The organism is Undibacterium sp. GW821-FHT11B02, assembly GCF_058808955.1.
The window spans coordinates 1-57671 of record NZ_JBXASD010000003.1 but is presented as its reverse complement, the minus strand read 5'-3'; the positions used below and the strand labels follow the sequence as shown (position 1 = coordinate 57671).

Annotated in this window: 50 protein-coding genes and 1 riboswitch (1 of these 51 running past the window's edge); of the genes, 30 read left to right on the top strand and 20 right to left on the bottom strand. The window is 51.7% G+C overall.

Annotation, left to right across the window (positions count from 1 at the left end; translation table 11 throughout):
* A protein-coding gene (speE, locus tag AC1RVX_RS06445; protein ID WP_493215754.1) for a polyamine aminopropyltransferase crosses the window boundary here: on the bottom strand, window positions 1-378 show its 5' end (the start). 864 nt of this gene lie to the left of the window's left edge; the window shows 378 of its 1242 coding nt (coding positions 1-378); the start codon lies at window positions 376-378; its stop codon lies off the left edge, out of view.
* A 9-nt stretch (window positions 379-387) separates the two neighbouring features.
* Window positions 388-3783, bottom strand: a complete 3396-nt coding sequence (locus AC1RVX_RS06440) for a DEAD/DEAH box helicase (RefSeq protein WP_493215753.1) — start codon at window positions 3781-3783, stop codon at window positions 388-390.
* Between the two features lie 186 nt (window positions 3784-3969).
* Here AC1RVX_RS06440 and tkt point away from each other — a divergent pair, with 186 nt between their 5' ends.
* The 7 genes from tkt (at window position 3970) to AC1RVX_RS06405 (ending at window position 12390) form a co-directional block, all read left to right on the top strand.
* The gene (gene tkt, locus AC1RVX_RS06435; protein WP_493215752.1) at window positions 3970-5973 is read left to right on the top strand and encodes a transketolase; all 2004 of its coding nucleotides are present in this window, start codon (window positions 3970-3972) and stop codon (window positions 5971-5973) included.
* Window positions 5974-5981: 8 nt separating this feature from the next.
* On the top strand, window positions 5982-6590 hold the full coding sequence (locus AC1RVX_RS06430) for a GNAT family N-acetyltransferase (RefSeq protein ID WP_493215751.1): 609 nt from the start codon (window positions 5982-5984) through the stop codon (window positions 6588-6590).
* Window positions 6591-6788: 198 nt separating this feature from the next.
* Window positions 6789-7802, top strand: coding sequence for a type I glyceraldehyde-3-phosphate dehydrogenase (gap, locus tag AC1RVX_RS06425; RefSeq protein WP_422988474.1), 1014 nt, complete (start codon window positions 6789-6791; stop codon window positions 7800-7802).
* A gap of 108 nt (window positions 7803-7910) precedes the next feature.
* Window positions 7911-8591 (top strand): signal peptidase I, encoded by a 681-nt coding sequence (lepB, locus tag AC1RVX_RS06420; protein ID WP_493215750.1) that lies wholly within the window; start codon window positions 7911-7913, stop codon window positions 8589-8591.
* 359 nt (window positions 8592-8950) lie between these two features.
* Entirely contained in the window at window positions 8951-11116 is a 2166-nt protein-coding gene (locus AC1RVX_RS06415) for a DUF4214 domain-containing protein (protein WP_493215749.1), read from the top strand.
* Window positions 11117-11283: 167 nt separating this feature from the next.
* Window positions 11284-11760 carry a BON domain-containing protein gene (locus tag AC1RVX_RS06410; protein WP_493215748.1) on the top strand — a complete coding sequence of 159 codons (477 nt, stop codon included), beginning with the start codon at window positions 11284-11286 and terminating at the stop codon, window positions 11758-11760.
* Window positions 11761-11928: 168 nt separating this feature from the next.
* Entirely contained in the window at window positions 11929-12390 is a 462-nt protein-coding gene (locus AC1RVX_RS06405; protein WP_493215747.1) for a cache domain-containing protein, read from the top strand.
* A gap of 84 nt (window positions 12391-12474) precedes the next feature.
* On the opposite strand, the gene AC1RVX_RS06400 is transcribed toward AC1RVX_RS06405, so the two are convergent.
* Window positions 12475-13254 carry an IclR family transcriptional regulator gene (locus AC1RVX_RS06400; protein ID WP_493215746.1) on the bottom strand — a complete coding sequence of 260 codons (780 nt, stop codon included), beginning with the start codon at window positions 13252-13254 and terminating at the stop codon, window positions 12475-12477.
* Window positions 13255-13484: 230 nt separating this feature from the next.
* On the opposite strand from AC1RVX_RS06400, the gene AC1RVX_RS06395 reads away from it, so the two are divergent.
* From AC1RVX_RS06395 to AC1RVX_RS06320, 16 genes are all read left to right on the top strand, one after another.
* Entirely contained in the window at window positions 13485-13883 is a 399-nt protein-coding gene (locus AC1RVX_RS06395; protein WP_493215745.1) for a diacylglycerol kinase, read from the top strand.
* An 11-nt stretch (window positions 13884-13894) separates the two neighbouring features.
* Complete coding sequence (cobT, locus tag AC1RVX_RS06390) at window positions 13895-14929, top strand: nicotinate-nucleotide--dimethylbenzimidazole phosphoribosyltransferase (RefSeq protein ID WP_493215744.1); 1035 nt, start codon at window positions 13895-13897, stop codon at window positions 14927-14929.
* 25 nt (window positions 14930-14954) lie between these two features.
* Complete coding sequence (locus AC1RVX_RS06385) at window positions 14955-15722, top strand: adenosylcobinamide-GDP ribazoletransferase (protein ID WP_493215743.1); 768 nt, start codon at window positions 14955-14957, stop codon at window positions 15720-15722.
* A gap of 2 nt (window positions 15723-15724) precedes the next feature.
* Window positions 15725-16273 carry a histidine phosphatase family protein gene (locus AC1RVX_RS06380; protein WP_493215742.1) on the top strand — a complete coding sequence of 183 codons (549 nt, stop codon included), beginning with the start codon at window positions 15725-15727 and terminating at the stop codon, window positions 16271-16273.
* Between the two features lie 55 nt (window positions 16274-16328).
* Window positions 16329-16673: a PilZ domain-containing protein gene (locus AC1RVX_RS06375; protein ID WP_493215741.1), complete on the top strand. Its 345-nt coding sequence runs from the start codon at window positions 16329-16331 to the stop codon at window positions 16671-16673.
* Window positions 16674-16789: 116 nt separating this feature from the next.
* A riboswitch (cobalamin riboswitch) is annotated at window positions 16790-17043 on the top strand.
* Between the two features lie 151 nt (window positions 17044-17194).
* On the top strand, window positions 17195-19051 hold the full coding sequence (locus AC1RVX_RS06370; RefSeq protein WP_493215740.1) for a TonB-dependent receptor domain-containing protein: 1857 nt from the start codon (window positions 17195-17197) through the stop codon (window positions 19049-19051).
* A 128-nt stretch (window positions 19052-19179) separates the two neighbouring features.
* Window positions 19180-20235 (top strand): FecCD family ABC transporter permease, encoded by a 1056-nt coding sequence (locus AC1RVX_RS06365; RefSeq protein ID WP_493215739.1) that lies wholly within the window; start codon window positions 19180-19182, stop codon window positions 20233-20235.
* Window positions 20235-21008 (top strand): ABC transporter ATP-binding protein, encoded by a 774-nt coding sequence (locus AC1RVX_RS06360; RefSeq protein ID WP_493215738.1) that lies wholly within the window; start codon window positions 20235-20237, stop codon window positions 21006-21008. Before AC1RVX_RS06365 ends, AC1RVX_RS06360 begins: the two co-directional genes overlap by 1 nt.
* Window positions 21009-21015: 7 nt before the next feature.
* On the top strand, window positions 21016-21669 hold the full coding sequence (gene cobO / locus AC1RVX_RS06355) for a cob(I)yrinic acid a,c-diamide adenosyltransferase (RefSeq protein ID WP_493215737.1): 654 nt from the start codon (window positions 21016-21018) through the stop codon (window positions 21667-21669).
* Window positions 21663-22976: a cobyrinic acid a,c-diamide synthase CobB gene (locus tag AC1RVX_RS06350; protein ID WP_493215736.1), complete on the top strand. Its 1314-nt coding sequence runs from the start codon at window positions 21663-21665 to the stop codon at window positions 22974-22976. The genes cobO and AC1RVX_RS06350 overlap by 7 nt, the downstream gene beginning before the upstream one ends.
* Window positions 22973-23551 (top strand): bifunctional adenosylcobinamide kinase/adenosylcobinamide-phosphate guanylyltransferase, encoded by a 579-nt coding sequence (cobU, locus tag AC1RVX_RS06345; RefSeq protein WP_493215735.1) that lies wholly within the window; start codon window positions 22973-22975, stop codon window positions 23549-23551. Before AC1RVX_RS06350 ends, cobU begins: the two co-directional genes overlap by 4 nt.
* The gene (gene cbiB, locus AC1RVX_RS06340; protein ID WP_493215734.1) at window positions 23545-24498 is read left to right on the top strand and encodes an adenosylcobinamide-phosphate synthase CbiB; all 954 of its coding nucleotides are present in this window, start codon (window positions 23545-23547) and stop codon (window positions 24496-24498) included. The genes cobU and cbiB overlap by 7 nt, the downstream gene beginning before the upstream one ends.
* On the top strand, window positions 24491-25534 hold the full coding sequence (gene cobD, locus AC1RVX_RS06335) for a threonine-phosphate decarboxylase CobD (protein WP_493215733.1): 1044 nt from the start codon (window positions 24491-24493) through the stop codon (window positions 25532-25534). The genes cbiB and cobD overlap by 8 nt, the downstream gene beginning before the upstream one ends.
* An 85-nt stretch (window positions 25535-25619) precedes the next feature.
* Entirely contained in the window at window positions 25620-26498 is an 879-nt protein-coding gene (locus AC1RVX_RS06330; protein ID WP_493215732.1) for a cobalamin-binding protein, read from the top strand.
* Window positions 26495-27304, top strand: coding sequence for an ABC transporter substrate-binding protein (locus tag AC1RVX_RS06325; protein ID WP_493215731.1), 810 nt, complete (start codon window positions 26495-26497; stop codon window positions 27302-27304). The genes AC1RVX_RS06330 and AC1RVX_RS06325 overlap by 4 nt, the downstream gene beginning before the upstream one ends.
* A 35-nt stretch (window positions 27305-27339) precedes the next feature.
* Entirely contained in the window at window positions 27340-28761 is a 1422-nt protein-coding gene (locus AC1RVX_RS06320; protein WP_493216224.1) for a cobyric acid synthase, read from the top strand.
* A gap of 84 nt (window positions 28762-28845) precedes the next feature.
* Here AC1RVX_RS06320 and AC1RVX_RS06315 read toward each other — a convergent pair whose 3' ends face one another.
* Window positions 28846-29586 carry a GntR family transcriptional regulator gene (locus AC1RVX_RS06315; protein ID WP_493216223.1) on the bottom strand — a complete coding sequence of 247 codons (741 nt, stop codon included), beginning with the start codon at window positions 29584-29586 and terminating at the stop codon, window positions 28846-28848.
* Window positions 29587-29766: 180 nt separating this feature from the next.
* On the opposite strand from AC1RVX_RS06315, the gene AC1RVX_RS06310 reads away from it, so the two are divergent.
* The 6 genes from AC1RVX_RS06310 to AC1RVX_RS06285 all read left to right on the top strand — a co-directional run bounded on the left by AC1RVX_RS06310 (window position 29767) and on the right by AC1RVX_RS06285 (window position 36468).
* Window positions 29767-31044, top strand: a complete 1278-nt coding sequence (locus AC1RVX_RS06310; protein ID WP_493215730.1) for an MFS transporter — start codon at window positions 29767-29769, stop codon at window positions 31042-31044.
* Window positions 31044-31955, top strand: coding sequence for an amidohydrolase family protein (locus AC1RVX_RS06305; RefSeq protein ID WP_493216222.1), 912 nt, complete (start codon window positions 31044-31046; stop codon window positions 31953-31955). The genes AC1RVX_RS06310 and AC1RVX_RS06305 overlap by 1 nt, the downstream gene beginning before the upstream one ends.
* Before the next feature lie 218 nt (window positions 31956-32173).
* Window positions 32174-32632, top strand: coding sequence for a cache domain-containing protein (locus AC1RVX_RS06300; RefSeq protein WP_493215729.1), 459 nt, complete (start codon window positions 32174-32176; stop codon window positions 32630-32632).
* A gap of 190 nt (window positions 32633-32822) precedes the next feature.
* Window positions 32823-32969 carry a hypothetical protein gene (locus tag AC1RVX_RS06295; protein ID WP_493215728.1) on the top strand — a complete coding sequence of 49 codons (147 nt, stop codon included), beginning with the start codon at window positions 32823-32825 and terminating at the stop codon, window positions 32967-32969.
* An 89-nt stretch (window positions 32970-33058) separates the two neighbouring features.
* Window positions 33059-34651, top strand: a complete 1593-nt coding sequence (locus AC1RVX_RS06290) for a flagellar assembly protein A (RefSeq protein WP_493215727.1) — start codon at window positions 33059-33061, stop codon at window positions 34649-34651.
* Window positions 34652-34809: 158 nt separating this feature from the next.
* Entirely contained in the window at window positions 34810-36468 is a 1659-nt protein-coding gene (locus AC1RVX_RS06285; protein WP_493215726.1) for a phage tail sheath family protein, read from the top strand.
* Between the two features lie 75 nt (window positions 36469-36543).
* Here the strand turns inward: AC1RVX_RS06285 and AC1RVX_RS06280 are convergent, their stop codons facing one another.
* The 16 genes from AC1RVX_RS06280 to AC1RVX_RS06205 form a co-directional block, all read right to left on the bottom strand.
* Window positions 36544-37245, bottom strand: coding sequence for a tetratricopeptide repeat protein (locus tag AC1RVX_RS06280; RefSeq protein ID WP_493215725.1), 702 nt, complete (start codon window positions 37243-37245; stop codon window positions 36544-36546).
* Window positions 37246-37339: 94 nt separating this feature from the next.
* Window positions 37340-37954 (bottom strand): hypothetical protein, encoded by a 615-nt coding sequence (locus AC1RVX_RS06275; RefSeq protein WP_493215724.1) that lies wholly within the window; start codon window positions 37952-37954, stop codon window positions 37340-37342.
* The gene (locus AC1RVX_RS06270) at window positions 37951-38595 is read right to left on the bottom strand and encodes a CatA-like O-acetyltransferase (protein WP_493215723.1); all 645 of its coding nucleotides are present in this window, start codon (window positions 38593-38595) and stop codon (window positions 37951-37953) included. The genes AC1RVX_RS06275 and AC1RVX_RS06270 overlap by 4 nt, the downstream gene beginning before the upstream one ends.
* A gap of 74 nt (window positions 38596-38669) precedes the next feature.
* Window positions 38670-39605 (bottom strand): transaldolase, encoded by a 936-nt coding sequence (gene tal, locus AC1RVX_RS06265; protein ID WP_493215722.1) that lies wholly within the window; start codon window positions 39603-39605, stop codon window positions 38670-38672.
* A 33-nt stretch (window positions 39606-39638) separates the two neighbouring features.
* A complete protein-coding gene (gene selD / locus AC1RVX_RS06260) occupies window positions 39639-40697 on the bottom strand; it encodes a selenide, water dikinase SelD (RefSeq protein ID WP_493215721.1) in 1059 nt (352 codons plus the stop codon).
* 160 nt (window positions 40698-40857) lie between these two features.
* Window positions 40858-42315, bottom strand: a complete 1458-nt coding sequence (locus AC1RVX_RS06255; RefSeq protein ID WP_493215720.1) for a DEAD/DEAH box helicase — start codon at window positions 42313-42315, stop codon at window positions 40858-40860.
* 505 nt (window positions 42316-42820) lie between these two features.
* Window positions 42821-44014 carry a cellulose synthase complex periplasmic endoglucanase BcsZ gene (gene bcsZ, locus AC1RVX_RS06250; protein ID WP_493215719.1) on the bottom strand — a complete coding sequence of 398 codons (1194 nt, stop codon included), beginning with the start codon at window positions 44012-44014 and terminating at the stop codon, window positions 42821-42823.
* 68 nt (window positions 44015-44082) lie between these two features.
* A complete protein-coding gene (fabI, locus tag AC1RVX_RS06245) occupies window positions 44083-44877 on the bottom strand; it encodes an enoyl-ACP reductase FabI (RefSeq protein WP_493215718.1) in 795 nt (264 codons plus the stop codon).
* A gap of 330 nt (window positions 44878-45207) precedes the next feature.
* Complete coding sequence (locus AC1RVX_RS06240) at window positions 45208-46530, bottom strand: TldD/PmbA family protein (RefSeq protein ID WP_493215717.1); 1323 nt, start codon at window positions 46528-46530, stop codon at window positions 45208-45210.
* A complete protein-coding gene (locus AC1RVX_RS06235; RefSeq protein WP_493215716.1) occupies window positions 46530-47975 on the bottom strand; it encodes a TldD/PmbA family protein in 1446 nt (481 codons plus the stop codon). The genes AC1RVX_RS06240 and AC1RVX_RS06235 overlap by 1 nt, the downstream gene beginning before the upstream one ends.
* A gap of 283 nt (window positions 47976-48258) precedes the next feature.
* The gene (locus AC1RVX_RS06230) at window positions 48259-48804 is read right to left on the bottom strand and encodes an NUDIX hydrolase (protein WP_493215715.1); all 546 of its coding nucleotides are present in this window, start codon (window positions 48802-48804) and stop codon (window positions 48259-48261) included.
* A gap of 78 nt (window positions 48805-48882) precedes the next feature.
* A complete protein-coding gene (locus tag AC1RVX_RS06225; protein WP_493215714.1) occupies window positions 48883-50583 on the bottom strand; it encodes an ABC transporter ATP-binding protein in 1701 nt (566 codons plus the stop codon).
* 9 nt (window positions 50584-50592) lie between these two features.
* On the bottom strand, window positions 50593-51708 hold the full coding sequence (locus tag AC1RVX_RS06220) for an ABC transporter permease (RefSeq protein ID WP_493215713.1): 1116 nt from the start codon (window positions 51706-51708) through the stop codon (window positions 50593-50595).
* Window positions 51709-51717: 9 nt separating this feature from the next.
* Window positions 51718-52656 (bottom strand): ABC transporter permease, encoded by a 939-nt coding sequence (locus AC1RVX_RS06215; protein ID WP_493215712.1) that lies wholly within the window; start codon window positions 52654-52656, stop codon window positions 51718-51720.
* Window positions 52657-52695: 39 nt separating this feature from the next.
* Window positions 52696-54543: an ABC transporter substrate-binding protein gene (locus AC1RVX_RS06210; RefSeq protein WP_493215711.1), complete on the bottom strand. Its 1848-nt coding sequence runs from the start codon at window positions 54541-54543 to the stop codon at window positions 52696-52698.
* A gap of 75 nt (window positions 54544-54618) precedes the next feature.
* Window positions 54619-56403 carry an ABC transporter substrate-binding protein gene (locus tag AC1RVX_RS06205; RefSeq protein WP_493215710.1) on the bottom strand — a complete coding sequence of 595 codons (1785 nt, stop codon included), beginning with the start codon at window positions 56401-56403 and terminating at the stop codon, window positions 54619-54621.
* Window positions 56404-56769: 366 nt separating this feature from the next.
* Between AC1RVX_RS06205 and AC1RVX_RS06200 the strand changes: the two genes are divergently transcribed.
* Window positions 56770-56991: a hypothetical protein gene (locus tag AC1RVX_RS06200; RefSeq protein ID WP_493215709.1), complete on the top strand. Its 222-nt coding sequence runs from the start codon at window positions 56770-56772 to the stop codon at window positions 56989-56991.
* Window positions 56992-57671 lie beyond the last annotated feature (680 nt).

Sequence of the window (57671 nt, the reverse complement as noted above, 5' to 3'; positions counted from 1 at the left end):
AGTGCCTGGTTCGCCGCGTTGCAGTTCTTGCCGTGATACTGTTCGCGGCTTGAATACCGTAATCAGTGCGTCAACTATCTGCCTGGCCTTGCTGCCATTGTCATAATTGAAGTTGCAGACATACACATCCAGCGTGACCGCATTGCGCTCGGGCCAGGTATGGATGGCAACATGTGATTCTGCCAGCAGCAAGGCACCGGTGACACCTGCCGGGCTGCCATCTTCATGGGTGAAGGCATGAAATTTTTCACCGACTATGGTCAGGCCGGCAGCGACGGTGATGTTGCTCAGGCACAGACGCAGGCTTTCCGGGTTGACGAAATATTCTGGTGCGGCGTCGCAGGCAAAGCAATCTGCGGTCAGGTGTAAGCCTTCCATAAATCTTTCTTAATTCAATGGTTCAAAAATGCCCTGCAAATCTTCTGCCGTCAGTTGTACGCTGCCGACCTCGCCCTGATCCAGTATGGCACGCGCCAGTTCAGATTTTTTATTTTGCATTTCCTGAATTTTTTCTTCCAGCGTGCCCTTGGCGATCAAGCGGTAGACAAATACCGGCTTATCTTGCCCTATACGCCAGGCGCGGTCCGTCGCCTGGTTTTCTGCCGCCGGGTTCCACCAGGGGTCATAGTGGATGACGGTGTCGGCGGCTGTCAGATTCAGGCCGACGCCACCGGCTTTCAGACTGATCAGAAATAGAGGGATATCACCTTCCTGGAAGCGGCGTACCACTTCGCCACGATGCTCTGTGTCACCGGTCAGCATGGCAAAACGCAACTGCTTTTCAGTCAATGCTTCGGCGATCAGGCCTAGCATACTGGTGAACTGTGAAAATACCAGTATCTTGCGGCCTTCGGCCAGCAGTTCATCGATCATGGCCAGCAATTCTTCCAGTTTGGCCGAGGGCGGCATTTTGTCCTTGCCGCCTTTGCTTGCCTTGGTGGCACTGGCGCCGGTAATCTTGACCAGGCGCGGGTCGCAGCATACCTGACGCAGTTTCAATAAAGCATCAAGTATCACAATCTGGCTGCGTGCCACACCTTTCTTGGCAATTTCATCACGGACTTTTTCATCCATGGCAAGGCGCACGGTTTCATACAAATCACGCTGTGCACCGCTGAGCTCTATATGCCGCAAGACTTCGGTTTTGGCTGGTAATTCGGTCGCCACCTTGTCCTTGGTGCGGCGTAGTAAAAATGGTTTGATGCGGCGCGTCAGCAAGGCATGGCGCTGGCTGTCTCCCAGTTTTTCTATGGGCTGCTGGAAGTCTTTGGTAAAGGACTTGAGATCACCGAGCAATCCAGGCATGAGGAAATTGAATTGCGACCACAATTCTCCCAGATGATTTTGCAAAGGTGTGCCCGTCAGGCACAGGCGGTGATTGGCTTGCAGCAAGCTGGCCGTCTGGCTGGCCTTGGCCTGGGCATTCTTGATGTACTGCGCTTCATCGAGTATCAGTAAGTGATAGCGATGTGCACGCAAAGCTTCTTCGTCGCGTGGCAACAGTGCATAGGTGGTCAATACCAGATCCACCTGCGGAATTTGTTCAAACAGTTTACTGCGGTCTTTGCCTTGCAAGATCAACACACGCAAATCGGGGGCAAAGCGTTGGGCTTCGCTGGCCCAGTTGTCCATCAGGCTGGTGGGGGCAACCACCAGTGCTGGCTGGATTAAACGCCCGGCTTCTTTTTCTATCAGGATATGAGTCAGGGTTTGTATGGTTTTGCCCAGGCCCATGTCATCAGCTAATATGCCGGCCAGCTGATATTCGCGCAAGAACTGCATCCAGGCCACGCCTTCTTTCTGGTAATCACGCAGGCTGGCGCGCAAGCCTGCGGGCGGGGTGATGGTATTGATGCCGCCAAATGCTGCCAGGCGTTGTCCAAAGCTTTGCTGGCGTTCGCCGCCTATCCAGCGCAAATGGGTAGTGGCGGATAATTCTGCCAGGCGTGCCGCATCCAACATCGGCAGGCGCAGCTTGTCGCCTTGATGCTCATTGAAATACAGCTCACCCAAAATGAGCAGGATGGGCTTGATGCGTGCATAGGGCAGTGCGACGCGACTGTGGTCGGGCAGCGACAGCAAGACTTGTTCATCGTCAGCACGCTGGTTGACTTGTTGCAGGCTGAAGTCTTGCGGTGCCTGACGTATCAGGCTGACCAGCAGCGGCAGTAGTGAAATCTTTGCCTGGTTGACGACGATACCCAGTTCCAGCTCAAACCAGACCGATTGCTGGTTATCTTCGTCCACTTCGGCATACCAGTCTTCGACTTCCTGCAGGTTGTAGCGGTAGTCGTCTTGCTGGCGTATATCCCAGCCCTGACTGGTCAGGCCAGGTAAATCTTTTGTCGCAAAATGCAGCCAGGCATTCTGGTCTGGCAGGCATTGCAAAAAATCTTTTTCATGACCGGGCACTAATTGCAGCTTAAACCCCAGATTCTTCAAGGTTTGTGTTGCAGCCTGTTCGGCGGGCTGATCCCTGAGTATGTTTTCCAACCCATTTTGGCCGCGACGCAGCAAACCATCACCAGCGTGGTCCGGTTCGGTCAATACATTGTCATAGGCAAAGCGCAGAACGGCGTAATCGGTGCACTGGCCCGCTGTTGTCAGGCTATTCAATTCCAGCACTGGGCGCATGCGGATGTCGGCACGTACTTTGGCATCCAGTTTGGCGGGCAGGGGGATCAGATTTTGCAAGCCCATGTCCAACAGGCGATTTGCCATTGCAAGCCGGGTTTTCATACCGGTGATGGCCAGTGCCGGGGCTTCCTGCACCAGATTGATCAGTGCGGGCAGAGGAAATTTGCTGGTGGCCGTCACATGCAACTCGCCGCAACTGTCCTGACCAATCAGCCAGGGCGGTTCGGTGGGTAATATATACGGGCCATCTGCGGGGCCATCTGCGTGGCCAACTGCTGTTGCTGCATCGGCGCTATCGAGTTGCCAGCGCAGACGCAGATAGTCTTTACCTTCCTTCCAGGCCAGATGTGCTTGTTGCAATGGGTGATAGCTCAGCCTGGACAGTTGACTCTGCTTGTTTTCTGTATTCAGCCAATACAATTTACCTGCCTTGGCGACGTGCTCAAGCAAAACGGCACCCATCCTGCCTTTGGGGGAATAATGTGAGTAGTAAAACGAATTCATGGTGCACATATTGAACAGCGCCAGTAATTCGTAATCCTCTGCCTGTAAAAAATTGGCAGACTTCATCATATCGCGCACGGCCAGCGACAGTTTGGTGTATTTCAGGTCCCCCTTGGCATTCTGTTTGGCCTTGCCTGGAATCAGCCGCACTTCCTTGCTGCCAGCCACAGTGGACAGGCTGAAAATCAGCATGCCGTCATCAGACTTTTCGTCTATGGATTCGATATCGGATGCCAGGGCAGGGCCCTCATGCCGGGAAAATTCCAGCTCACGCAGCCATTTTTGCTCGGTAAAACCCAATGCGGCGTCATTCTTGCCGGCTTGATTGGGGAGCGCGCTGGCCTTGTTCTGGTGATCCAGTATATTCAGCAATACCGCAGCTACATGCTTGCAATTGTATTCCACCGGGCAACTGCAAGCGCCATTGACGGCTTCCAGTGTTTCGTTCGCAAACACCAGTTCTATCTCTTGCGTATAGATGTTGCGGCCACTGCCCTGGACTTCGCTTTCTACGAAATCATTATCAAAACTCCAGCCCCTGACCTTGTTTTCTGTTGCATAACTGATACCGCGGATGAACACCTCATGGGGAAATTGCCGGGCAAGATCGTCGAGGGAGAAATGACGTTTTTTTGATGACATGCGTAAGCTTTATAGATAAACCCAGTGATTTTACAGTCTAAAACAGCCTGTTTGCGCTTCTGAAGCGTCGCAATTGTAGTATGGACCCCATGCTCTGGTAAAATATCGGGTTTCGCAGGGATGGAAATATTCATCCTCAGCCGCTTGCTTCACTGACCAGTTTTCTCAAGACCAACTTCTGACACCATGATTTCATCTCTTCAGCCAGCAACACTTACCAAGATGGCCAATGCAATTCGTGCCTTGTCCATGGATGCAGTACAAAAAGCCAATTCCGGTCACCCAGGGGCACCTATGGGTATGGCCGATATCGCTGTTGCCTTGTGGAAAGGCCATTATCGCCATAATCCGACCAATCCAAAATGGATTAACCGTGATCGCTTTGTGTTGTCAAATGGCCACGGTTCGATGTTGCATTATTCCCTGCTGCATCTGACAGGCTATGACCTGCCTATGGAAGAGATCAAGAATTTCCGTCAATTGCATTCCAAAACTGCCGGTCACCCTGAAGTGCACGTGACGCCAGGCGTAGAAACCACCACAGGCCCGCTGGGTCAGGGTATTACCAATGCCGTCGGCATGGCACTGGCTGAAAAACTGCTGGCAGCAGAGTTCAACCAAGGCGACCTGAAAGTGGTTGACCATTACACTTACGCTTTCATGGGCGATGGCTGCCTGATGGAAGGCATTTCGCATGAAGCCTGTTCACTGGCTGGCACGCTGCAACTGAATAAATTGATCGCCTTCTGGGATGACAATGGCATCTCCATCGATGGTCACGTCGAAGGCTGGTTCACTGACAACACACCAAAACGCTTTGAAGCCTATGGCTGGAACGTTATCCCGGCAATTGATGGCCACAATGCCGAAGCAGTGTTCAATGCCATCACCGCAGCCAAGACATCTGACAAGCCGACTCTGATCTGTTGCAAGACCGTAATCGGCAAAGGTTCGCCAAACATGGAAGGCACGCACAATGTGCACGGTGCTGCCTTGGGCGACAAAGAAATTGCTGCAGTACGTGCCCATATCGGTTGGGAATATCCTCCATTTGAAGTGCCTGCTGATGTCTATTCGGCCTGGGATGCAAAAGCGGATGGTGCCAAAGCCGAAGCCGAATGGAATGCACAATTTGCAGCCTACACGGCCCAGTTCCCGCAAAAAGCGGCAGAACTGACACGCCGTATGAATGGCGATTTGCCAGCCAACTTCGATGAAGTGGTGGCGAATGCGATTGCATCCTGCGTAGAGAAAAAAGAAAACATCGCAACCCGCAAGGCCAGCCAGAACGCAATCCAGGCATTTGCGCCATCGTTGCCAGAGTTCCTCGGCGGTTCTGCTGACTTGACAGGTTCTAACCTGACCAACTGGAAAGAATGCGTCGCAGTACGTGGTAACCAGGCTGGCAACCATATCAATTATGGTGTGCGTGAATTTGGCATGAGCGCGATGATGAATGGTATTGCCCTGCATGGTGGTTACATTCCTTTCGGCGCGACTTTCCTGACTTTCTCTGATTACAGCCGCAATGCTATCCGCATGGCAGCGCTGATGAAAATCCGTACTCTGTTTGTGTTCACGCATGACTCTATCGGTCTGGGTGAAGATGGTCCTACGCATCAATCCGTAGAGCACGTATCCAGCATGCGCCTGATTCCTAATCTGGATAACTGGCGTCCATGTGACACGGTGGAATCCGCAGCAGCCTGGGCTCATGCCGTAAAACGCAATGATGGTCCGTCGACCCTGATATTCTCGCGCCAAAACCTGCCATATCAAGAGCGCAGCGCCCAGCAAATCGCTGATATCCAGCGCGGTGGCTATGTCTTGCAAGATGTGGCCAATGCCAAGGCTGTATTGATTGCGACTGGTTCTGAAATTGAACTGGCCGTTAAATCTGCGGCAGAACTGGCGCAACAAGGTATCCCGGTACGCGTGGTGTCCATGCCATCGACTGACGTATTTGACCGTCAGGATGCCGCGTATAAAGCAGCCGTATTGGGCAAAGGCTTGCCGCGCATTGCCATCGAAGCCGGTGTGACCGACTTCTGGTACAAGTATGTGGGCCTGGAAGGCGCAGTGGTTGGTATTGACACCTTTGGTGAATCAGCACCTGCCAGCGTCCTGTTCAAATACTTTGGCTTTACCGTGGACAACGTCGTTGCCAAGGTGAAAGCAACGCTGGCTTAATAAGCACTATGACAGATTTAGTTGACGGCACTGTGACCAGCATCAAAGAAGTTAGCCTGCGCCGTGCTACAGTGGAAGACGCAGAAGCGATTGCTGCTGTGCGTATAGAAAGCTGGCGGGCGACGTATCGCGGCATGATACCGGACAGCTTTCTGGATGCTATGCGTCTGGAAGACAGTGTCTTGCAATGGCGTCAGATTTTGCAGGCCATGTCAGAAGCTGCTGACCGTATCTGCGTATATGTTGCAGAAAGCGAAGGCAAACTCATCGGCTTTGCTTCCGGTATGATGCTGCCAGAACCCAAGCTGGGCATGCAGTCAGAACTGACCGCGATTTATCTGCGACCAGTCTGGCAGCGTTCCGGCATAGGGCGTCGCATGGTACAGAAAGTAGCACGCACCCTGCAGGTGCAAGGTGCAGATAGTATGCTGGTTTGGGCCATATCCGGCAACGCCATCGCCCGTAATTTCTACGAGGAATTAGGTGGCGTTTTGTTGACCGAACAGGCATTTAGCTGGGACGGCATGGATTTGATGGAAGCAGGTTACGGCTGGCGCGATTTGTCGGTGCTGATGGCATCCGTCAATGCCATGCGCACACCTTTGTCCTTGCATTAGACGTATTTTGAAGACCAAAAAGCTCACCACAGAGACACGGAGACACAGAGGAAAAACAAGAGACAAACTCAAGAATTTTGATCCGCAATTCCAATAGGTTTTGCCGTTCTCCTGCCTTTCTCTGTGCCTCTGTGTTGAGAGGTCTTAAAGTTTTACCTATTTGTATTTATTGTTGTTTAGTCCTTTGGAGATAAAACCATGACGATTCGCGTCGCAATCAACGGCTATGGCCGTATCGGCCGCAACATCCTTCGCGCTCATTACGAAGGTGGCAAGTTCAAGAATGAAATCCAGATCGTTGCGATCAATGACCTCGGCAATGCAGAATCCAATGCCCACCTGACCCGTTACGACACAGCCCACGGCAAGTTCCCAGGCACAGTTACAGTCGAAGGCGACACCATGATCGTCAATGGTGACAAGATCAAGGTATTTGCAGAACGCAATCCAGCCAACATCCCTTGGGGTGAATTGAATGTTGACGTGGTGCTGGAATGCACTGGCTTCTTCACAACAAAAGAAAAAGCGTCTGCCCATCTGGCTGGCGGTGCGAAAAAAGTCATCATTTCTGCACCAGGCGGTAAAGATGTGGATGCAACCATCGTCTATGGCGTCAACCACGGCGTGTTGAAAGCCACTGATACCGTCATTTCCAATGCATCCTGCACCACCAATTGCCTGGCACCTTTAGCCAAACCTTTGAATGATGCCATCGGTATCGTCAACGGTTTGATGACCACTATCCATGCCTACACCAATGACCAGGTGCTGACAGACGTGATGCATGAAGACTTGCGTCGTGCCCGTTCTGCTACCATGAGCATGATCCCGACCAAAACCGGCGCAGCAGCAGCTGTTGGTCTGGTATTACCAGAATTGAATGGCAAACTGGACGGTTACGCCATGCGCGTACCAACCATCAATGTATCCGTGGTTGACCTGACTTTCGTTGCTGCCCGTGACACGACAGTGGCAGAAATCAACCAGGTCCTGAAAACGGCATCCGAAGGTGCCCTGAAAGGCATCCTGGATTACAACACTGCGCCACTGGTATCGGTTGACTTCAATCACAATCCAGCTTCCAGTACCTATGATGAAACATTGACAAAAGTATCTGGTCGTCTGGTGAAAGTATCCAGCTGGTACGACAATGAATGGGGTTTCTCCAACCGTATGCTCGACACCACTGTTGCACTGATGAATGCAAAATAATCTGCTTTAAAAACGATTTGTTTTTTCTCAGTTAAAAATACCCCGAACTTTCGGGGTATTTTTTTGTCTACATCAGGTAAGCTTAATTTTTTTGTATAGGAGATAACCGTGCAGCTTAAAAAATTGATTGCCGACAATAAAGGTTTCATCCTGCTCATGCTGGGCATGGTCTTTGTGCGTAGCGCCCTGGCTGATTACTACACTGTACCTAGCAGTTCCATGTACCCGACACTACTTGAGGGTGATCGCGTGATCTGTGACCGTCTTGCCTATGATGTCAAGTTGCCATTTACCGATCTCATCCTCAAACATGTATCTGACCCGCAACGTGGTGATGTCGTGACTTTCTCTTCACCAGAAGATGGCGTGCGACTGATTAAACGTCTGGTCGCCGTGTCTGGTGATGTGGTGGAGATGCGCGATGAAAAACTCTATATCAATGGCAAGGCCGCCAGTTATGAGCCTTTGCAACCGCGCAGTGACGACCACCTGACGCCAAAGCGTGAATATAAAGGACAGCAACTGGTTTACCGCGAACGCCTTGGTACACTGCAGCACGACATGATCATCATGCCGGAACGAGAAGCCCTGCGCAGCTTTGGGCCAGTCAAGGTGCCGGAAGGTGAATATATGATGCTGGGCGATAACCGCGACAATAGCCGCGATTCCCGTTATATCGGTCTGGTCAAACGTGAACTGATTACCGGCCAAGTCAAACGCCTGATGTATTCTCTGAATGGCGATCAGTATTATTCGCCACGATTCGATCGCTTTGGCGCGAAAATCTAAGAACCTGTTTGCGTTCTTGCTGCGTGTGCGCGAACGTGAGCGGGTTTGGACCCATCTCTCAGTTTGATTCTTGAAGGCCCTGACATTTGCTAAAGCCGTTGTCAGGGTTTTTTATTGCCATCAGGTTTTTGAGTCCGAGGTGCAAGTCGCCAACCTGCATGCCTTAAGTTGTCTGGCAGTACATTTGAACTGGATGCGGTGCTGATGCTGCACGATGGCGAGATTGTCAGGAAATGGGATGTTTACCAGCATTAATTGGTGTTAAGCCAAAGTTTACATTTGTTGCAATTTTTGGGATGATGCTGGCTCTTTTTGCATGAGCATGCCGCATTTACCCCTACAGCAGCAAGGTTGATCTTATGGCTTACGAAGCCGATATCCAGAATCTCTACATCGCATATTTTAATCGCCCCGCAGACAAAGATGGTTTGGCTTACTGGAAGTCATCGACCATGAGCCTGGTCCAGATTGCGCAAAGCTTTTCTGAACAAAAAGAATATGCCAGTGCCTTTGCCGGTTTTACGGTAGAACAAACCATTAATGCACTATATTCCAACCTGTTCAACCACAAGGCCGATGCCGCAGGATTGAGCTACTGGAGCAACCAGATCAAAACCGGACAGGTAGGCGTAGGGGCAGCGGCCATTGCGATTTTGAGTGGTGCAACCGGGCCAGACCTGGAAGCAGTACGTGCAAAAAATGCGGCAAGCGCCAGCTTTACTTCGAATCTGTCAGCCAACCAGGCTGCCGCGTCTGTCTATAGCCAGGCTGGGGTAGCCCAGGGCCTGGCCAAATCATGGCTGGCCACGGTGGTTGATGGCAGCACACAAAAAGCGGCACTCGATGGCCTGGGTTTTATCACCGCTAAAATGCTCGCTGGCTTGCCGGATACGTCTGTCAACAGCAGTATGCTTGTTGTCGCGCCAGGGCAGGTCAATCCAGGCAGGAGCGGCAATTTTATTTTCAGTGCTGATGATGCCAGCCTGCTGGTAGCCAATACCAAACTCACAGGCAATGGTGGCGCAGTGGCCTTGAATGTGAATACGTATTTTTCTCCCGTGCCGCATACGACAAGCACGGTCACTGGCGTACAAACTCTGAATTTGCAGGCCGGTGCGAATACCAGCAATGCCGGTGCCAATTTCATGAACAGCTTTACCACCATTAATGCCAACAAGGCAGACGGTGGCGATACGATAGTTCTGGGCAATCTGACGCGACAAAACGTCAACCTCAACAATGTTAGCGGCACATCTAGCGTGACCCTTGGCTCGACTGGTCAGAGTGTGACACAGACATCGGAATTTGCCAGTTCCACCATCAAAACCAGTCTGGACAATCTGACAGATGCCAAGTTTAGTTTCAGCAACACCATTTATAACGAGCATGTACTGGAAGTTCTTGATAGCGGCACTTTTGGCCTGAACAGCAACCTTATGGCTAACTTCACCGGCCTCACTTTGCACAGAAATAACGAACTGTACTTCACGCCGTCAAAGTCGATTTCGATTACCACTGACAAGGGTGCATACAATAAAATTACTTTCGGCATTAACTCGGGCACTACGCAAGAGGTCAGATTCAGAAATCAATTATCTGGCACCCTGACGCTGGAAGGCACGTCTAACACGATCATTGAAGATAGCGTCGCCTCCAATATAAATTTTTTTAGTAACTATGGCTCATTGAGCGTCAAAGACAATAGCGACAAAGAACACTATATCAATAGTGGCGCCGCGACCAAGGTGGATGTCAGCGGCATGTCGGGCATGCTGTATTTATCCGGATCGGGTGCTTATTCTATCTCTGGTATGGGTGTTTCCAGTGCTTACAATTACATCGTCAACGATAGTGCCACTGGCTCGCTGACCATGACGGCGACAGGCACCAACGATGCGCGCTATCAGGAACTTCGGGGCGGTGCATCAGTCACCGTCAACCTGAATGGTACTGGTACTTTTTATGCCAATACCTTCAATCAAAATGCTGTCATGTTGGTGAATGTGAATTCGACAGATGCCAAGCTGTCTCTATCAAGCTACTCAAAACAAATACAGATCGTTGAGCCTGAAGGAAAAACAGGTTCATTTAAGCTTGATTTATCTTTTGGCTCTGCCGCAACGGTGAAGCTGGCTTCGACAGGCGGCAGCAGCGACATACTGGATATCAAATATGCCTCCGTGTATTATTTCCTGACCGGCGGTAATGTGATCAGTAATTTCAATGTCACAGGTGCAGATAAATTTAAAACTGGTGTGCAGGCAACGTCCCTGGACAAGTTGAGCATCGCTTCTTCTGACGTTGCCGGTTTGGCGGCAAAGATCGCCAGCGGCGCTGCGGCAGCTGGCAACGCTCTGACCGCCACTCCGGGCCAAACATTTCTGATTACGGTTGCCAGTGGTCAGGCAGCGGGTACCTATTTCTACGAACACACGAGCAAGGTTGCCAACAGCGTGGAAACCAATGACGTTATCGTCAAGCTGATAGGTGCAGGGCAGATTGCAGTGACGGATATTATTGTCTGAATCATTGTATGATCTTCAGAAATACCCCTTAACAACCGCTGCTTTGAATTGCATGCGTTGCCCAATCATGGGTAAGCGATACTGGTCCAGGCTTGGTTTCAAGCTGCAAAAGCCTGTGTAAATTGCTTATCATACGAAACTGATATTGATCTTGCGGGAGATATTCCATGTTCTTGCGTATGCCTGGCAGTATGAGTTTTCGGTTACTGGCCTTTATGGCGTCCGTGTCATTGCCGATTTGCGCGCTTGGTGATGAAGCCAGGAGCAATTATTTTAATGACCCCTTTCTCAATGTGACCCAGGCGATCAGCGAATGTCCAGTTCCTGAAGGCCCCTTGCTGACAGAGGCACAGGCCAGGGCCGAAGCGCATGGTCGTATCGAGCGTGGTACCAGTTGCTACCAGTCTGGTCAGTGCCGCCTGCCCAATGCCTATCTGTACGACAAGGAAATTATTCCAAGAGTCAAACGCGCTATAGAAGCCGATGGACGTTTTGCCGATACCAGCATTTGGGTGGAAGGGCAGCGTCGCTTTGTCTGGCTCAAGGGCTGTGTCCGTACCGCCGGGCAAGCCAGTGAGTTGGAAAAACTGGTACGTGGCCTGGATGATGTTCAGGGTGTCATGAATCAACTGATTGTCAAATAAATCCAGCGCTGTTCAAGCAAGGTGGCGTGTGCCATCCCACCACAGTTATTGCACTGCACAGCGACTTGTGCTGGACTAAGTTCCATGTGCCATGAAATATTGAATCCTGAAAGAAACAATAACCATGTGCTGGACAGGTGAGCCAGCTCAAACCGAAGGAGAAATGTTATGAAATGGATGAGCAAGCTGATTTTTATTGCAATGATGGGATTTGTTATGTCTGCACCCGCATCAGCGAGGGAGGACCGTGGGTCCACGGCGCAGGCGCAGGCCATGGTTAAGAAGGGTATTGCCTACATCAAGAAAAACGGGCGTGACAAGGCTTTTGCTGATTTTAACGATGCATCCAACAAAGATTTTCATGACCGTGACTTATACCTGTTTGTCTATGATATGAATGGTATCAATTTGTCACATGGTAATAATCCTAAAATGATAGGCAAGAATTTGCTGGACCTGAAGGTAGAAGGCAAGCCCATTATCAGGGACATGATCACGGCTCTCAAAACCAAAAACGATGGCTGGATAGATTACCAATGGCCTAACCCGGTCACCAAAGCCCTGGAAACCAAGTCCAGTTATTTTGAAAAAGTGGATGATTATTTTGTCGGTTGCGGTGCTTATAAATAATTGAAAATGACGTAAAAAAACCGGCACAGATGGCATGTACCGGTTTTTTTATGCCTGCTCTTGCAGTTTGGTTTGCCTTTAGTTCTACGCCGGACCGGTATACCCCAGGGTCAACGAAATCTGCTTGGCGGTATCGGTCAGGTTGCTCAGCCATTCTTCCTGCAGGCGATCGGCAGGGGCGGAAATGGACAGCCCTGCGATCATCTTGCCACTATCGTCATGAATACCGGCTGCCATGCAGCGCACACCGAGTTCCAGTTCTTCATTGTCTCTGGCGTAGCCGGTTTCACGTACTGCTGCCAGTTCTTTTTCAAGTTTGGCAAGATCGGTAATCGAATTTTTATTGTGGCCTGCCAGCCCGGTGCGGGTGGCGTAGGCGCGGATAGCCTTGGGTTCGTCCAGTGACAAAAATAGCTTGCCGGTAGATGTCAGGTGCAGTGGGGCGCGGCCACCGATGGCGCGTACCACCTGCATGCCCGAACGTTCGGAAAATGCCCGGTCTATATATACAATTTCATCGCCCTGGCGAACAGACAGGTTGATTGTCTGGTTAGTTTGACGGTGCAGGGCGCGCATGAATTCCAGCGCCGCTTCGCGCACGTTCAGGCGGCTTTTGACGATATTGCCCAATTCCAGCAACCGCATGCCCAGGCGGTAGGAACCCGTGTCGGCACGGTCAACAAAGCGGGTAATGACCATGTCATTGAGGATGCGATGCGCAGTCGAAGGATGCAAGCCTGTTACTATGGCCAACTCCTTCAGACTAACCGGATCCTGATAGCGCGACAGGGCATCCAGCAGGGATACCATGCGCTCTATGACCTGAATAGAGGTTTTTTCTGCATTTGTGGAGTCGTTTTTCATATTATGGTTGGTGCGCTGCAATATACACGTTATACCACAATGTGAAATTGACGTCACTGCTTCATCGGCAAAATGCCAACGTCCAAACAGATTTGCTTGCAATAATTTAATTTGTATCAAGCAAATCCTCTTCTCCATTACACATAGTCCTGTAAAATTCGGCACCTGAGCGAAGCTCGGGCGGGACAGTATTCGTCTGCTGTGCCGGGAATAAGGTTTAAGGAATAGAAATGTCTGAAAAAGAACCAGCTGTCAGTGAATTCAAAAGCAAGAGTGGTCTGCGCCGGATATTTTCGGCTTTCTTTTATTCCATAGATGGATTTCGTTCTGCTTGGAAAAACGAGCATGCTTTCCGTCAGGAACTGGTACTGGTCATCATCGGTGTTGTCATCGCCCTGTTCTTGCCAGTGTCTGCTTTTGAAAAACTGATGATGATCGCGGTACTGATGTTGATACTGGTGGTGGAGCTGATTAATTCGGCGATAGAAGCGGTGGTGGATCGCGTCTCGCTGGAGCGTCATACCCTATCCAAAAATGCCAAAGATTTTGGTAGTGCTGCCGTATTGTTGACTTTCCTGATTGCGGTTGCAACCTGGGCAGTCATTTTGATGGACCGTTTTTACTATTGATTGTCTACGTGATGAACACAAATATTATTGCAACTGCTAATCCGGCGCTGGAAACTGAACTGGCTGCGGCCATCAATAACAAGACTAAACCTCTTGGAAGTCTGGGCCGTCTGGAGCTACTGGCAGCACAGATAGGGCTGATACAGCAAACCAGCCAACCACAATTGCGTGATCCGGCCATCATTGTATTTGCCGGTGATCATGGTGTGGTGGCTGAAGGTATTTCTGCTTTTCCGCAGGATGTAACCTGGCAGATGGTGGAAAATTTTCTGGCGAATGGTGCTGCAATTAATGTCTTTGCGCGGCAAAATGGTATCGCCTTGCATGTAGTGGATGCCGGTGTAAACCATGATTTTGGTCCGCGTGAAAAGCTGTTGAGCATGAAGGTGGCAGCGGGCACACGCAATTTTGCCAAAGAGCCTGCAATGACAGAGGCACAGTGTCGGGCAGCCATGCAAAATGGCGCTGAACTGGTGGCCAGTTTGTCTGGCAATGTGCTGGGTTTTGGCGAAATGGGTATAGGTAACACTACGGCAGCGGCTGCCCTTATGCACAAGTTGACCGGCATCCCGGTAGTCGATTGTGTAGGAGCAGGTACAGGCTTGTCGACCGAAGGCATACATCATAAGCAGGTTGTGATTGAAGCGGCAGTGGCATTGCATGCTGATGTGAATCAGCCGGCAGACGTGCTGGCCACGTTTGGCGGTTTTGAAATTGCCACCATGGTCGGTGCCATGCTGGCGGCGGCAGAGCGTCACATGGTTTTGCTGATCGATGGCTTTATCGTTTCCAGTGCCTTGCTGGTAGCGGCCAGGATGCAGCCTGCCATACTCGATTATTGCGTGTTTTCGCACCAGTCAGATGAAAGCGGTCATGCGCGCATGCTACAGGCATTAAAGGTCAAACCTGTGCTGCAACTGGATTTGCGCCTGGGCGAGGGTACAGGGGCGGCACTGGTGTACCCGATGTTGCAGGCTGCGGTCAATTTCCTGAACCAGATGGCGACTTTTGCGTCAGCCCAGGTGAGCGAAAAAAGCAGCGACTAAACAAATCTTTATTGCAGGAGCTGGCTTGCATCAACTACGCTTATTCTTTATAGCTCTGCAGTTTTTTACCCGCATTCCCATTCCTGCATGGGTAGGCTTTGAAGCGGACTGGCTGCGCCAGTCTTCACGCTATTTTCCGGCAACGGGCTGGGTGGTTGGTGCGGTGTGCGCTGGCGTGTATGCTGGTGCGGCTGAGTTATGGCCGCATGCGGTAGCAGTGCTGTTGTCCACCATTGCCGGTATCTTGTTGACTGGTGCTTTCCATGAAGATGGTTTTGCCGATGTCTGTGACGGCTTTGGCGGCGGTATGACACCAGAACGCGTGTTGGAAATCATGAAGGATTCCCGCGTCGGTGCTTACGGTGCTATCGGCATTCTGTTGATGCTGGCGCTGAAGCTGACCTTGCTGATCAGCTTGCCCGCATTGATGGTGGTACCAGCCTTGCTGTTGGCCCACCCCTTGTCGCGCCTGGCCTCATGCAGCCTGATATGGCTGATGAAGTATGCACGTCATGAAGGCAAGGCCAAGCCCTTGGCCCAGGAAATGCGTTTTGGTGAATTTCTGATTGCCTGCCTGACGGTATTGCTGCCAGTTGCCGCACTGCTGTATTGCTTTCCATTTCAGATCAATTCATTGCTCGCCGTACTTGCTTTGATATTTTTGTCGACCTGGCGCATGGCGCACATGTTTCAGTGCCGTATCAGTGGTTTTACCGGCGATTGCCTGGGTGCCACGCAACAGGTGGCAGAAGTCGCCATCTATCTGGGTTTGCTGGCTTTTCAGGTGCATTGAGCATGCGTCTGCATTTGCTGCGCCATACCAAGCCACAGATTGCTGATGGTCTGTGTTATGGGCAGGCCGATGTGCCTGTCCTGGTCAACGATTATGAGAGGCTGGCGGCATTCATGCGCCAGAAATTACCTGTCGGTATCCCCGTATTTTCCAGTCCATTACAGCGTTGTGCCTTGCTGGCACATACGCTGCACGACCGGCCACAGCTTGACCCGCGTTTGATGGAAATGCATTTTGGTGCATGGGAACTATGTGCCTGGGATGCCATTCCAAGGACTGATATTGATGCGTGGGCATTTGCACCGACGACATATCGTCCAGGCGGTGGCGAGTCGGCTCTTGATGTGGCGCAACGGGTCGTCAGCTGGCTGGACGATCTGCGTCAAATGCAGTTGCCAGAAGCGCTGGTGGTTGCGCATGCAGGCATCATGCGTATGTTGATCGCTTGGCAGGATGGCATCAGTGCAGATGAATTGGCGCAACTTGTTTGTAAGCAAAATCTTAGCCTGGCTTTTGGTGAGATCAAGGAAATACTGGTATTTCATAAATAATGCAGATAGTATTTACGCAAGAATGACAGTAAAGCCGTCAGCGCACGGCCATCGCATGATAGAACTCAGAAAATCTCCCCGTGTCACCGTCGCCTGGCGCTCTGGCGTCAAATTGCCGGATGGCAGATTAATTCTCGCAAAAGTGGTTAATATATCGGCAGAGGGTGTGCTCTTGCAGTCGCCCGAAAACCTGATTCCCCAGCGCAGTTATCCGATGATGATAGAAATCCCAGGTATTGTTCAAGAGGCCGAGATTTACAAGGTCAGTTGCAAAGGCACAGTCAGGCACGCTATTCTTAGTGGTGATAGTTACAATGTTGGCATGTTGCTATCGGATATGTCTGAATTGCACGCGCAACTTGTGGTTGCCTGGATCTCTAAAACAGCACATCTGACCTGACATTGGGCTTTTGATAAAGCAAATCTGCTGTAAATCCGCTTTATTTTCAATAAGTCAATAAACTGATCTGCCTCAGTTTTTACGCCACCTGAGCTTGCAGCTACCCCCATCTGTCTATAGAATGGCGGGGTTTTGGTGCTCGCGGATATGCTCATATCTGCGGTTAAACGGGAAACACGAAGCTTGGATAAGTCAGGCATGCGTGTGCTGCCCCCGCAACGGTGTACAAGTCGCTGCAAAAACTGAATTGTTGTTTCTTGAAGTTCAGATTTGTAGCCAGCCATTTTCCAATACCACTGTGCTATGTGCATGGGAAGGTCAGATGGTGATATTTGTCAGCCCGGATACCGGCCAGAATAAGTGAAGTAATACGGACGGGGAAATTTCGTGAAAATCAGATGCAGAAAACTGCATCCGCTTCTTTATCAGGCCACAGGCGCTGACGATACCGATTGTCCCTATTGCTTTTTCCATTGCAGCCTGCGGGGACGTCGGCGGCATGTTTTATTTTTCTGAAAATCATGACATCTGTATTCAAACCGCTCGCCCTCAGCCTGGCCTTGGCCGCTGCATTTCCGTCTTCTTCCGTCTTTGCACAAACTGCCGCCGTTGGCGTTGCTTCCAGTGTGGTCATTACCGCTGGCCGTCAAGAGCAAGCTGCCAAGGATGTGCTGGCTGACAATGTTGTCATCACTGCGGAAGACATTGCCAAATCTGGCGCATCTTCCATCGTTGATCTGTTACAGCAACAGCGCGGCATAGAAATTACGCGTAACGGTGGGCCTGGCACGACATCTTCAGTTTTTATCCGTGGCGGCAATAACGCACAGAACGTGGTATTGATTGATGGCGTGCGTATTGGTTCATCCACGACTGGCGGAGCAACCTGGTCCAGTATCCCTTTGTCACAGGTTGATCATATTGAAGTTGTATATGGTCCCTTATCCAGCTTGTATGGCGCAGATGCCATGGGTGGCGTGATACAGATATTCACTAAAAAGGGTACAGGCGTCATCACGCCTACCGTATCTGCTGGTGTGGGCAGCTATGGCACACGCAAATTGCAGGCGGGCTTTACTGGTTCTGTTGCCAGCAATCTCAGTCTCAGCATGAATGCCGGACACGAAGAGAGTGAAGGTTTTTCTGCCAGCAAGCCGGGTGCAGGTGCTTTCACCTATAACCCGGATAAAGATGGCTACAAGATGGATAGCTTCAATGGTCGCCTGATATGGGAAATCAGCAAAGGCTATGAACTGGGTGCCAGCGTTTTGCATAGTCGCAACAATGCGCAGTTTGATGCAGGTCCAACCCAGGACGATCGCAATGTCCAGACACTGGAAACCATCGCCGTCTTTGGCCGTGGCCAGTTCACTGATTACTGGTCTGCTTCCCTGCAATATGCCAAAGCGGCAGACAAGGGTTATACCGATGCATCTTATGGCAAGAGCCAGATTGATACCCGCCAGGACAGCCTGACTTTCTTGAACAATATCCGCATCGGCAAGGATGTGTTGCAACTGATCGCAGAAACGCGTGATGAAAATGTTGACACGACCACAACTGCACTCAACGGCAAACGTACCACGGATTCGTATGCGGCATCTTATGTACTCAAGCGGGATGCGCATCTGGCCAGCGCCAGCATACGCAATGATCGTAGCTCGCAATATGGTTCCAATACAACCGGAAGCGTGGCGTATGGTTACCGTTTCACTGATGCACTACGTGTCAATGCCAGCTACGGTACCAGCTTCCGTGCACCGACTTTCAATGAACTGTATTACCCAGGTTATGGCGTTGCCAGCAACAAGCCAGAAAAAGCAAAAAATGCAGAAATCGGCTTGTATTTCGAACAGGGTGATACCCAGTTAAGTGCTGTGTATTACCAAAACAAGGCAACTGATTTGCTGGTCAGCACCAATGTCTGTCCCATAGAAAACTCCACCCATCCATATGGTTGTGCTTACAATGTCAACAAGGCGACCCTGTCCGGCCTGACTGTGGGCGGTACCACCCGTTTCGCCGATTTGACATTGCGCGGTTCCATTGACATCCAGGACCCTAAAGATGATACGACGGGCCTGCGTCTGGCGCGCCGGGCAAAACAGCATGGCACAGTGGCTGCGGAATATGCCTTGCAGAATGCCAAAGTCGGCGTGGAAACTATTTTCTCTGGTGACCGTTATGATGATGTCGCCAATAAGAAAATATTGGGTTCCTATCAGTTGTTGAACCTGTATGCGACTTACGACGTGGCAAAAAATACGACCGTAATTGCACGCTGGAATAATGCTCTGAACAAGGACTATGAACTGGCAAAAAATTATGCAACAGCAGGTTCAAATGTATTTGTAGGTGTGAACTACGGCTTCAAATAAGCTTGCGAGAGAAATGATGAGCTGCAAACACCTCATCATATTTCAAGCTGATTGACTGATGTGCAGGCCGGGATGTTTTGCACGGTGCTGTACATCGCAACCTGTTTTATCTATGGACCAGGCCGATAATGATGTCTTTTTTTTCTGCACGACAGCGCAGTCAGTCGCGTAAAGCGGTGGTAGCGCAACGTGCCGGGCTGGTCCTGCCAATTTTATTGTTGGCAGCCATAGGCAGTGTGCTATTCGCGTGTGTATGCGGCTCGGTATCCCTGAGTTTTACTGAGTTGTGGCAAGCGCTGCTTGAACTGCTGCATGGTAAGCCTGCGACTTTACCTGGGAGCTTGCTGGAACTGCGCCTGGGACGTGCCCTGACCGGCTTTGTTACCGGTGCCACGCTGGCGCTGGCTGGTGTGATGTTACAGGCGTTATTGCGCAATCCTTTGGCTGATCCCTACGTGTTGGGCATATCTGGTGGGGCATCTGTCGGTGCACTGGCAACCATACTGTTTTTCGGTGCTTTCTGGCTGGTGGATGTAGCTGCCTTTGCCGGCGCGATTGCTGTTGCACTATTGCTGTTTGCTTTGGCATACCGTGATCTGCGTGGGGCCGGTAGCACCGATGGCAGTGCACCGATTTTATTGTTGACCGGTGTCATCGTCGCTGCTGGTTGTGGTGCCATCATCACTCTCATGCTGTCAATTGCGCCAGACAGCCGCTTGCGTGGCATGGTGTTCTGGATGATAGGTGATTTGTCGAATACCCAGGCACGTTATTTACCCTGGTTGATACTCGGTGCTATCTTGTTGTTTGCCATGGGCAATGCGCGCTCCATCAATGTTGCTGCCATGCATGCCGACAATGCCAGTACCCTGGGTGTCAACATTGGCCGTCTGCGTCAGCTACTGTTTTTATTTTCTGCCTTATTGACGGCCAGCGCGGTCAGCAATGCCGGTAGCATAGGTTTTGTCGGCCTTATCATGCCCCACATTTGCCGCTTTGCCTGGGGCCCTGATCATCGCTTGCTGGTGCCTGCCGCTACTTTGGCTGGTGGTTGCTTCCTGGTATTGGCAGATACCGTCGCCCGCACCGTGGTAGCACCTCAGCAATTGCCGGTCGGTGTTATTACCGCGCTGGTAGGTGTCCCCGTATTTTTACTGCAACTGCATCAACTGCGGAGGCGCTGATGGACATCCGCGCCCTGAATTTATCCGTAGGCAAGCGCGTATTGGTGCGTGAACTGAACTGGCACATACAGCCGGGTGAATGCTGGTGCATCATCGGTCGCAATGGTGCCGGTAAAAGCACCTTGCTACGTACCCTGGCTGGCTTACGCCCCATAGAAAGCGGTCAGGTCAGCCTGCGCGACAAGCTGCTGCAAGACTGGTCATTGACCGGACTGGCGCGTGAGCGTTCTTTCCTGCCGCAGGGCAGGGTGGATGCCTTTGGTTATTCTGCGCTGGATACTGTACTCAGTGCCCGTCATCCTTACCAGGATGCGCATTACTGGGAAAATAGCGACGACATGGATCTTGCCATGTCAGCCCTGCGCGAGATGGATGTCGCCGACCTGGCAGAGCGTGACGTGCGCAGCCTGTCTGGTGGTGAAAGACAACGCGTCGCCATCGCCGCCTTGCTGGCTCAGGATGCGAAATGGATGTTATTGGATGAACCTGCGAATGCACTTGACCTCGGACACCAGGTCAGCGTCATGCAATTGTTTGCCCGCTTGTGCAGCAAAGCAGATGCACAGCAAAACAAGGCTGTCATCATGGTCAGTCATGACCTTAACATGGCCTACCGCATTGCTACCCACGCACTGTTGCTGATGGGGGATGGTAGCTGGCAAGCCGGGCCTGCAGATCAAATATTCAATGCATCCCAACTCAGCATCTGTCTGGGGCACCCAATCGAACGCTTCACCCATGGTGAACAAACCTTATTTATCCCGCAAAACTGAGAAACTTATGAGCAGTGATACATTGAACATTGAAACATCGCCCAAGCCAGACACCGCGACGGACAATATCAACACCCGTCATGAACGCCGCATGCAGCGCAAAAAAGCGCTGATGGACGAAAAGATAGAGCAGGCTCAACGCAAGACGGGTGTCTTGCTGGTGCATACCGGCAATGGCAAGGGTAAAAGTTCCAGCGCCTTTGGCATGGTCATGCGCGCCATGGGGCACGGCATGAAGGTTGGTGTCGTACAGTTCATCAAGGGAGCGATGTCGACGGGTGAAGAAATCTTCTTGCGCCGTTTTCCGGATGAAGTGGAATTCCACGCCATGGGGGAAGGCTATACCTGGGTCACCCAGAACCGCGAACGCGACATGGAAAAAGCTGCAGCAGCGTGGGAGCAGGCAAAACGTTTTCTGACTGATCCAACGATAGGTCTGGTGGTGCTGGATGAACTCAACATCGCCCTCAAATGCCATTACCTGGATTTGCAAATGGTGATAGATGACCTGGATGGCAGGCCAGAAATGCAGCACGTTGCCGTCACTGGACGCGGTGCCTTGCCAGAGATAATTGCGATTGCCGATACGGTCACGGAAATGCAGGTCATCAAGCATGCCTTCAAGGAAGGTATCGTAGCGCAGGCAGGTGTGGAATGGTAAGGCCCAGCGCCAAGATTGTCCTGATATCGGCCATCGCCTCAGGTCAGGGCAAGACTACCACCACAGCAGCGCTGGCACGCAAGCTGGTGAACATGGGCAAAAGGGTGCGGGTATTTAAAACCGGGCCAGACTTTATTGACCCCATGATGCTGGAACGTGCTTGTGGTTCAGCCGTGCATTCGCTGGATTTGTGGATGGTAGGTAAGGCTGATTCCGAACGTATGCTGGCACGTGCAGCGTTGGATGCAGACGTTATACTCATCGAAGGTGTGATGGGCCTGTATGACGGCAACCCATCGTCGGCTGATCTGGCGCGTGCATTCGGTGTGCCTGTCGTGGCGGTGCTGGACGCCTCTGCGATGGCGCAGACTGTCGGTGCACTGGCCATGGGCTTGCGTGATTTTGGACCGGTGCACCTGGCTGGCGTCATCGCCAACCGCATCGCCTCTGAAGGTCATGCCCAAATGGTTGCCGCAGCCATGCGCGATATTCCCTTGCTGGGCAGCCTGCGCCGTCAGGAAGAAGCTTTGCCCGAACGTCATCTGGGCCTGGTCTTACCGCAAGAAGTAGGTCGGATCGAAGCCATACTCGACGCCATGGCAAACAGCCTGGAACTGGATATGCAAGCCTGGGATGCCTTGCCAGACACCAGTTTTGAATTGAATGAGCACGTGGCGCAGCATGTATCACAACCCACCGCCAACCTGGCGGGCAAGACCATTGCCATTGCGCGCGATGCAGCATTTGCATTTATCTATCCGGCCAACCTTGAATGCCTGATTGGGCTCGATGCCAATCTGGTTTTCTTTTCGCCTTTGGCCGATGAGGCGATACCTGCACAAGCTGATGCCCTGTATTTGCCTGGTGGTTACCCTGAGCTGCATGCAAAGACGCTGACGCAAGCCAATAATTGGCTGGCATCATTGCATGCTGCCCATGCGCAAGGCATGCCGATATTGGCTGAGTGCGGTGGCATGATGGTGATTACCGAAGGTCTGGTAGATCAGCAGGGCCAAAGCTGGCCCATGGCAGGCTTATTGCCGGGCAAAGTCATCATGCAACAAAGGCTGGCAGCGCTGGGTGCACAAGCCTGGGCTACTGCGCAAGGAGAATTACGCGGGCATACTTTTCATTACTCGCGTTTTGAAACCACGTTGACGGCCAATAGCCATACCATCAAGCATTCTACCCAGCAGCAGGGGGAAGCTATTTACCTGGCTGGCAATGTGCGTGCTTCGTATTTTCACGCCTACTTCGCTTCCAACCCGGCGGCAACAGCTTCGCTATTTTTGAGAGATACGGCATGAAACCCGTGCATCGTACCAGCCTGATCTTTGGTGGTGCGCGTTCGGGCAAGAGTGCCTTTGCTGAACAACTGGCGACCAGACTCAGCAATGATCAGCAAGAGGTGCTGTACCTGGCAACCGCCAAAGCAGGCGATGCTGAAATGCAGCAGCGTATCGCCCATCACCGTGCACGTCGCCCTGCACGTTGGAGTACGCTGGAACAAAGCCTGGAACTGGGTGCGACCATCATGACGCATAGTCGCGCAGACAATATCATTCTCGTTGATTGCCTGACGGTCTGGCTGTCGAACCTCTTGTTTTCTGAAGCGACAGATTTTCCCGATATAGGCAACATCACATCACCGCCGCAATTTGCCCTGCAGCGCCAGGCCTTGCTGGACGCATTGGGGCAGGCACCGGGGCAGATCATCCTGGTATCGAATGAAGTCGGCATGGGCATCGTCCCCATGGGAGCCGTTTCGCGCTGGTTTGTGGATGAGGCAGGGCGCTTGAACCAGGCGGTGGCAGCCATTGCAGATAATGTGGTCTGGGTTGCTGCCGGTTTGCCAATGTATTTTAAAGGTCAGCCATGCTGATGCAAGATGGCCTGGTCATGGTGCTATGCCTGCTGCTGGGCATCTTGCTGGATGTGGGCCTGGGCGAGGTGAAGAAGTTTCATCCGCTGGTGGGTTTTGGCAATCTCGCAAACGTCATAGAGCGGCAGTTGAACAAACCCACAGCTACCCGCTGGACTGGGGCTTTGGCCTGGTGTCTGGCAGTCTTGCCGTTAGTCGCATTCAGTCTGTTGGTACTGGTACTTGCCCAGCGCTTCAGCTTGTGGCTGGCCCCGGCACTACATATTGGTTTGCTGTATTTTTGCCTGGGTTTGCGCAGCCTGCATGAACATAACAAAGCCATCGCCACTGCCTTGCAGGCTGGTGATTTGGTTGAAGCAAGGAAGTGCACTTCCTATATCGTCAGTCGTGATACTGCAGATGCAGATGAAGCTTACCTGGCTAAAGCCAGTGTTGAGTCCGTACTGGAAAATGGCTGCGACGCCGTCTTTGCCACCTTGTTCTGGTTCATCTTGCTGGGTGGTGCAGGCGCAGTGTTGTATCGGCTGGTGAATACCCTGGATGCCATGTGGGGATATCGCTCTGCACGCTTCCTGCGCTTTGGCTGCGTTGCTGCACGCATTGATGATGTCATGAACTGGATACCAGCGCGTTTGACAGCATGTACCTATGCCGTGTTGGGCAAGACCCGTCTGGCATGGCAATGCTGGCAGCGTCAGGCACCTGGCTGGCCCAGCCCGAATTCGGGGCCAGTGATGGCTGCCGGTGCTGGTGCGCTTGGGTTGGCACTGGGTGGCAGCGCCAGCTATGATGGCGTGGCAGAAATCAGGCCACCGCTAGGTGAAGGTGATGCAGCTAAAGCAGCAGATATTTTGCGGGCCTTGCAGCTGGTCAAAGGTGGTGCTGCACTATGGTGTGAAATTGCCTTGATGGCAGCACTATTTTTAGGCGGAGTCATCCATGCTTGAACATGGCGGCAATTTACGCGATGCCGTGCGGCATTTTGGTCGCCCGCTGGAAGACTGGCTGGACCTGTCCACTGGCATTAATCCGCATTTTTATCCTGCACCGTTATTGGCAGCGAATGCCTGGCATCGCTTGCCTGAATATTCTGATGCACTGGTGCGGGCGGCGCAATCTTATTATGCCGCTCCACGCATGCTGGCGGTGGCTGGCTCGCAGGCCGTGATACAGGCGCTGCCACGTTTGCGTCCGGCTGCACGCGTTGTCGTGTCAGCCCCCAGTTATGCCGAACATGCGTATCAATGGCGACAAGCCGGGCATGTGGTCACAGAATGTGCTTATGCTGCACTGGATGCTGTTGTCGAACAGGCAGACGTGCTGGTACTGTGTAATCCGAATAACCCTACTGGTGAATTCATTCCACCCGCCCAATTGTTACTTTGGGCTGCGCAACTGGCAGAACGTGGCGGCTGGCTGGTGGTGGATGAAGCCTTTGTTGATACCGTGCCCGACATCAGTGTGGCGGCACAAACAGAGCAACCTGGTTTGATAGTCCTGCGTTCAGTCGGTAAGTTCTTTGGCTTGGCAGGTATACGCCTGGGCTTTGTCGCGGCTGAGAGAAATCTGCTGCAGCAATTGGCGAATTATCTTGGCCCCTGGAGCGTGAGTGGCCCGGCTCAGCAAATCGCTATTGCTGCTTTGAATGATCATACCTGGCAGGCGCAGACAGCGCGGCTCTTGCAACAGGAGGGCGAACGCCTGCGGCAGCTTTTGAAAGCGCATGGCATGCGTACGTCGGGTACGGATTTGTTCCAGTGGTGCAGTCATTATGAGCTGGATGGTAAATCAGAGCAGTTGTGGCAATTCATGGCGGAACGTGGCATATGGCTGCGCTGGTTTGCGCAAGGGCCACACAGGCCACATGGTCTGCGCTTTGGTTTGCCGGGGAGTGAAGCGGGGTGGTTGCGGTTGGAGGTCGCTTTGGATGAATGGTTGAAAATTCAAAACCACTCACCACAGAGACGTGGAGACACAGAGTAAGCACAGAGGAAGTGTAAAGAGGGACTTCGTTTTTATCGTCGCGTATTGGAGTGATATGTTCAGGCTTTTGAGTTTTGTAGTCATTATGATGGCCTCGGTTCATGCGCAGGCGGCTATTACTGTGACGGATGACATGGGCAATCAGGTGACGCTGGCGAAGCCTGCTCAGCGGATTATCAGCCTGTCGCCACATGTGACGGAATTGATTTATGCGGCGGGAGCGGGTGATCGTATTGTCGGCACTGTCAAATATAGTGATTACCCGGCGCAGGCAAAAAATATTCCTCGCCTGGGTGACAATCGTCAGCTCGATCTTGAACGCATACTGGCGATGAAGCCGGATTTGCTCATCGTGTGGATGCATGGTGCGTATGAGCGGCAGTTGGAGACATTGCACAGTTCAGGTATTCCTTATTTTTTTAGCGAGCCGCATAAACTGGACAACGTGCCGGAAACCCTGATCAAATTCGGCAGCCTGTTCGGCACAGAAAAACAGGCTCAGGCAGCGGCGGCAGAATTCAGGCAGCAGGTGCAACAGCTAAGTAATCAGTACCAGAATAAAAGCAAGGTGAAGACTTTCTATCAGGTATGGGGCAAGCCGCTTTACACATTGAATGACAGCCACATCGTCAGTGATGCAATTCGTACTTGCGGCGGTGAAAATATTTTTGGCAAATTACCCACTACTGCACCCATCGTCGGTACCGAATCCGTCTTGCAGGAAAACCCTGAAGTCATCATCACCGGTGACAGCAAAACCCAGGCCGTGAGCGGCGTTGAACAATGGAAAACTTTTCCGACCTTGCTTGCAACAAAAAACAATAATCTGGTGTCCATAGAAGGCGACCTGGTTAACCGGTCCGGCCCGCGCATTATTGAAGGCGCGAAACTGATTTGTCAGGCACTGGAGTCAGCCAGGCAAAAACGCGATAAAACCGTGGCACCGCCACAAGGAAAAAAATGAATTCATCCAGTATGTATCAACGCATTGCCTGCCTGTCCACCGAAGCGGTGGAAGTCTTGTATGCCCTCGGGGCAGAAGACTGTGTCGCCGGTATCTCTGGTTACACCACCAGACCAGCCCGTGCCCGTGATGAAAAGCCCAAGGTTAGCGGGTTCTCATCGGCACAGATAGACCGCATTCTGGCTGTTAAGCCAGACCTGGTGGTTGCCTATTCGAATATGCAGTCCGAGATATCGCGTGAACTGATCAGCGCCGGGATAGAAGTACATGCCTTCAATCAACGCGATGTTGCAGGTATTTTGCACATGATCAAGGTACTGGCGAATCTGGTTGGCAAGCAAGAGCAGGGCAGCATCTTGATTGCTGAACTGCAAGCCCAGATAGATGTTGTCAAACAGCAGGCTGCAAATTGGACACGCCGGCCCAAGGTTTATTTTGAAGAATGGAATGAACCCCTGATGTCAGGCATAGGCTGGGTATCTGAATTGATACAGATAGCGGGCGGTGAAGATGCCTTTGCCGATCTGGCGGTTTTTCACAGCGCCAAACAGCGTATCATTGCCGATCCTGCTGAAGTCGTCAGGCGTGCGCCGGATATCATCATCGGTTCCTGGTGTGGCAAGAAATTCCGGCCCGACAGTGTGGTGGCCCGTGATGGTTGGGATCATATTCCTGCAGTCAGAAACGGCAGAGTGCTGGAAATAAAATCGGCTGATATCCTGTCGCCAGGGCCGTCTGCTATACAGCATGGGCTGGTGCAGTTGCATATATTGATTGCCGAATGGCAGGCAGAGCAGAAAGCATAAATAAGAAGACGGTTATCATGAAAATTTCCACGCTGATGGTACAGGGCACGACTTCCGACGCAGGAAAAAGCACGGTCGTTGCGGCCCTGTGCCGGTTGTTGTATCGCCAGGGTGTACGCGTTGTCCCCATGAAGCCACAAAACATGGCACTGAATAGCGCAGTTACTATAGACGGCGGCGAGATCGGTCGTGCCCAGGCCTTGCAGGCAGTGGCAGCCGGGTTGCCTGCGCATACCGACATGAATCCAGTCTTGCTAAAACCTTCTTCCGATACAGGTGCCCAGGTCATCATTCATGGCAAGGTCAGGGCGGATATGGATGCGCGTGATTATCATCAATACAAAACCGTTGCCATGGGCGCGGTGCTGGAATCTTATGGCCGCCTGCAACAGCAATATGAAGCGATTATCGTTGAAGGCGCGGGCAGCCCCGCTGAGGTGAATTTGCGTGACCGCGACATTGCCAATATGGGCTTTGCTGAAGCCGTCGATTGCCCCGTCATCCTGGTGGCAGACATAGACCGTGGTGGCGTGTTTGCCCATTTTGTCGGCACGTTGGATTGCCTGTCAGCGTCCGAACAAAAACGCATCGTCGGTTTTGTCATCAACCGCTTTCGTGGTGACATTCGCCTGCTGGAACCCGGGCTTGAATGGCTGGAAAAAAAGACAGGCAAGCCTGTGCTGGCCGTACTGCCATACCTGCACGGCCTGCAACTCGATGCGGAGGATGCGATACAGTCCAGCCAGGGCAATGCTGGCAAGTTCCGCATCATTGTGCCCGCTATACCGCGTATATCGAATCACACAGACTTTGATGCACTGCGCGCCCACCCTGATGTCGATCTGCAGTTTATCGGCCCCGACAGGGCGATTCCGCCTGCTGACCTGATCATCCTGCCCGGCAGTAAAAACACGCGCGCCGACCTGGAATTTTTACAGGCGCAGGGTTGGCAACCCGTGTTGGAAAAGCACCTGCGCTACGGTGGCAAAGTCATCGGTATTTGTGGCGGTTATCAAATGCTGGGCCAGGTTATCAGCGACCCGCATGGTGTCGAAGGGCAGGCCGGTGATTCTGATGGCTTGGGCCTGCTCGACATCACCACTGAACTGACGCAAGAAAAACGTCTGCAACAGGTGACTGGCGTATGCGTATTCAATGAGAGTGCAGCGCAAGTCAGTGGCTATGAAATTCACATGGGCATCACCTATGCCAGCAATGACACGCAGCCGGTTTTCAAGATCAATGACGAAGACGAAGGCGCACGCTCACCGGATGACTTGATCCTGGGTACTTACCTGCATGGCCTGTTCGACCACCCCGAAGCCTGCGCCGCCTTGCTGGCCTGGGCAGGACTGGAAAGTGAGCATAAGGTTGATCTGGCCGCCTTGCGTGAACACAGCCTGAACCGGGTGGCTGATGCTTGCGTGCCGCTGCTGGATGCCTTGCAGCGGCTTTAAGGTGACACTGCCTGTTTCTATACAGGCAGTATTTTCGCAATATCACAAGCGATTTCAAATACCATGAGCGCCAATATGATCTGGTTAGCGTATTTCGACTTTATAACGGAAGCCTTCTGCCGGGCCGCGTGAGCGCCGCCATTCCAGCGGCACCCGGTCATAGCCCAGGGCAAGGCGCTCGATGACTACCACCGGCTGTCCGTCCAGTACCGGCAACTCCCTGGCATCGGATTGCGTGGCCGAATCGACCGTCAACGTTTCTTCGGCTGACGCGATCACTTTGCCGCAGTGCTCTTCATAAAAAGGGTAGAGCAGGTCGGGGAAGTCGGCGACATCGATTTTCATCAGCGCGCCAAACTGCGGGTAGGGCAACCAAATCTCCTCCAGCAATATCGGCTTATCATCGATGAGCCGCACCCGGTCAAGGCGGATCGCCTGCGCCTTTTTGGACAGGTTCAATGCCTCTGCTACGGTGGCTGGAGGGCTGCCCAGCGTACGTTTCAGGATGCGGCCTTGCGGTACCAGGCGCTGACCCTCGTGCACCTGATGGCGAAAGAAGCGGAACAGCGAGGCGTTGAAGCTGGGGCGGCGGATGAAGGTGCCACGCCCCTGGCTGCGCTCCAGTATGCCATCAGCGACCAGTGTGTCGATTGCTTTGCGCAAAGTGCCGATGGCGACGCCATAGTGCTTGGTCAGTTCGATTTCGGTTGGAATTGCCGCGTTCGTTTGCCACTCTCCGCCGGTGATCCTGGCCAGGATATCGTCGCGCAGCCGCTGGTATAGCGGCAGCCTGTCGTCTTGGGCGGGTAGGGTAGGTTTCTTCATTTGATCTGTATGGCCGGATAACTGGATGTCCAGCACTTTATCCGTATATCGCACGCCAGTCCATACGCATGGTTGACACAGCGCTGATTGGGTACTACTATTCATCTAAACATATATATGTTTAGATGAATTAAAAGAAGCCTCGAAGGCTAACACAAGTGAAAACTCAAGGAGACAAGCATGTTTAACTGGTATCGGCAAGTATCGCCGCTGGAGCGCAGGACCTTTTGGGCCTGTTTCAGTGGATGGGGTCTGGATGCGCTGGATGTGCAAATGTTCACGCTCGCCATCCCGGCGCTGATCGCAGCGTTTGGCCTCGACAAAACTCAGGCTGGCATGATTAGCGCCGCTACGCTGGTCGCCTCGGCGCTGGGTGGCTGGATCGCCGGTGCCATTTCCGACCGCCTGGGACGGGTGCGTACGCTGCAACTGACCATCCTGTGGTTTTCGGTATTCACCTTTCTGTGTTCCTTCGCACAAACCTTCCCGCAACTGATCTTCCTGAAGGCGCTGCAAGGCTTCGGCTTTGGTGGCGAATGGGCGGCCGGTGCGGTTTTGATGGCGGAAACGGTCCGCAGCGAGCATCGCGGCAAAGCGATGGGTACGGTGCAGAGTGCCTGGGCCGTTGGCTGGGGTGCTGCGGTGATCCTGTACACGGTGCTGTTTTCCTGGCTGACGCCAGATATGGCGTGGCGTGTGATGTTCATGCTCGGCCTGTTGCCAGCACTGCTGGTGGTGTATGTGCGGCGCTCGATTACCGAGCCGGTTAAGGTGGCGACAGTCTCCAGACAGGCTGAAGATAAGGTGCCACTGATCGGCATATTTTCGCCAGCGCTGCTGAAGACCACGATCATCGGCAGCCTGCTGGGTATGGGTGCTCATGGTGGCTATTACGCGCTGATGACATGGCTGCCGACTTATCTGAAGACAGAACGGCATTTGTCAGTGCTCAGCACTGGTGGCTATCTGGCAGTGATCATCGTGGCATTCTGGCTAGGCTGTATCGCCAGCGCACAGTTGCTGGACCGGATAGGGCGCCGTCGCAATGTCGCATTGTTCGCCATCTGTTCGACTGTCACGGTGCTGATTTATTTGTTGCTGCCGCTGAGCAATATGGCGATGCTCTTCCTTGGATTTCCGCTGGGCTTTTTTGCTGCCGGCATTCCGGCCAGCCTGGGCGCGTTGTTCAATGAATTGTATCCGGCTTCAATGCGTGGCGCGGGTGTTGGTTTCTGCTATAACTTCGGGCGTATCGCTTCAGCCGGCTTCCCGGTACTGGTTGGCTACATGAGTCAGTCTATGCCCTTGGGCGAAGCGATCGGCATTGACGCTGCCATCGCTTATGGTGTGGTGGTGCTGACCGTGCTGATGCTGCCCGAGACTATGGGCAAGCGGCTAGACGGTGCTGTGGAGCAGCCTGAACGCTCTCTTAACGCCGTACAGTCTGGGGAAGCATGATGATGACCAGACGCGATTTTAATTTAACCCTGATGCGCTCGGCTATAGCAATGGCTCCGTTGACGGCCTGCGCGACCATACAAAGACCCGACTCCATGATTGCTATCGATTGTCACGCCCATGTGTTCCTGCACAGTTTGCCAATGCCAGATCCGCGCCGCGCACCGGCGGGCTACGATGCAACACCGGAAGCGTATCTGGCTGTGCTGGATGCCAATGCGATGACGCATGGCGTGATCGTCCAGCCCAGTTTTCTCGGATTGGATAACAGCTACCTGCTGAATGTGTTGCGCGCCCATCCAGACCGGCTGCGCGGTATTGCAGTGGTGGCACCCGGCGTGGCGGTAGAGCAGTTGGACCAGATGCAACAGGCCGGTGTGGTCGGCATACGATTGAACCTGATCGGCTTGCCGACACCAGACTTTGCCAGCCCGGCGTGGCGCGCTTTGCTGCAACAGATCAAGCAGCGCGACTGGCAGGTTGAAGTGCATCAGACTGCGCTGGAATTGAAGCCAGTGCTGGAGCCATTGCTGGCGGCGGGTGTCAATGTGGTGGTCGATCATTTCGGTCGACCCGGTGCCACGGAGGGTATCGACGATCCTGGCTTCCGCTATCTGCTGTCGCTGGGCAGTTCGCGGCGTGTGTGGGTCAAGCTGTCGGGCGCATATCGTAACGGCGGAAATGGTCGCGGCGAGGCGACGGCACTGGCGGCGATGCCCTTGCTGCGCGAGCACTTTGGTCTGGACCGGCTATTGTGGGGCAGCGACTGGCCGCATACACTGTTTGAAAAAACGGTGGACTACGGTATGCAGAAAAAGTTGATGGAACAGTTGCTGCCATCTGTGGCGGACCGGCGTGCTGTGCTGCACCAGACGCCTGCGCGGTTGTTCCGGTTTGTCGTCCCGGTTTGATTCCACGCTGGCAAATTATGCAGGTGGCTTGGTAAATTTGATCATGCGCTTCAAGAAAATGCAAAAAACAAATAACCAAAATTTAGAGATGGTATTCATATGAAAAAATCATTACTCGCTCTGGTACTATTGGGTTCGGTCGCAGGCGTTTTACAAGCGCTGACATTGATCACGATCTACGGCGATGCCGGTCCTGGTTCAATCTGAAAGGAAAAATTATGAGTAAAATATTTCGAACTATCTTGTCCTTTGTCTTTCTGGGTCTTTCGGTGACAAGTTTCGCTGCCGAGCATGGCAGTGCCGACGAAGCAGTAGCGATGGTGCGGAAAGTTGCTGCTTACATGAAAGTCAATGGATTGGAAAAAACGATTGCTGAAGTCAATAGTAAAAATAGCCAATTCGTCGATCGCGACCTGTACATCACTATTTTCGATATGGAGTCGAAGAACCTTGCTCACGGCGCCAACCCTAAACTGGTCGGTAAGAATCTCATCGATTTGAAGGACATGGACGGGAAATATTTTATGCGGGAGCGCATGGAGATACTCAAGACCAAGTCCAAAGGCTGGGTCGAGTACAAATGGCCGAACCCCGTTACCAAACAAATAGAACTAAAGGCTACCTATTTTGAAAAATTTGGCGATGTCTCAATCAGTTGCGGAATCTATGCGAAATAAGTGGCGCTCTCACCAGAGGGGCGAAAGTGAACATAAGGTCGCTCTGGATGCCTTGAAATGTCCATAATGTCACACTGCCTGTTTCTATGCAGGCAGTATTTGTGCAATAGCAAAAGCGATTTCAAATAGGGAATCGCCTGCAATTTCTATGCGCCGAACTGCAAGTGCACAGCTGCATCTTGGCGACCACATGTCAGCCGCATATTTCATCCTCTCGCTCTCCTGCTCCCCGCGTTTACTTGCCGGTTTTTTGACGCAACAGGCTTTTTCAGCCAAATTCAATCAAGATGACGCTAATTTCAGAAATGTTGCCGTAGATTACGCGTTTGTGATGTAATAATGTGCATCGCATATGAGGTCGGAATTTAAATTTAAGGAAGCATCTTGGACGAATCGCTTTCTAATTCGGCAACATTATCATTTTTTGTGGATGAGTCCACAGGGGCGCTGTGCGCCCTCTATACGCCACAGGAAGACAGGGACACCCCCAATCTTGCTGAGCTTGAAGAAGCACTGAACGCCAGTAAATATGCTACTTTCTACAGGGAACAGTCCGCCCTGTCAGCTTTCATCAAATTGTGTAGCGAAACCCAGGATCCAGTCAGGCTGGACATCGGTGCCTGCAGGGATGCAGAATTTTCATTGCGTTTGTCCGATGATTTATTATCTGCCTGGCTGACGCTGATTCCCGCCCAAGGCGGCAAACCCATCGGTAAAGCAGTTAACGATGCCTTGCGTGAGCAGGGCATTATTCATGGCATTTTGCATGCCGAACTGGACGCTGCGTTAGCTGCAGGCGTGTGTGACAATCTGCTGATTGCCCATGGTGAGCCAGTACGCAATGGCACAGAAGGCCGACTGGAACCTTTGTTTGGTGAACATAAAAATGCGAAAGCTCAGAGGGATGAACTGGCGGTCATCAAGTTTCGTGAGCTGGGCCATATTCTGATAGTGCATGCGGGTGATGAATTGATGCGTCGCATTCCACCAGTACAAGGCAAGTTCGGCATGAACATCCTGGGCCAGGTGGTATTGGCCAAGCCTCTGCCAGAGATGCAATTTGGGCCTCACCTGCAAGGAGCTGCGCCAGCAGCCACCGACCCGGATTTGTTGCTGGCGACGAATAGCGGCCAACCCATGATCGTGTCTGACGGCGTGATCGTCAATCCCGTGTTGCAGGTGCCTGACGTTGATCTGGGTACAGGCAATATCTGCTTCGAAGGTACTATCCATGTTGACGGAGATATCAAGGCTGGCATGAGCCTGAATGTCACGGGTGATGTGATCGTCAATGGCATGATAGAGGCCGCCGAAATTGTTGCCGGTGGCAATGTGGCAGTGAAGGGTGGCATTATCGGTCTGGCAGAGAAAAAACCTGGAACCCAAAGCATGAGCGGCATTACCTCGCGGATCAAATGCGGGGGAACGGTGCAGGCACTGTTTGCCGAACATTCCCATATCGAAGCAGGGCAGGCTATACAGCTGGAGCAAAGTGCCCGCCAATGCGATCTGATCGCCAGAAAGGAAATTATCGTTGGTAAGCCTGGTTCTGGCGTAGGTAATATTCTTGGTGGCAGGGCGCAGGCATCGTTGCTGGTGGCTGCAGCGTCGTTGGGGGCTTCCAATGGCTCAAGAACACAGATACAGGTTGGCTTTGATCCCTACTTGGAAGAAGAGATCAACGGCAAGGAAAACCAGATAGGCCGCAAGGAGGCAGAGCTTGATCAAGTCTTGAAGTTACAGGTTTTTTTCAGCAAGAACCCGCAAAAGGCTGCCGGTGGTGTGGGTGAAAAGGTCGATGCCAAGCGCCTGCATCTGCTATCCGAATTGCAGGCACTGGAAGCAGAAATTGATGTGCTGGAGTCTGAACTGGAATTGATAGAGCAAGCCGGCGTCAAGGTCATCAAGAAAATCCATGAAGGCGTGGAAATTCAGATAGGTAAACAAAAATGGCTGGTGAAAGAAGACGCCGGGCCAGGTAATTACCAGGTACGTGATGGCAGGATAGTGATCGTGTGAGCTTACTTTTCTTGTGAAGTGAAGTGCGTTTAGACTCATGTTATCAAGCTTGGTCATTGTACAAAACCAGTCCACCAGGATGGGGCAATTATTCTGCAAAGCGCTATGATGCCGGGTGTGAATATTGAATTGCAATAACTGAAAAGGGAAGAACTATCTTGGCTACCTATAATCATCCTGGTGTATACATACAGGAAGTGCCAGGCGCTAGTAGTATTCAGGGTGCTTCCACTTCGACGCCGGTCTTTGTTGGCGTGACCGAATATGGTCCCACTGAGCAACCGACCCTGATCACCAGCTGGAATGATTACCAAAGCGTGTTTGGTAATTTGGCCTGGTATGCGATGGCGTCATGGTCAGTGTATGCATTTTTTAATGAGGGTGGGATCGCATGTTGGGTCGTGCGGTGCACAGATGCCACTGCGGCCCCGCCAGCAGGTGCGACACTGGGCGACCTGGTAATCAATGCTGTAACCGCAGGTACATGGGGAAACGCATTGGGGATCATGATTGACAACGGCAGTAGTCCGCCTGCCAGCGGTACTGCCAGTCAGGTATTTAATCTGAGCGTTACGGTAGATCAATCCAAAATCGGTCTGGGCAATGCGGCAGCACCGACGCAGATAGATATGCCAAATGCCTTGTTGCAGCGCTATGTGTTGCAAAATAATGTGCAAGTGGTGCCTGGGCAAACCTATTATGTGCTGGAGTCGTTTAAGGGATTCACAGGTAACAGCCTGATCGCTGATGCCGGAAAGTTTAGTCCGGTCGCGACCAGCATCAACAGTAGTTCCATGTTTATCCGCATTGCACCGAATGCCAATGCGATTACCAGCTCTTCTTTGCCCGCAAATACCACCACGCCGGCGGCTTTGAATAACGGTGCCTCGCCCAATTACAGGTTCGACACGGCCACCGCTTTGCTGCAGGAAATCCAGGGAATTAGTCTGCTATCTGTTCCTGATATTGCTACCTACGAGAAAACAGGGGATTCCAATCCATTAATGACACAGGGTACGCTGATCAACCAGGAACTGCTATTTTGCGAAAGCCCGCAGCAGCAAAATCTGTTTTATGTGATTGATCCGCCATTTGGTCTGGACGTGCAAGATATTTTGTCGTTCAAAACCGGTGCAGGTAGTGCCACATCCGGTAACCCCAATGCCTTGAGTTCCGGGTTTGGTGCGATTTACTATCCATGGGTGTACGTCTATAACCCGATTGCCGGCACCAATATACCTGTTCCTCCGTCCGGCCCCACCTTGGGGCGCTATGCCTACACTGATACCAATGTTGGGGTATGGAAGGCACCTGCCGGGGTGGATGACGGTGCCTTGTCGACGGTGGTGGCGCTGGATCATACTATTAGCGATTCTGACCTGGATCAGCTCAATCCGGAAGGTATCAATGCGATCCGCAATATCATCAATTATGGCAACGTGATCTGGGGTGCCCGCACACTGTCTATGAATACCGACTGGACGTATGTCAGTGTTCGTCGTTTGTTCATCTACGTCGAGCAAAGCCTGAAGCAAAGCTTGCAATGGGTTGTGTTTGAGCCTGATGACCAAACTACCTGGTCTTCGGTGACGAGCGACATTACCGCATTTCTGACCAGCTTATGGCAGCAGGGGGGATTATTTGGTGAAACAGCGCAAGAGGCGTTTTTTGTGACCTGTGACGCAAGTAACAACCCCCCCGTTACCAGAGCATTGGGGGAGATGTATATTGATATCGGTCTGGCACCGGTTTATCCGGGAGAATTTATACTTTTGCGCATAACACAGAAAACGGCTGGCCCGGAGTCAGGCGCTTGATTTGGCCCAGTTGTTCCCAAATGCAGGAGACAGATTGCTGATAGAGCAGTGGTTACAGCTTTCAAGCACTCAAACTTATTTTGCCGCTTTCTCCGGCTTCCAATCCTGCGCCAGTGTCAGGGCTTCGTCAACTTGCTCCTTGCTCATTTTGGCTGCGACAAATTTCTTGTAGACGGCGGTGTCTTCATAATCGCCAGCGAGGGTCAGCCATTTATAGGCTTCCACCAGATTGACATCGACGCCTTTGCCTTTCAGGTAGATCAGGCCCAATTGGTACTGGCCGCTGGCGTTGTTTTGATTGGCTGCTTGCAAGAATAATTCCCTGGCCTTGGCAAAATCGCGTGGCACGCCAGTGCCTGTGACATACAGTATGCCCAGACTGTATTGGGCATCGGCATAGCCCTGGTCGGCGGCCCTTTTGAACCAGGATGCGGCAATGCCGTGGTTAGAGACGACGCCTTTGCCTTTGGCATACATGCGCCCCAGATTCACCTGGGCGCGCACATTGTCCTTGCTGGCAGATTGTTCAAACCAGATCATGGCTTGTTTGTAGTCTTGCTCTACGCCTTCGCCATTCAGGTACATCAGGCCAAGGTTGAACTGGGCGTCGGCATTACCCTTGTTGGCTGCTGCCCTGAATGATTCAAGGGCAGATGGAAAATCGCCTTGTTCATAATAGGCGACACCGTCTGTGAAGTCATCAGCGTGGGACAGTGGTGCCATGCTGAAAGTGGCAAGCATGGCAAACAAGGGCAGCAGGGTTTTGTATCTTGGCATGGTGACCCTCTAACTGAATGGTTGTTATTAAGGTGCCTTGTCGCTAGTGACAGGTTGCCAATCTTGAAAGAGAAGCTTTAAATTGCTTCTCTGGTCAGAATTGTGTACTCAAGTTGCTGTAATGATTAAATTCAGTAGGAAGACAAATTCCATCTTTGTTGGCTTCGCCGTAAAGCAGCGTCATTTCCATTCTTGCCCCCCATCTTGTGTCTATTTTTTGCAGGCAGCCTGTATCTTCATATGCCCAAACTCTGGTGTAGACAGGCTCAAATTCTTCACTGGTGGCCATTTGAAAAACAGCCAGATCCTTAGATCCCAAATATATATTTCCCACGCGTATTGGTTTTCCATAGTCCAATATCATCGTATGCCTTAGTATGCTTGGCATTGACGCTGCTGACTGCCTTAGTTTGGAAATCTCATCTGTTGCTGGAAGCACTTGCCAATTGCTATCCGTCAAAATCGATTCATACTTGCGCACCTTAGTGTCACGATTCTTCATCGTGCTTACTGCATAGAGGAATGTGGAGCGACTTCCCGTGTGGAAATGTTCACTAATCTGACGTATTTCCTGCGCTTCCCAATTTCTGCCGGCTGCGTGCTGGGCCATGATTTTGGCCCACAATGCATCATCGTTGTCGTCAGCCAATGCAGCATTGCCAATCAATGCCAGCAGACATGCGCAAGTCAGGGCGATCAGTTTTTTCATGTTTGTTTTTCCGGATTATTGAAAAGAGTCTCTAGCCTGCTCAGAAACTGGTGCACATGGTAGGCGTCAACCAGGCCGTGGTGCACGAATATGGCAAGGGGCAGCAGCAGTTTGCCATCTTGCTCAAACATCTTGCCCACCGATATTTTGGGTACGCTGTCCTTGCGATCATATTGGCGTGCATGGGTCAGACCAGTGAAGCTGATCCATGGGATGGCAGAAAAATGGATAACATCCTCACGCGCACATTCATCATTAAAGCACAGGCCACTGCTGTTCTTGATTTTGTCCATGGCGATGTTTGCCCTGGCAACGAAAGTAGCAAAATCTTCTTTGTAATAGATGGGACAAAAACCGAAAGTATGGTCGGCGCGCTGCACGGTGGCATTCGCATGTATCACTTCATAATCAAACACTTTGCTATCTTCTATGCGATAGCGCATAGCATCGGTGAGCATGATGGCGCGCAAGATGCTGTGCAGATAGAACAGAAAGAAAGATTGGTTTTTTGCCTTGCAATGCCGGTAAGCGTGAGTGCAGTCAACATTCACATTCATGCCGTGGAAGGGTTCGTCAAGCTGGGAAAAAAACGCAAAATGTTCGCGCCGGTTCCAGTTTGCCAGGTCTAACTGCTTTTTCATGTTTTACGTTATTCAAAATAAGAGGGGGCAGAATAAATCTGCCCCCTTATCATAACCCGTCAGATGCAATCAATTCAACGCATTGCAGCAATCATCTTTTCCAGTTTGACGGTATCGGCGCAGAAAGCGCGTATGCCTTCGGACAGTTTTTCTGTCGCCATGGCATCTTCGTTTAACTCAAGGCGGAAGGTTTTTTCATCCATGCTGACTTTTTGCAGGTCGGATGTCTGGGCCATTTCCTTGCTCAGTTTTTGCGTGACATTGCTATTGCTGTCGCTGAGTTTTTGCAAGAGGTCAGGGCTGATGGTCAGCAAGTCGCAGCCTGCAAGTTCCAGGATTTGTGAAGTATTGCGGAAGCTGGCACCCATGACTTCGGTGTTGTAGCCAAACTTGCGGTAGTAGGTGTAGATTTTCTTGACGGACAAGACGCCTGGGTCATCTGCACCAAAAATTTCCTGGCCAGTCTGCTTTTTGTACCAGTCATAAATACGGCCAACGAAAGGGGAAATCAGTTGCGCTCCAGCTTCGGCACAGGCAATCGCCTGGGCAAGGCTGAACAGCAAGGTCATATTGCAACGTATGCCTTCTTTTTCCAATATCTCGGCGGCGCGTATGCCTTCCCAGGTAGAGGCGATCTTGATCAGGATGCGGTCACGCGGGATGCCAGCAGCTTCATACATGGCGATCAATTGGCGGCCTTTGGCAACGGTGCCAGCGGTATCGAAGGACAGGCGGGCATCTGTTTCAGTAGAAACGCGGCCAGGGATGACTTTCAAAATTTGCAGGCCAAAAGCGATCAGCAGGTGATCGATGGTTTCATCAATTGATTTGCCTGCGGTGTCCTTGACTGCTTTTTCCAGTAAAGGCAGGTATTCCGGTTTTTGCACTGCCTTCAGGATCAGGGATGGATTGGTGGTCGCATCGCGTGGTGCATAAGCCTGTATCGCCTGGAAATCACCGGTATCGGCAACAACGGTCGTGTATTGTTTGAGTTGTTCTAATTGGTTCATGGTATGTGCAAAGGTAGGGGCAAGGTCAAAAAATCAGGGCAATACAGTCACTAAGGGTTCACCTGCAACAATATCACCAATCACGGCAGCTTCCAAGAATCCGCCCTGACGGAAAATTGCCAGTACATCATCTACTGCTGCCGGGTCACAGGCAACCAGCAGGCCGCCGGATGTTTGTGGGTCAGTCAATAAGGCTTGCTGGGTTGCATCGGTTTGTGCATCCAGCCTGACGGATTCGCCATAGGCAGCCCAGTTGCGGGCAGACGCACCGGTTATATAGCCGTCTCTTGCCAATTGTTCGACATTGGCCAGCAAGGGCACGGCAGACATGTGCAGGCGGGCACCCAGTGCCGAGCCACGGCAGACTTCCAGCAAATGGCCCAGCAGGCCAAAGCCGGTGACGTCGGTCATGGCATGCACGCTATCAAGGGCAGACAGAGCCTGGCCGGGTTTGTTGAGTTTGGTGGTGCTGGCGATCATGGTGTCATAGCCTGCGCTGTCCAGTACCTGTTTTTTCAGGGCGGCAGACAAAATGCCTACACCCAGCGGTTTGCCGAGGATGAGTTTGTCGCCAGCCTTGGCATCGGCATTGCGTTTGACCTTGGATGGGTGGATCAGGCCCATGACCACCAGGCCATAAATCGGTTCGACTGAATCAATGGTGTGGCCGCCGGCGATAGGGATGCCAGCTTCGGCGCATATTGTTTCTCCACCCTGGATAATCTTGCCTATGACTTCCAGCGGCAACTGGTTGATGGGCATGCCGACCAGGGCTAGCGCCATGATGGGGGTGCCACCCATGGCATAGATGTCCGAAATGGCATTGGTGGCAGCGATACGACCAAAATCAAAGGGGTCGTCCACGATGGGCATGAAAAAATCGGTGGTGGCGATCAGCGCCTGCTCGTCATTGAGTTTATAGACGGCCGCATCATCCGCGGTTTCTATGCCAACCATCAGCGCTGGCGGCACAGGAAAGCCAGAAGATTTTTTTAATATTTCAGCAAGTACACCCGGTGCAATCTTGCAACCACAGCCACCACCATGCGAGAAGGAAGTAAGGCGAACTGGGGTGTCGGTAGGTGTGTTCATGGGGCTTTTATACTTTTTTATGCTTGTCGGAAGCTAATCATTATACGCCGGACCGATAAGTATAAAAAAAGCGACCACCGAAGTGATCGCTTTTTAATGATATTGCGTATGCAGCAATGTCTATGTTGCTCGCGCTATCGCAGGATAACGCTGACAGGCATCAATAGTCGCCAAAAGTGCGGCGTGTACTGCTGTCGTTGGAGCGATTGCCTTTGTAGCCACCGCTGCCTTCTTTGCGTGGGCCTGCGCCGGTACCGCTGGAAGAAGGTGCTGCCGGTTTGCTGAAGCTGCGCTGACCGGGCTTGCTGTTACCGTAACCGCCGCCACCGCCGGTTTTACGGGCGTCGCCTGGTTTCCAGCCATTAGGCTTGCGGGCAGCAGAGCGTGCTGGGGCTGCCGATTTCTTAGGCTCGAAACCTTCGATGACATTGACCGGTATCAATTGCTTGGTGAAGCGTTCGATACGTTTGACGTGCATGCCTTCAGCATGGTTCACCAGGGAAATCGCCAGACCTTTACGGCCAGCGCGACCAGTACGACCAATGCGGTGGACATAATCTTCCGGGAACTTAGGCAGATCGTAGTTGAATACGTGGGTAATCGCAGGAACGTCAATACCACGGGCAGCAACATCAGTAGCTACCAGTACACGTACCTGGCCACGACGCAGTGCGTCCAGTGTGCGGTTACGTGCGCCCTGGTGCATGTCACCATGCAGTGCAGCAGCAGCAAAACCGGCGATGTTCAGACGGTCAGCAATGGTGTCTGCATCACGCTTGGTAGCTGTGAACACAACAGCCTGGTCGACAGTTGTGTCGCGCAGCAGGTGATCAAGCATACGGTTTTTGTGGGACAGATCATCCACAAAGTGAACGCGCTGTTCGATGTTTTCATGCTTGCTGGCAGAACCGGCGATCTGGATTACCAAAGGTTCGGTCGTGATGCGTTTTGCCATATTGCCGACAACGCCATCCAGTGTTGCAGAGAACAGCATGGTTTGACGTGTAGGTGGTGTAGCAGCAACGATTTTTTCGATGTCGTCGATGAAACCCATGTCCAGCATGCGGTCAGCTTCATCCAGAACCAGCATTTGCAGTTCAGAGAAGTCAATCTTGCCGGATTCCATATGGTCGATCAAACGGCCAGGTGTTGCCACCAGGATTTCTGGATTGCGGGACAGCAATTGCATCTGTTTAGGATAAGGCATGCCACCCAGGATGGAGACTGCCTTGATACGGCGCGAATAAGCGCTGTATTTGTCGGTTGCTGTAGTTACTTGCAAAGCCAGTTCGCGGGTTGGTGTCAACACCAGCATTTTTGGTTTTGCGGCAACAAAACGTGGACGATCGCCACGTGAACGTGCAGCCTGACGTTCCTGATTAGGTGTTTTGCTGTTGCCTGCGTCATAGCTGACAACTTCAGCAGTGACCAGTTTATGCAGGGCAGGCAGCATGAAAGCGGCAGTTTTGCCGGAGCCGGTCTGGGATGAGACCATCAGGTCACGACCTTCAATCGCGGCAGGGATTGCCTGTTCTTGTACCGAAGTTGGCTTGGTATAGCCAGAATCAGTCAGAGCGCGGATGATGTTGACGTGGAGACCTAGTGCTTCAAAACTCATGAATTTCTTTCGTAATTAGGGCGTCTGCAAAATGCGGCAGCTATGCCTGGCAAACCAGCGATAAGGCCGGTTTCGCAGCATGTATGCCGGAACGCTTGCTTCTGTCCCGATATAAATTAGCGCGTTGCTAAACGAACGCGCGCAACAATGCAGCGCCAACCAAACGAAATGAACACAGAAAATCCAACAAGGGACGACAATGAAATTTCGGCACAAAAGCTTTGCGCCGGTATGATGTCTATGGATTACAACCAGACATGCGAGGCGGGAGGGCTTTTACATGCACTATCCCCAACAACATGGATGTGCACAGGCTTGCGATGCTACTTGGTTTTGCACTGGTATCGCTGCCAAGCAGAAATATTGCAATGCAAAAAACGAGACTATACACGATTTACAGGGAAAATGCAGCCCATTTCAGGAAATATCTGCAAAAGGTACTAAAAATTACTACCGAGGATAGGGCTTATGTAAAAGAGAGGGGGGCAACGCAGTTGGGAGTAATTTAAAACAGACGCCAGCAAAAGTGCTGCCAGTAGAAATCCGCATTCCCCTGGGCATCAAAACGGAAGCGTTTGTCTTGCCAGCCAAGGGCGAATAGGGACAGCACCTGGTCGTAGTAGGCTTCGGGCTTGATTGGCTGTGCCTGCAGGCGCAGTTGCTGCTGTACCAGCGTCTTTTGCATGCCCAATGCCTGCACGAATGGCAGGATGGCAGCAGAAAATCCGCTGGAGCCGGGGCCATTGATTTCACCCGTGAGTATGTTGACATATTCAGGCGGATAGCCTTTGCTGTCCACCAGGTTGGCCATGGGGCGCAGATGCTTTAGCAGGTTGGCTCGCTCACTGTCTTTATCTGCCATCATGCCGACCCACATATAGGTACGGATGGCGTTATAGCCACCCTGGCCTTTTTCTACGCCCTGGGTATCTGGCTGGAAGCCTTTCTGGGCATCATAGATAATCCAGTCGGCTGCGTAACCCTTGGGGGCACTGCCAGTGATCAGACGGGTGGCGGGGCTTACCATGCGCTTCCAGCGTTCATCACTTTCCTTGTGTTCAAACCAGCGTAATAGCGGCAGTGGCATATAGCTGGCATTCAGTTTCCATTGGTTGCCGGGCAGATTGAAGCCGCTTGGGGCTGGCAACAGAGTCAGGCCCAGGCCGGGCAGGTCTGCCGTTTCTTCATTCAGAATTCTTTGTGCCAGCAAGCTCGACAGGGCGCTAAAGCGCGGTTCTTTCCATTGCTCACCCGCCAGGCCAAGGGAATAGGCTATCCACAAGTCGGCGTCTGATGCAGGGTTTTTATCGATGATGCCCCAGCTATTGTCTTCGCGTTGACCCCATTGCCAGGCTGGCAGGCGGGCCGTCAGGTCACCGGAGGCGAGGTTGTTTTCTGTCCATGTCAAAATACGCTGGAAGGCTGACCTGTCATTTGCCGTCAGGGCAAAGAACAGGGCATAAGCCTGGCCTTCGGATGTGGTCGGTTTGCGTGCGCCACTGTGATCTATCACCCGGCCATCATCGGCGATAAAGGCTTTCTTGAAGTTGTCCCAGGCGGGCCAGGGATCATTGCAAGAAGCAGCATGGGCCTGGCCGCACAGCAGCAGGCAAAAACCAAGGCTGGTCAGCAGCAGCCGGGACAGGCTGGTACATGTCTTATGCAAGGTCTTGAGTCTTATGATGGAGGAAGAATTCATGTCATAAGCATACTGCAATACAGGATGCCACGGGTCGCATCCTGTATTGTCAGGGGGGAGGGTACTACTTACTTGTCGTAAGAATCTGCATTCAAACCCATGACGTGCGAGAAGCCGCCGTCAACATAAGTGATTTCGCCAGTAATGCCATTAGCCAGCGGAGACAGCAGGAAGGCTGCGGTATTGCCAACATCTTCGATAGTCACATTACGACGCAACGGTGCGTGATCTGCCACAAAGCCCAGCAGCTTGCCAAAGTCTTTGATGCCGCTGGCAGCCAGTGTTTTGATAGGGCCAGCAGAGATACCGTTGACGCGTATACCTTTTTTACCCAGGTGTTCAGCCAGATAACGCACGGACGCTTCCAGTGATGCCTTGGCCAGACCCATGGTGTTGTAATGCGGGATGGCACGGATGGCACCCAGATAAGACAAGGTCAGCAGGGCGGAATCTTCACGCAGCAGCGGCAGGGCAGCTTTTGCCATTGCCGGAAAGCTGTAAGCAGAAATGTCATGCGCGACGCGGAAGGCTTCGCGCGAGAACCCGTCAAGGAACTCACCGGCAATGGCTTCGCGCGGCGCAAAGCCAATCGCATGGACCAGGCCATCGAGTTGGTCCCAGGATTTACCCAAATCAGTAAATACGGCTTCGATTTGTTCGTCGCTGGCGACGTCGCAGTCAAAGATCAGCTTGCTGTCAAATTCAGCTGCAAAATCAGTGATCCTGTCTTTGAAACGCTCTCCTACATAGGTAAATGCCAGTTCAGCGCCTTCGCGTTTGCATGCCTGAGCAATGCCGTAAGCGATAGAACGGTTGGACAACAAACCGGTGATCAGAATTTTTTTGCCTTGCAGAAATGCCATGTTGACTCCAGATATGACCGCAATATGCTTAAGACTCTCCCATAATTATGCGGTGGAAAGCCTTGTTCTATTGCGCTGTGGGTTTTTGTTACTTGTTGTTTCTACACCAGGGATTTTATCCTCTGTGTGGAATGCGTAAATTGCAGCCTTTTCCGCAACAGGTCGGAATTGTAGTTGCTCTCATCGAAACGGGCAAATGCTAAGTTTGCCTCAAAGTGGCCTCCCATAGGAAGGGCTGCCTGTATATATGATAGCGTGTAGGCTGAAAAACGCTGGATTTTGATTAAATCATGCCAAAAATTGCTATTTTTAATAGAAAATATAGGCAGATTACAGCACAAAACGCATTTCCTTCACCAGGGCCCCTGGTAATACTGCGCCGCCAGTATGCCTTTCGCCATATGAGCGATCATCCATGATGACTTCGGTTTCCTGTGTCAGTGCCAGCAGGTTTTCACCGAGTATCTTGAACAGCGAATCATCAAAACGCATGACATTCAGTGGTGCCTTGATTTCCCCGTTTTCTACCCAGAAGGTGGCGAAGCGCGTCATGCCGGTGATGCGGCAGGTGGCGCGGTCAGAGAAGTTCAGGTACCACAGATTGGCAACGTAAATACCGGTGCCAAGTTCTTTTAGTACGTCAGCTCTGGCCAGTTGGCCGGCACCCATCACCAGCGATTGGGCCGACTCATCATCATTTGCACCATTTGCGTTCAAGCCAAATTCTTTGGCGCTACGCGGCGAGATCATGCTGCCGGTCAGCTTGCCGGCTTGTACCAGCGGTATCACTTCAGGTTTGATGAAGCCCTGGGCCTGAAAGCCCGGTTCCAGACCTATGCGACCGTCTTCACTGATATCCACCATGGCGTGCAGGCTGGCTTCACCTGACTGCAGTCTGCGCAGAGAGCTATGTCTGGTGCGTAAGGCTTTTTCTGAAAGACCACCCCAGTTCAGCATCATGATCAGTTCATTAAGAGCGGTCGGGCTCAGATAGACGCGGTAATTGCCCGCCGGGACGGTGACTGGTGGTAGTGCCAACAGGGCCAGTTTTTTGCGGGCATCATCAAATGTGGCAAGAAAAGCTGTCTTATCCCAGCTAAAACCGGCGTAATTCGCTTTGACGGCTTTGTCTGCCGCGTGGAACAGGCTCCAGTCGAAATTGACGTTATTGCTTTCATACCAGTTACGCTGACCGAAAGAATTGGCAAAGCCGCGATATAAGGTACCTGTGGTCAGCAAGCCCACCATGTCGACATCACTTGCTGTGTCCAATATCTGTTTCACCATCTCTTCTACCGGTGGCAGGGTCGATGGCAAAATCCGGGTATTACTGTGAACGGTATCAGAGATCAGCAAGTGCGGGTCGGCTGGAAGATCGGACAATTGCACACGTAAATCCTGCATGGTCTGACTGATGGTCTGACGGTCAGCACGCAACTCGCCACTCAGGCTGAAACTGCTTGCAGCATGGGTTTGCCCTTGTATCAACTGTATACGTAAAGTCTGCTGCAAGACATGACCTGGCTGGCGGATAGCGCTGTGATTGAAGCGTACAAAATCACTGGATTCTGCCGAAAACCAGATGGTGCTGATTTCCGTGCCTTGCAATTGCTGCTGCACCAGATCGGCCAGGGAAATAAAATAGGCATACATCAGGCTTCTCCCCCAAACACTTCTACCTGACTGAACAGGCAGGCGGGTGATGCATGGCCCACACGTATGACCTGCGATGGTTCGCCCTTGCCGCAAAACGGCGTACCCATGACGGCCAGGGTAGCGTCATTGCCCACCATTTTCAATGAACGCCAGAAGCTTTCTGATATACCGCGATAATTAGAGTTCTTCACCAGTTCCTGCAATTTTCCATCGCGTATCACTTGTCCGAATTCGCAACCGAACTGGAACTTGTTGCGCGAATCATCGATAGACCAGGATACATTGGTATTCATCAGCACGCCATATTCAATACTGGCAATCATCTCTTCCAGGCTGCTGTTGCCAGCTTCGATATTCAGATTGGCCATGCGGTCTATTGGCGGCCGGTTCCAGTCGCAGGCGCGGGAATTGGCGACGCCAGGCATGCCAGCACGGGCTTGTGACAGTGCGCTGCCCAGTGGTTTTTCGAGTATGCCATTTTTGATGATCCAGGTTTTGTCGGCAACACTGCCATCATCGTCCCAGCCAAAACTGGCAAACTGTTCGCTGCGGGTTGGGTCATAGGTGACATTGAGCAAATCCGAACCATAGCGGAAATGTCCGAACATGTCAGGCGTGACAAAACTGGTACCGGCAAAATTGCGTTCATCACCCAGTATGCGGTCCAGTTCCAGCGGATGGCCTATGGATTCATGGATCTGCAACATCATCTGTTCTGGCATCAGCAGCAAGTCCATGCGGCCACTGGGGCAATTTGGTGCATGCAGCAAGGCCAGCGCTTCGGCGGCGACACGTTTGCCAGCTCCATAAAAACCAGCTTGCTGCAAGACTTCCACGCCACCCTGACGGCAAAAACCATTGTACTGACCACCCAGACTGCGGGTCTGGGTTTCCACCCCTTCGTTCGCGGTGACGCTGAGATTGGGGATCAGATAATGGAAATGCTGGCGGATATCCGCACCGGCACTGCTGACAAATAATTGCTCTGTCGTGACCGTATTGATAGAAGCACTCCAGTCCACGATGAATTCGCTGATCTGGCAATCTGCGGATTCCTGCATCAGCAGGGCGATCAAATCCTTGCGACTCCAGTGGCTGCCAGCCGGGCTTTCATAGCTGCCGACCACGGACGATTGTTTGATCTGGCTGAAATCTGTCACGGCCTTCTTTGCACTGACGGCAGCCCATTCAGCGGCGCGCTGCAGCGCAGCTCGTAAGCCATGACGCGACAGATCACTGGTGGCTGCATAGCCATAGCCACCCTGGTGGATGACAGTCAGCATCGCGCCATAACTGCGGCGGCTATGCAGGGGTTGCAAAATATTTTGCCTGACAAGTAGTTCTTCGCTGCGTTCATTAACGACACGCATGGAACAAAAATCTACTGCAGGCATCAATTCCAGAAACAAACTTTTCAAAGCATCCAATAGGGACTCCATCATTTATGCGGGCGAGAGGCAGGTGCGGCCATGCATCGCCTTGATATTGTCATCTTGCCAGTGTTTGTAATTTTGGTCAAAAAGATAAATGTTATGAAATGTGACCAAGATTAGAAAGAGTGCTTTTTTATTTGGTAAACGATATGTTTGATAATAGGAAAGGAGTGTGTTTTTTCCGCATATTGGTATTGCGTCGTATGAACCGGTGCGCCATGCGCACCGGTTCGAAAACTTACTGCCGTTGAGATTGTGGTTGTATTGCGTGCTCTGGCCGGCGCGTCAGCATCTATACTTTAAATACTTTCTTCGCCATGCGCCTGACCGATTCATTGTTGTCTTCGCTCACCAGCGTTGACAGCGCTACCCATGTCAGATCATGCGATTCGTCGCTGACGCAAAAATCATGCAGCTGTGCCTGGAACAGGAAACGCAAGTCGTAATGGTAATGGGCCGGTTCATTTTGTCTGGCAGGGATGGGATGTGCATCCACGTCAAATAGCGCCGTATGCAGCAATTGCAAATCCTTGATGCCGCTTTCTTCCCGCGCTTCGCGTGTGGCGGCGGCTTGTATGCTGGTATCGCCATCATCCACATGTCCACCCAATTGCAACCAGCGGTTCAATTTTTTGTGATGCGTGAGCAAGGCTGCTCGTCCGTCAGGTGACAAGATCCATGCTGATGCTGTCACATGGCCTGCCAGCGTTTGGCGACTGCAACAATTCTTGGTGTGAGTGACAAACTCTAACGTCTTTTGCAGATGCATGGCTTCGGCGGCATCCGCTGGCTGATGGGCTTTGAGTAAGGCGATGAGCTGGTCTTGCATGGGGAGCATGGATGTGGTTTTGTAGAACAGGCACTGCCCTGATCAAACAGGGCAGTGCGTTGATAGCATTTTCAGCAGTATCCAAACTTAATGCTGCAAGCCTTTCGGTATGGCATTCAGTAAAGTCCTGGTGTAAGCCTGCGTCGGGTTCAGATACAGGTCATCCGAATTCGCCAGTTCAACCACTTTGCCTTTGTTCATCACCATCACCTGATCGGCAATGTATTTGACGACCGCCAGGTCATGCGAGATGAAGATGTAGGACAGACCAAATTCTTCCTGCAAATCCTGCAGCAGGTTCAATACCTGTGCCTGCACCGATACATCGAGTGCCGATACTGATTCATCGCAGACCAGCACTTCCGGCTTCATGGTCAGACAGCGTGCAATCGCAATACGCTGGCGCTGGCCACCCGAAAATTCATGTGGGTAGCGGTGGAAGGCGATAGTGGGCAGGCCAACCTTTTCCAGCAACTGATAAGCCATGGCGGAGCGTTCGCTGTCGTTGGCGCCAATGTTATGGATGTGCATGGGTTCCATCAGAATCTGCCCCACGGTAAAGCGTGGGTTCAGCGAGGCATACGGGTTTTGGAAAATAATCTGTATGCGGCGCTTGTATTGATGGAATTCCTTGTTCGACATGGCAAGGATATCCTTGCCTTCAAACAGGGCCTGGCCAGAGGTAGCCTGATGCAGGCGCATCAGCGTCAGGCCGACTGTGGTCTTGCCAGAGCCGGATTCGCCCACTACTCCCAGCGTCTTGCCGCGTGCCAGTTTGAAAGAGACGCCTTCGACCGCCTTAAATTCTTTCTTGCCAAAAAAACCTTCGCGCGAGTAAAAGCTTTTGCCAAGGTTGTTCACTTCCAGCACGATATCTTCATCGCCCTTCAAGCCGCGCGGGCGCTGTCTTTGATCGACCAGGGCGCCGTTGTTGTTCATGAAATCGGCTATCACTGGCAAGCGCCATGGGCGGGTATCGAGCGTAGGGCGGCAGTGCAGCAGTGCCTGGGTGTAGGTATCTTTCGGGCTTTCAAAGATTTGTTCTACGGTACCTGATTCGCGGATTTCACCATTGCGCATGACGATGACATGATCTGCAATTTCACCGACCAGTGCCAGATCATGGGTGATGAACAGTACTGACATCTTGTGCTTGATACGCAGGGCATCGATCAGATCAATGATCTGTTTTTGTATGGTGACATCCAGCGCTGTTGTCGGTTCATCGGCAATCAGCAATTTCGGTTCACAGGCGATCGCCATGGCGATCATCACCCTTTGTTGCTGTCCACCGGACATCTGGCTGGGGTAGGCGTCGATCTTGTTTTTAGGATCGGGAATGCCAACTTCTTCCAGCAATTCTATGGCGCGCTTCCTGGCCTGTTTGGCATCCATACCCATATGCAGGCGCAAGACTTCAGCAATCTGGAAGCCGACAGTAAATACCGGGTTCAGCGAGGTCATCGGTTCCTGGAAAATCATGGAGATTTCTTTACCGCACAGATCACGTCTTTCGGCCATGCTGAGCTCCAGCAGGCTGCGTCCTTCAAAAATGATCTTGCTGTCAGCGGCGATGCTGGAGGTGTCTGGTGGCAGCAAGCCCATCACGGCCAGTGAGCTGACTGACTTGCCACTGCCGGATTCACCCACCAGGGCAACGGTGGAATTGCGGGGGATGTCAAAGGAAATGCCCTTGACCGTTTCCACGCTATCTTTTTTATTGACGCGGAAAGACACGCGCAGGTTTTCTACTTTCAGCAAAGCTTGATTCTGGTTTTCTTGGCTCATGATCTGTCCTTATTTCAGCTTGGGGTCGAGCGCATCGCGCAAGGCATCTGTGAACAATGAAAAGGCTGTCACCAGCACGGCCATTGCAGCGGTGGCGGCGACCAGTTGCCACCATTTACCCAAAATCAATTCATTCTGTGCTTCATTCAACATACTGCCCCAGGACACCACCCCGACTGGCACACCAAAGCCCAGGAAACTCAGGATGACTTCGGATTTGATAAAGCCGACGACAAGAATGGATACCTGTACCAGCGCCACATGGCTGACATTCGGGAATATATGCACAAACATCTTGCGCCAGTGTGAAGCACCGATGGCATCTGCCGCCCACACATACTCACGCGCCTTATGCTTCATGTATTCGGCACGGATCAGGCGGAAAGGGCCGGTCCAGCCGGTGAAGGCGAGAATCAGGATGATGGTGGTCACGCCTTTTTGTTGCAATACGGCGGCAACCGAAAGTATCAATAGCAGGTAAGGGATGGAGGTAAAGATGCTGTAGAACCAGTTGAAAAAATCATCAACACGGTCACCGAAATAACCGGCCAGTGCGCCGAATAACGTACCCAGCAATGTTGCCAGGAAAGCGGCAACCAGGCCAACGACGATGGAAGTCTCTGCACCCTTGACGGTTTTCTTGATGATGTCATGACCCCATTTGTCGGCACCAAAAGGCAGGGTGCTCAGACGTATACCAACCTGGGCTTTGCCAGACTTGGCCAGTTCGGTGCGGATCTCTGCCATTTCTTTTGCCAGAGGGTCAGGAATGCCGTATTCGTTGACGACGACTGCCTGATCAGCATCTGGTTGCTTGCGTAGTTCTCGAATCACGTCAGCCAGCGGGTCCAGTGGATTGTCTGGTGGTGGCGCTTCGACTTCAGTTTTGGCAGTTGTATCTGTATCTGCCCCGACGAAGGTCGGCGGCGCATAGCTGACACCGCTTTCCTGTTCCCAGTCAGAGGCGATGACGCCGGTGGCAGACAGAACCAGGGCAATTAAAAATGCGATCACTATTCCCATCGCAATCATGGCGACCTTGTCGGCGCGCAGGCGGCGCCAGGCCAGTGCCCACAGTCCGGGTGATACTGTTTGTACAGATGGATTTGTTGTAGTCGTGCTCATGAATGATCCTTATTTCAACTGTACGCGTGGATCAACCGCCTGGTACAACAGATCGGTCAACAAATTAAAGAACATGGTGGCAGCGGCGACATACACGGTGATGGCTTTAATCACAGGGAAGTCACTGCGTTCCACTGCCAGGATTACTTCGCGGCCTATGCCGGGAATGGAAAAGAAACGTTCGATCAGGAAAGCACCGATTAATAGCGCTGGCAGGTTCGACATGACGTGGGTAATGATGGGTATCGATGCATTGCGCAAAACATGGACCCATTTCACCCGGCTTTCGGCAACGCCTTTGGCGCGTGCGGTACGTACATAATCCTGATTGACTTCATCCAGCACAAAGGTGCGGAACAGACGCAGATTCGGGGCCACGCCAACAGCCAGGGCAATCAGGATAGGCAACGCAGAAAATTTGAACAGGTTTTCAGCAAAGTGATTACCCCAGCCCTGCACTGGAAACATACCCAGTTTGTAGGCAAAGAAATATTGGCCAACGATGATGTATACCAAGATACTGACTGACATGCCGATGGTGCACGCGACCATCACGGCACGGTCGGTAAATGAACCGCGCTTAAAGGCAATTGCCAGTGCCAGCGCAATGGCGATCAGGGTTTCGATAATGGTCAGGGGGATCAAAACCGTCAGCGAAGGCCCCAGCCGTGTGCCTATGATGGACGATACGGCTTCACCGGTACTCCAGCTATTGCCAAAGTTGAAGGTGACGATCTGTTTAATGAAGATCCATAACTGTACATAATACGGCTGGTCTATGCCCAGTTGGGTACGGATATTGGCAATTTGTTCGGCATTCGACATCTTGCCCGCCAGGATATAAGCGGGGTCGCCACCCACCCAGTTAAACAGGAAAAACACCAGCAGGATGACACCGAGCATCGTTGGTGCCATCTGCCATAAGCGGCGCAGAATATAAGCGGTCATGTTTGTCTTTCGGTTTTCAAATTTCTGTCAGACTGCGGATTATTTATTTTTGTCGATGTCGATCTGCATCCACTCTATATGCATGATGGGATGTTTTTTATAACCTATCACGCGTGGCTGTGCCAGCATGATGCGATGGCGTGCATAGCCTATGCGTTGAGCGGCATACAATTCCATGATGCGTGTCATCTTGTGGTACAGCAAATCTCGTTCTGGCCCTGGTGCCATTTTTTGTGATTGTTCATACAACTTGTCATATTCAGGAATGGTGACGCAGCCGTTATTGTTCATGTGGATGTTCTTGCCGTAAAACAGCTGCATGAAATTGTCACCATCTGGATAGTCGGCTATCCAGGGAGAAATACGTTGCGTCAGCTGGCATTGTTTTTCTGCTTTCAGGATTTCGGCAAAGGGGCGGAATTCTGCGCGCATCTTAATGCCAATGCCGTCATAGGATTTTTTCCAGACTTCGGCCTGCAAATGGCCGCGCGATTCAGTCTGGGCAGTGTGGACAATTTCCAGCGGACTGCCATCTGGCAGAGTACGGTAACCATCCTTGCCTTTTTTGTAGCCAAACTTGTCCAGCAAGGCATTGGCGGCGGCGGGGTTGTATTGCACGCTGCTCTTGTAATTCGGGTCATGGCCGACTACGCCAGGTGGAATAGGGTATTGCAGTGGAATTGCCTGGCCATTGTCAACAATGCGGATTTCCTCTTCCACGTTGTGTGACATGGCCATGGCGCGGCGCAGGGCGATTTTTTCCTTGCTTAAGCCTCCAAATACTGGGTCTTGCATGTTCCAGTAATAGATCGTCAATTCAGGGTCGACGATGCGCGACATTTGCACGCCACGCTTGATGAATTCGGGTTTCAGTTTTGGCCCGTCCATGACCTGAGGTGCCAGGCCGCCATATAGCTGGAATAAATCGATTTCATCTTTTTGGAACGCCAGCAAACGCGACTGATCTTCCAGAATTACGTTCACAATGACGCGCCCAATTTGTGGCATGCGCTTGCCCTTCATGGCAGCAGCGATTTTCTGGTCGTCCGGGTCGGAACTGGGTTGGAAATCCCATATATTGGTGTGGTAATCTGGATTCGCATCCAACACCATTTTCGAACCGCGCACCCATTCCGTCAGTTTGAAAGCACCAGTGCCTACCGGGTTTGCCATGGCCGCGCCTTGTACGTCCTGGTATTTTTCTATGACCTCGCGGGCCACTGCGGACATGGCAGTGTAAGCCAATATCATGGGCAGGTTGAAATCCGGGTGCGTCAGATGGATGCGCAGAGTGTATTTGTCAATGACTTCCAGACCAGGTATCTTGGCTGCGTAATCAAATTTGCCGTTCTTCTTGGCATCGGCCACGACTTTGTCCATGCCGATTATCTTGTCTTCCAGCAGCCAGACATGGGTGGAAGCGAGTTTCGGGTCCATGATGCGCTTGAAGGAGTACACATAATCTTCCACCGTCAGTTCACGTTTCTTTCCGTTGAACGCAGCGTCTGGCGTGAAGTAGATACCCTTCTTTAGCTTGATGGTGTAGGTTTTGCCGTCGGCAGAAATCTCAGGCATGCTCTCGGCTGTTTCAGGGATGATTTTTGCCGGGCTGGCCAGATAATCATAGGTGAACAGGCGTTCAAAAATTGCTTCATTGATGGCGTTTGAATACAGGTCACGTGTAGCAGCTGGATCAAAGCCGGTTTCGGCAACCGGGAAGATGGTGCGTAATACTTTATCCGGATCAGCAAAGTCGGGCTTGGCGGCGATTGCCTGCAGGGGCAGGGCGGATGACATCAGGCCTGCCAGGGCCAGGCATAGCGCCATGCCCGTTCTGGTCAGCATACGCGCAGATTTACCGCGCTGAAACGGATGAGGTAACTTCATTGACAGATTCTCCTGCTTGGTAAAACGATGTAATGGCTATTGGGTGATGAACAACTTGAAAGGTTTGCTGGGTTCTTAGTGCTTTTCGACATCTATGAAGGCCCAGTCAGAATGTAATATAGGGTGCTTTTTGTAGCCTATGATCCAAGGGCGATAAAGCCAGCTACGGATGCGGGAAGTATGCACGATCCATGGCGTATCAGCTTCCACCTGGCGATTCATTTGTGCATACACTTTATTGCGTTCGTCGCCCAGTGGCATGGATACCGCTTTGCGGAACAATGCATCATAGGCGGGTGATTCATAACAGGCGTGATTGCCAGCGCCAGCTTTAGGGCCGTACAGTAATTGCAGGAAATTTTCACCGTCAGGGAAGTCGGCATTCCAGGCACCGCCCCACATGTTTAATTTGCAGGCGGATGCTGCTTTCAGATTGTCGGCGAAATTACTGACCGGGAATTCTATGCGTAAGCCTATTCTGTCCAGGCCACGTTTGTAGATTTCTGACTGTACCTTGTAGATGGCAGCTGGCTCCACGGTTTTTTTGAGCGTGAGAGGGCTGCCATCAGGATTGTTTCTATACCCATCCGGGCCGCGTTTATAACCAAAATGGTCGAGCAATTTATTTGCCAGGCTGATGTCATACGCCAGACTGCTGCGGTAAGCCGGGTCATAGCCCACGACGTCTTTAGGGATGATCATCTCTGAGCGTACAGCCTGGCCCAGGCGCATCTGGGTAATTTCATCTTCATAGCTGTAGGCCATGCCTACAGCGCGGCGCAGGGCAATTTTTTCCTTGGTATAGCCGCCAACGACTGGGTCACGCATATTGAAAATCGTGAAAACGATACCGGCGTCCGTCACCCTGTCCATCTTGATGCCCTGGGCCTTCAATTCCGGCTTAAGCTCTATGCCATCCAGGGCGGCAGTAGCTGCACTCTGCGGCAGCTTGTCGATATCCAGTTGCTTGTCCTGAAATGCCAGCCAGCGTGATTGTTCTTCTTCTATGATGCTGATATCAACCTTGCCAACCTGGGGCATTTTTTTGCCCTTCATCTGTTTGACGATTTCTTCATCGCGGGCACTGCCGGTTGATTTGAAATCCCAGGTGTATCCACGATATTCCGGATTGGCGGTCAGCAGAATTTTGCTGCGCGGCATATATTTTTCTACCATGTACGGTCCGGTACCTACCGGATGCAGGCCGGTCTGATCGCCGTAGGCTTCGATCACTTCGCGGGCGACAGCGCCAAAACCGCCATAGGCAACCACGTACAGGAAATTGTAATCGGTTGCCTTCAGCTCAACCCGCAGCGTGTATTTATCGACTGCCTTCAGGCCAGCGACAGGGGCGTCGTAATCAAATTTGCCAGTCTTTTTGGCTTTTGCAGCGATATCATCCAGACCGACTATCTTGCCTTCGATGAAACTGGCATTGGGTGAACGGTTGACGGGATCGAGCAAGCGTTTGAAGGTGTACACGTAATCTTGCGCGGTCAGTTCGTGCTTCTTGTCCTTGAAGGCGGGGTCGGGGGAGAAGAAAATGCCAGGCTTGATCTTGAACACGAATACCTTGCCCTGATCGGTGATTTCGGGCATGGATTCGGCTGTCAGTGGTATCAGGCGGGCAGGGCGGGACAGGTAGTCATAACTGAGCAGCGGCTCGAAGATCGCTTCACTAACCCAGCCAGAATAAAAATTTTGTGTTTTCGCCATGTCGAAACCATCATCTGCGGCTTCAAAGGCTTGCCTGACTGTTTTGTTAGGGTCGGCCGGATTTGCTGCAGGAGCAGACGGCGTTGCAATTGCAGCAACTAGTAGTATAAAGGTGTAAAACAAATTCTTTACTGGGGCTGACATTTCACGTACCTCTTATTCGAAGAGCTTTTTCATTTACAGGGAGGTCGCGATCATTTTCCGTATCCAGGACTTTGCAATGATCATGAATCATGTCAGTTTGATTTTGCCATTGCGCTTTATGGTGTCTGAGTGTATTCGACATCACAGGTTCAAGGCAGGGTCGCACACAACTGTTTCTGCTTATCCTTGGTAAAGGTCTAAAAAGCCGTAACCATAGCGTAAGTTGTCACACTCAGGCACATCTCGCGAAAATTTTTCTTTCAAGTCCGGCACTAAAAATGGGCAATATTTTTTCAATTGAAGCTTGTAATGATCAGAAGGCAATAAAAATGCACCATTTTGAGGTGAATTTTGTTGCCATGCGTAATGAAAATGAAAATTGGCGACACAACTTTTGCCAGTTTTGATCGCAAAAAACATGCCAAAAAAAATTTAATTTTGGTGCGTAACGTCGCAAGCAAATTTATCGATGGAAAGAACAGTCTGGAAAGGCTATCTGCACCAAATTTATGCTGCATAGCACAAGAAATTAGGTTTCCTATATGGAGATTTTTTTGGCAAAATGCGCCATGTTGTTTTTTAGTCTGAAGAATTGGTAAAGCGCTTGACAGTTTCTTTGTATAAGTGGTTTTATGCGCCTTCGGAAAATTTTCTGACGGCTAAATTTTCATTTTTATGAGCGTTGAGAAATTTTTTTCACTTCGTAAAATGAAGTTGATGAATGAAAGCGCGGGCAAAATTACCGCGTGTCTCTAACGGAAATTGGCTGGGATAATATAAAGAAAATAATCTCTCTTATTTGCACGTAGTTGTTATTTAATTAGTTTATGCTGCACTGTTATAAGCGTATGTTTCATCGTAATAAGCTTATGCTGGGTCGTTAAATAGTGTTGAATGTGCGTGCGGAATAAGTAAATGGGGATAAATGGCTTGATAAATTTATCATTAGTCCAATAAGTGGCCGGACCAGTTGGACTTTAAACGATGTCAAAGAATGGCTGCTGGCAAAATTAAATAAGTCAGTTTTAGGTTAAAGCGCGATTTATATTTTGATGAGCCTGTCGCTTATGAATTTATAAGCGGTTTTAAGTCAGTATGGCGTTTTATCGATACGCAGCATTTATAATCACTTTTTTGTTTGAGTTGTTTTGACTCACGTCAAACAGTAGACCTTGTGGTAGTGGAGGAGCAGGAATGGATTTTTCAAATCGCCAGCAAGAGCCGGGAAAGAAATTTGTCGGATTAGGGCTGGTCATATTATTTCACGT

Bases quoted from the DNA above. Each gene is read 5' to 3' on its own strand.
- AC1RVX_RS06230 (WP_493215715.1), bottom strand. From the start codon at position 48,804: ATGCTCCCCATGCAAGACCAGCTCATCGCCTTACTCAAAGCCCATCAG.
- AC1RVX_RS06430 (WP_493215751.1), top strand. From the start codon at position 5,982: ATGACAGATTTAGTTGACGGCACTGTGACCAGCATCAAAGAAGTTAGC.
- cobU (WP_493215735.1), top strand. From the start codon at position 22,973: ATGAAACCCGTGCATCGTACCAGCCTGATCTTTGGTGGTGCGCGTTCG.
- AC1RVX_RS06240 (WP_493215717.1), bottom strand. From the start codon at position 46,530: ATGTATGCCTATTTTATTTCCCTGGCCGATCTGGTGCAGCAGCAATTG.
- AC1RVX_RS06210 (WP_493215711.1), bottom strand. From the start codon at position 54,543: ATGAAGTTACCTCATCCGTTTCAGCGCGGTAAATCTGCGCGTATGCTG.
- bcsZ (WP_493215719.1), bottom strand. From the start codon at position 44,014: ATGAATTCTTCCTCCATCATAAGACTCAAGACCTTGCATAAGACATGT.
- AC1RVX_RS06380 (WP_493215742.1), top strand. From the start codon at position 15,725: ATGCGTCTGCATTTGCTGCGCCATACCAAGCCACAGATTGCTGATGGT.
- AC1RVX_RS06225 (WP_493215714.1), bottom strand. From the start codon at position 50,583: ATGAGCCAAGAAAACCAGAATCAAGCTTTGCTGAAAGTAGAAAACCTG.
- AC1RVX_RS06375 (WP_493215741.1), top strand. From the start codon at position 16,329: ATGATAGAACTCAGAAAATCTCCCCGTGTCACCGTCGCCTGGCGCTCT.
- cobT (WP_493215744.1), top strand. From the start codon at position 13,895: ATGAACACAAATATTATTGCAACTGCTAATCCGGCGCTGGAAACTGAA.
- AC1RVX_RS06255 (WP_493215720.1), bottom strand. From the start codon at position 42,315: ATGAGTTTTGAAGCACTAGGTCTCCACGTCAACATCATCCGCGCTCTG.
- fabI (WP_493215718.1), bottom strand. From the start codon at position 44,877: ATGGCATTTCTGCAAGGCAAAAAAATTCTGATCACCGGTTTGTTGTCC.
- AC1RVX_RS06275 (WP_493215724.1), bottom strand. From the start codon at position 37,954: ATGAAAAAACTGATCGCCCTGACTTGCGCATGTCTGCTGGCATTGATT.
- selD (WP_493215721.1), bottom strand. From the start codon at position 40,697: ATGAACACACCTACCGACACCCCAGTTCGCCTTACTTCCTTCTCGCAT.
- AC1RVX_RS06360 (WP_493215738.1), top strand. From the start codon at position 20,235: ATGGACATCCGCGCCCTGAATTTATCCGTAGGCAAGCGCGTATTGGTG.
- AC1RVX_RS06200 (WP_493215709.1), top strand. From the start codon at position 56,770: ATGAAAATGAAAATTGGCGACACAACTTTTGCCAGTTTTGATCGCAAA.
- cobD (WP_493215733.1), top strand. From the start codon at position 24,491: ATGCTTGAACATGGCGGCAATTTACGCGATGCCGTGCGGCATTTTGGT.
- AC1RVX_RS06305 (WP_493216222.1), top strand. From the start codon at position 31,044: ATGATGACCAGACGCGATTTTAATTTAACCCTGATGCGCTCGGCTATA.
- AC1RVX_RS06440 (WP_493215753.1), bottom strand. From the start codon at position 3,783: ATGTCATCAAAAAAACGTCATTTCTCCCTCGACGATCTTGCCCGGCAA.
- AC1RVX_RS06410 (WP_493215748.1), top strand. From the start codon at position 11,284: ATGTTCTTGCGTATGCCTGGCAGTATGAGTTTTCGGTTACTGGCCTTT.
- AC1RVX_RS06350 (WP_493215736.1), top strand. From the start codon at position 21,663: ATGGTAAGGCCCAGCGCCAAGATTGTCCTGATATCGGCCATCGCCTCA.
- tkt (WP_493215752.1), top strand. From the start codon at position 3,970: ATGATTTCATCTCTTCAGCCAGCAACACTTACCAAGATGGCCAATGCA.
- AC1RVX_RS06310 (WP_493215730.1), top strand. From the start codon at position 29,767: ATGTTTAACTGGTATCGGCAAGTATCGCCGCTGGAGCGCAGGACCTTT.
- tal (WP_493215722.1), bottom strand. From the start codon at position 39,605: ATGAACCAATTAGAACAACTCAAACAATACACGACCGTTGTTGCCGAT.
- AC1RVX_RS06395 (WP_493215745.1), top strand. From the start codon at position 13,485: ATGTCTGAAAAAGAACCAGCTGTCAGTGAATTCAAAAGCAAGAGTGGT.
- AC1RVX_RS06280 (WP_493215725.1), bottom strand. From the start codon at position 37,245: ATGCCAAGATACAAAACCCTGCTGCCCTTGTTTGCCATGCTTGCCACT.
- AC1RVX_RS06415 (WP_493215749.1), top strand. From the start codon at position 8,951: ATGGCTTACGAAGCCGATATCCAGAATCTCTACATCGCATATTTTAAT.
- AC1RVX_RS06215 (WP_493215712.1), bottom strand. From the start codon at position 52,656: ATGACCGCTTATATTCTGCGCCGCTTATGGCAGATGGCACCAACGATG.
- AC1RVX_RS06330 (WP_493215732.1), top strand. From the start codon at position 25,620: ATGATGGCCTCGGTTCATGCGCAGGCGGCTATTACTGTGACGGATGAC.
- AC1RVX_RS06400 (WP_493215746.1), bottom strand. From the start codon at position 13,254: ATGAAAAACGACTCCACAAATGCAGAAAAAACCTCTATTCAGGTCATA.
- AC1RVX_RS06205 (WP_493215710.1), bottom strand. From the start codon at position 56,403: ATGTCAGCCCCAGTAAAGAATTTGTTTTACACCTTTATACTACTAGTT.
- AC1RVX_RS06370 (WP_493215740.1), top strand. From the start codon at position 17,195: ATGACATCTGTATTCAAACCGCTCGCCCTCAGCCTGGCCTTGGCCGCT.
- AC1RVX_RS06315 (WP_493216223.1), bottom strand. From the start codon at position 29,586: ATGAAGAAACCTACCCTACCCGCCCAAGACGACAGGCTGCCGCTATAC.
- AC1RVX_RS06320 (WP_493216224.1), top strand. From the start codon at position 27,340: ATGGTACAGGGCACGACTTCCGACGCAGGAAAAAGCACGGTCGTTGCG.
- AC1RVX_RS06270 (WP_493215723.1), bottom strand. From the start codon at position 38,595: ATGAAAAAGCAGTTAGACCTGGCAAACTGGAACCGGCGCGAACATTTT.
- AC1RVX_RS06235 (WP_493215716.1), bottom strand. From the start codon at position 47,975: ATGATGGAGTCCCTATTGGATGCTTTGAAAAGTTTGTTTCTGGAATTG.
- AC1RVX_RS06220 (WP_493215713.1), bottom strand. From the start codon at position 51,708: ATGAGCACGACTACAACAAATCCATCTGTACAAACAGTATCACCCGGA.
- AC1RVX_RS06405 (WP_493215747.1), top strand. From the start codon at position 11,929: ATGAAATGGATGAGCAAGCTGATTTTTATTGCAATGATGGGATTTGTT.
- AC1RVX_RS06365 (WP_493215739.1), top strand. From the start codon at position 19,180: ATGATGTCTTTTTTTTCTGCACGACAGCGCAGTCAGTCGCGTAAAGCG.
- gap (WP_422988474.1), top strand. From the start codon at position 6,789: ATGACGATTCGCGTCGCAATCAACGGCTATGGCCGTATCGGCCGCAAC.
- AC1RVX_RS06300 (WP_493215729.1), top strand. From the start codon at position 32,174: ATGAGTAAAATATTTCGAACTATCTTGTCCTTTGTCTTTCTGGGTCTT.
- cobO (WP_493215737.1), top strand. From the start codon at position 21,016: ATGAGCAGTGATACATTGAACATTGAAACATCGCCCAAGCCAGACACC.
- cbiB (WP_493215734.1), top strand. From the start codon at position 23,545: ATGCTGATGCAAGATGGCCTGGTCATGGTGCTATGCCTGCTGCTGGGC.
- AC1RVX_RS06325 (WP_493215731.1), top strand. From the start codon at position 26,495: ATGAATTCATCCAGTATGTATCAACGCATTGCCTGCCTGTCCACCGAA.
- AC1RVX_RS06295 (WP_493215728.1), top strand. From the start codon at position 32,823: ATGTCAGCCGCATATTTCATCCTCTCGCTCTCCTGCTCCCCGCGTTTA.